Source organism: Luteibacter sp. 22Crub2.1 (assembly GCF_900167995.1).
Lineage (GTDB): Bacteria > Pseudomonadota > Gammaproteobacteria > Xanthomonadales > Rhodanobacteraceae > Luteibacter > Luteibacter mycovicinus.
Map to the genome: position 1 here is coordinate 229174 of NZ_FUYT01000006.1, position 50728 is coordinate 279901.

Genomic DNA, 50728 nt, shown 5'->3' on the forward strand with positions numbered 1-50728 from the left:
CTGCATTCCAACGCGGTCGAGGGCTGCACGGTGATCTACTGCTCCCACCAGATGGAGGAGATCGAGCGCGTGGCCGACAACCTCATCATCATGGAGCGCGGCGCGCTGAGGAATGTCTCGCCTCCCGACGAGTTCCGCGCACGTGTCGCGCACTGGGTGGCGGACATCCCGTTCCGCGGGCCCGACCCGCGGCTCGTTCCCGGGTTGCTCGACGCGCAGCGCATCGACGGCATCGAGCATTACCTCGTGCTCGACCAAGGCGACGGCTTCGCCGATTTTCTGCGCGCCAGCGGCGCACGCGATATCCATCGCCTGCCGGTCAGTCTGGACCGCGCGGTGAACGGCTTCCTCTCCAAACACCACGCCGTGCCGACCGCGGCGTGACCGCCACGCGTCGCACAGGGAGAACGATCATGCGTGACCTGCTCAAGGCCGAATGGCTGCGTTACCGCCTTTGGGTCGTGCTCTACGCCACCGCCCACCTGCTGGCCCTGGCTTTCTTCATGCGGCTGGTCGACATGGGCCAGCAGCCGATCCACGTTTTTCGCATCACCGGCGCCTGCTACGTGCTTACCGGCATCCTGCTCGGGCTGCATCAGTACGGCACATGGCGGCGGCCCAATCAGTGGCTGAACCTGCTGCACCGCCCGCTCGCGCCCCGTCGTATCGCCGCCGCGCTGATCGGGGCGGGACTCGCGGCGATCGCCTGCGCTGTCGTGCTGCCGGTCCTCATCGCACTGGCATGGCAGGCACGCGGCACGGGCCACGTGGTGGACCTGCGTCACCTGATCGTACCGGTCGCCGCCGGGTTGGTCGGTTGCGCCGGCTACTTCGCCGGCGCGTACGGCGTGCTCGCGGACAGGCGCTATTCGTCGTGCGCGCTGGTCTTCCTGTTCTGGCTGTTCGTCGCGCAGGCCAGCGGCCCGCTGCTGCTCGCGGTCCAGGGCCTGGCCTGCGTCTGGTTGCTGGCGCTTCTGCTTGTCGCGTTCCGACCGGATCTGGGCGCGGCGCCGCGCTCGCTGCCGGCCATCGTCCTGACCGCCATTCCCGTGCAGATCGCCGCCTACCTGTTGCTGAATCTGCTGGGCTTCATGGGCGAGCTCGCGTGGATCATGCAAGGCACCCACCCGGTGAACATGGCGACGCCCCCACACGGAGGCTTCGTCGAAACCGAACGCATGACCGGCCGTGAACGCATGCTGGCGGGCCTGCACGACGCGGGTAACGGACAGGCGCCGATCTGGCGTGAGCAGGTGTCGCTGTCCGACGTGCACGAGATCGAGCGGCAGCTGCCGGATGTCACGCCGTGGCAGGAGATGAGCAACACCGTGCCGACCGCGTTCGATGACGCCGACATGCGCATTCGCTGGACTTTCAGCCACGACCGCATGCGTTTCGAAGGCATGCGGCTCACGGATGGCCGGCGCGCGGGCGAACTCGGTGTGGGTGCCGGCAACGCGGCGTTCCCCGCCATCGCGACACCTGCCGGCATCCTGCCCGGCATGGGTAAGGGCGATGTGGCACTGATAGCAGGGCAGACGTTATATCAGTACGTCGCGAGCGTGGGACGCATCGTGCCGCGTCTGGTCGTCGATAAAGGCGAGCGGCTGCTCGGTACGCAGCCGGTGGGCGGAAGCCTGGTGATCCTCAGCGACCGTGCGCTCTATGTGTTCGACGGAAGGCATCTGCTCGACGCGCCGGTCCCGCCGGCGGCGCGACAACGCGTGGCGATACCGGGACTGCCCGGCGACCAGACGCGCGCCGAGATGGTCGAGCTGGTCGACGGCTATCTGGTCTCGTTCACCTTCAGCCGCCGTCCTTTCGACATGCTCGGAGCGCCGCCGTACCAGACGGTGCTGTGGGTCGACGACCAGGGCGACGTGGTTCCGGTGGCGACACGCGCGCTGGATCCGGATTTCCCCGTGTTCTATCGATATCGCAGCTGGTGGTTCTCGCCGGTCCTCTACACCTTGCGCGATCGGGCGACCGGCCTGTTCGCCACGCCGTCGCCATATCGCGAGTACGCGACGCCTCCCGTTCCCGAATCGATGCGCTGGCTCGCCGCGGTGTTGTCGCTCTTCGCGGCGTCGATCGGGGCGTGGGTCGCATGGCGTCGCAGCCTGTCCCTCGGCAGTCGCCTGGCCTGGACGGCGACCTGTGCGCTGGTCGGGCTGCCCGCGGTCGCCAGTCTGGCGTTGATCGTGCCGCGCGCCGAGCGCGCGGTTCGCCCGTTGGCGACTCCCGCCACCGTCTGATCCGTTACTAGGAGACCGTAATGAATTCGTGCCGGCTATGGTTCGGGGCGCTCATGGCGCTCGCCCTCGCGATGCCCGCGCTGGCGGGTGACCGCGCCTTCGCCGACGCGCTGCGACGCGAGCGCTCGCGACCGGCGTCGCCTCGCTTCGAGCGGGCGGCGTTTCTGGTTCGGCCGTCCGTAACGGCGGTGTCCCTCTCCCCGGACGGCCGGCAAATGGCGTGGCTGCGCGGACCGGAGGACGGACGCTCGCTGTGGCTGGCCCCGACCGACGCCGGCGAGGCGCGCCAGGTCCTGGCCGGCAGCGACGCGACGGATCTGCTCTGGTCGCACGACGGGCGCTGGCTGTTGCTGGTGTCGCCTCGACATCTCTTCGCGCTGGCCACGGCGGGGCAGGCGGGAACGCGCACCCTTGTCGAACTCAGCGGCCCGGGCGGGCGTGAGGTGATGGAGGTGGACGCAACGTCGCCCGCCGCGGTCATCGTTCGCGAGCGCGTCCTGGACGCCGACGGTGCGCCCGGTGGCTGGCGCCTCTCCCGCGTGCGGGTCGATGGTCAGCAGGAGCGGCTGGCCGACGCGGTGGGCAGGATCACGGGCTTTGCATTAGCGGACGATGGCCGCCTCGGCTGGCTGCAGCAGGTCGATGGCGCCGGTGTCGACACGTTGCGCATCGATCGCGACGGACACCGGGAGCGCGTGCTCCGGTGCGATGCGATGTGGCGTTGCGCCCTGTGGCCGGTGCTGGACGCCGATGCGCGTGCCCTTTTCATGAGCGACATCGGCGGCAGCCTCCGTCGCCTGCAGCGACTCGAGCCGGACGGTTCGATGCGGCCGCTTGCCGGCGACCCCGCGCAGGTGGCCGATGTCGACGAGGCGACCGCGGACCCTGCCACCGGGCGCCCGACGATCCTCGCGTATCGCGGCATCGCATGGGCGGCGCAGGGGCTCGATCCCGCGACGCAGGCGCGCGTCGACCGGATCCGCGCACGGTTTCCGGGCAAGGCGCTGCGCTTCCAGCGGGGCGCGCATCGCTGGCTCGTCGTCGAGCGGGGTGGAGCGCAGCAGGATGCGCGGTACCACCTCTTCGATCCCGCGCACGACCGCTTTACCGAAGTGCTCACGACGCCACCGCTGCGTGGCCGCGACGGCGGCGTGGCGTCATGGCTTCCCGATGCGTCGATGGCGACGCAACTGCCGTTCGACTGGACGGCGTCGGACGGGATGCGCCTGCATGGTTTCGTCCGCGTGCCGCCCGGGGCCGACCCGGCGACATTGCCACTGGTCGCCCTGGTCCATGGCGGTCCGTGGGGCAATGTCGCCGCCGACGAATTCGGCACGGGGGTCTCGCAGTTTCTGGTGAATCGCGGCTATGCGGTGTTCGAGCCCAACTTTCGCGGGTCCACCGGTTTCGGCCGCGACTATATGCTCGCCGCGCAGGGCGACTTCGGTAACGGGCGCGTGCAACGCGACATCGTCGAGGGCGTGCGCGCACTGCTCGCCGCGGGAGTCGGTGATTCGCGCCGGGTGGGTATCGTCGGTGCGTCGTTCGGTGGTTATTCGGCGTTGCTCGGCGTGACGTGGCAGCCCGAACTGTTCCGGGTGGGTGTGGCGCTCGTGCCGCCATCGGACTTTGCCTGGGACATCGCCTGGATCACGCGTTCGACGGAGGCCAACTCGCTCTCGTCGCCGCTGCCGTTCGAACTCTGGATGACGCAGGTTGGCCTGGGTGACAGGGGCACGCTGCAACGCATGCACGACGAGTCGCCGCTGGCCAACGCGACGCGTATGCGACGCCCTCTGACGATCATCGCCGGCGGCGACGATCAGCGCGTGGCCTTGCGCGGTGTACTCGGTTATGCGGCGCAGCTGAAACACCTGGATCGTGACGTGACATTGCTGGTCGATCCGGCCGCCGGACACAGCAACGAGCGGCCACTGGCACGGGAAGCAAGCCTGTACCTCATCGCCGATGCCCTGCACCGCCATCTCGGCGGCATGGCCGAAACACCGCCGGACCCTGCCATGCGCGACTATCTCGCGGCCAATCTGCGACTCTCCGGCGATGCCCTTACCACGGCGTCATCCGCCAGCCCTGTGACATCGCCTTCAGACGTGCGCTGAAAGCGAATGCAGAGGAGAGATGGGTCTCCCGTTGGCGATCAGGCCTGCGCACGCTTCAGAGCGCGCGCCAGGGTGTCGGTGAGCGCACTCTGCGAGAAGGGTTTGGCCAGACGCGGGATGTCGATGTGCGCGCCGCCGGCAAGGTCGGCGTAGCCGGTGACCATCACCACTGGCAGTGAGGGATCCCGCTCGCGGACACGCTGGGCCAGCTGCGCGCCGGTCATCTGCGGCATCGCGTGGTCGGTGAGGACGAGATCCACCGGGGTGCGCTCGAGCAGCCCGAGCGCTTCGGCTCCCGAGCGCGCGGTGATCACGCGGTAACCCAGCTCCTGCAGCATCTCGGCCGTCGTCGCCCGGACCAGGTCGTCGTCGTCGACGGCGAGAATGCAGGGCGAGTGCTCCCGCACGGGATTCGCAGGCATGAGGACCGGCGTCTCGGTGACCGGCGCCGGGTCGGCACCCGCGTCGGCGTCCGTCGCGGGCAGCCAGATTTCGGCGGTCGTGCCCACGTCGGGACGGCTGGTAAGGAAGAGAGAGCCGCCCAGTTGCTCGGCGAGCCCGTGGACCATCGACAGACCGAGGCCAGTGCCCTTGCCGACGCCCTTGGTGGTGAAAAACGGCTCGGTGGCCCGCTTCAGCGTCGCGTCGTCCATACCCGCGCCCGTATCGCTCAGCGACAGGCGCACATAGCGACCAGCGACGAGCGGGCCATGCGCGTGGTCCACGTCGACGCCGTCGATATGGATGGCCATGGTGCCCACACCGTCCATCGCGTCGCGCGCGTTCACGGCGAGGTTGAGCAGGGCGGATTCGATCTGGTTGGCATCGCCCTCGATCGTCGCCGGTCCCGGCCCGAAGCGGGTTTCGATGACGATCGTCGGACCGAGCGAACGCTGCATCAGCTCGGTCATGCCCTCGACCAGCACGCGAAGGTCGATGCGTTCGGCTTTCAGATCCTGCCGGCGTGCGAAGGCGAGCATGCGCCGGGTCAGCACCGCTCCACGCTCCGCGCCCGAGCGCGCGCTGTCCACCAGCCGCAACAGCTGCGGTTCCTCCGGCAGGCGCTCACGCAGCAGTTCGAGGCTGCCCTGAATGACCATCAACAGGTTGTTGAAGTCGTGCGCGATGCCGCCGGTGAGGTTGCCCAGCGCCTCCATTTTCTGCGCCTGCATGAGCGCCTCCTCGGCCTGCATCAGCGCCGCCGTGCGTTCGTGGACCTTGGCCTCGAGCGCTTCACGGAAACGACGGTCGCTCTCGCGTACGGCGGCCTCCGCACGCACGCGTTCGATATGCGACCACGACCGTTCCACCACTTCGGAGAGCAGCGCGAGGTCATCCGGTTGCCAGTCGCGGGCTTCGCGGTCGTGGACCGCCATCAGCGCGGTGAGCCGGCCGCCGCGGATCAGCGGCATGCAGATCGTGGCGCTGGCCCCGAGTTGCTGGAACGCTTCGGACTCCTCGGGCGGGAGCTCAGCCCGGTTGTCACGGACGATGTACGGCTTGCCCGCGGACAGGCTGGTCACCGCGAGGCGGCCGAAGTCCGTCAGCTTGTAGCGACCGACGATGCTTGGAGAGCCCGGGGCGCACCAGTCGCCGCGGATGGTGAAACCGTTCTCGTCCTCGTCCATGTCGGCGTAGGCGCAGATGGACACGCCCAGATGCCTGGCGAGCATGCGCGTCGTCGTCGCGAGCAACTGGTCGGCATCGGTGTATTTGGCGGTGGATTCGCGCAAGGTGTCGAGGAAGCGCAGGCGCGCCTCGTTGCCGCGTATGGACTGCTCGGCGCGGACCCGTTCGGTGGTTTCCACCACGATGGCGATGACCCCGCCCGGGCTGCCGCTTTCGTCGACGACCGGCGAGTAGTCGAGGTTCATCCAGACCGGCTCGGGCAGGCCGCGCCGGATCAGCGTCAGTTGCTGATCCTTGTACGCGAGCGTGCCGCCGGCAAGGCCGACGCGCATCACGTTGTCGTTGAAATCGGCGATCTCGTCCCAGCCCTTGCGCACTTCGGAGCCTAGCAGCTGTGGATGGCGCCCTCCCGCAAACACGGAATAGGCGTCGTTGTAGATCATGTAGCCCTTCTCGCCCCACAGCAGCACGATGGGCACGGGGGAAAGCAGCAGCAGGCCGGTGGTCGTGCGCAGGCTCTGCGGCCATCCCTCGAGCGGCCCGAGGTCGGTGGTCGCCCAATCGAACGCACGGATGAGCGCGCCGGTCTCGCCGCCGCCGTCGAGCCAGGAAAGATCGGGATTGTGACCGGCCGGAGCGCCTGGCATGGGGCGTATTTCCATCAGCGTTTCGTGTCGTCCCGAGTCTAGGCAGGCAAATGTGACGACGACCGCAATGATGGGACCGTCAGTGAGCCGCCCGTTTCCGTGCTTCGTCGATGACCCGGCACAACTCGGCGACGCCCGGCAGGATCGATGGCGAGGGCAGGGCCAGGGTAGGCGCGTCGAGGGGCACGACGTTGCCGTGTCTCACGGCGGCGAGGAAGCCGGTCTTGCGCCACTCCGCCAGCGATGCGCCGGCGTCGCCGCCGCCGAGAATCACGTCAGGGTCGCGCGCCAGGACGGCCTCGCGCGTGACCGTCGGCGCGGCCTGGGTCAGGTCGGCGAAGACATTGACGCCGCCGCAGAGCGTGATCGCGTCGTCGATGATCTGGGCGTGGCCGATCGTCATCAGCGGCCGGTCCCAGATCTGGTAGAAAACCTTGAGCCGCGGCTTGCCCGCGTAAGCCGTACGAAGCCTGCCCAGTTCGGCCTCGAACGCGGCGGCGTCGCGGTCGGCCACCGCCTCGGTACCGGCCAGCCTGCCGAAGCGTCGGGTGGCCGCGGCCACGTCCGCCAGGCGCGTGGTCTCGGCGTAGAACACGGGCACGCCCAGGCGCGACAGCTTTTCGACCTGCGCGGCGGGCGTGCCGCTTCGCCACACGACGATCACGTCCGGCTTCAGTCCCACGATGCGCTCGAGGTCGAGCATGGTCGCGTCGCCGATGATCGCGATGTGCTTCGCGTCAGCGGGATGGTCGCTGTAGCGTGTGGTACCGACCACGTACGGCCCCGCACCGGCCGCGAACAGCGCATCGGTGATGCTCGGCGCGAGGCTGACGATGCGCTGCGCCGGTGCTGGCAGGGTGACCGTGCGCCCTGCGTCATCGGTCACCGTCACCGAGGCGGAGGCGGGGAGTGCGATCAGCAGGGCGAACAGGGCGAGCGGACGGATCATCGGGAGACACCGTTGAGGCGTTCGGCGCGGAAGAACAGCTCGTCGCCCAGCGTGACGCCGTGGATGGGATGACGGAACGCGGCCGAGAGATGCCCGCTCGTGATCACGTCGTTCGTTCGGCCGGCCAGAGCGCCGCCCTTGCCATCCATGAGCACCGCATGCGTCGCATGCTGGAAGGCCAGGTTGATGTCGTGCACGGTGTAGATCACCGACTTGCCGTGGTCCGTGGCGACGCGCATCAGCTCGTGCAGCGTCTTCATCTGGTGGTGCAGGTCGAGCGACGTTAGCGGTTCGTCGAGCAGCAGCATGTCGACATCCTGCGCGAAGAGCGTGGCGATGTTCACGCGCTGGCGTTCGCCACCGGACAGCGTGGTGACGTCGCGGCCGGTCAGTTCGGCCAGCTCGAAGGTTTCCAGTGCCTGCCGCGCCGCGTCGTCCCCTTCGTCGCCCCACGCCCAGAACGACAGGCGGGGATGCGTCGCGGAGACCACGGCATCCAGGACCGACAACGAAAACGCGTCGACCACCGACTGCGGAAGGAAGCCGCGACGTCGGGCGAGGTCAAGCGGACGGTAGTTGGCGATGTCGTGCCCGCCGAGCAGGACCCGGCCGCCGTCCGCCGCGCGTAAGCCGGCCAGCGTACGCAGCAGCGTGGACTTGCCCGCGCCGTTGGGGCCCAGCACGCACCACACCTGGCCCGGTACCACGCTCATGTCCAGCGCGTGCACCAGTTCTCTTCCGCGCACGGTCAGACTGAGGGATTCGGTGGTCAGGCGCGTCGTCATCGCCGGCGCACCAGCAGGAACATGAAAGTCGGCACGCCGATCACCGCCATCACCGCGCCGACGGGGAGCTGGATCGGGTCCGCGACCACACGAGCCAGCGTATCCGCGACCGTGACGACGGTACCGCCACCCAGCGCGCACGCGGGAATCAGCACGCGTTGATCGTTGCCGACCAGCCGGCGTAACGCATGCGGGACCACCAGTCCGACGAAGCCGACCGTGCCGGCCGTGGTCACGGCGATCGCGGTGGCGATCGAGGCGATGACGAAAATCGCGGCCTTCACGACCGGCGGCCGCACACCGAGCGCGCTGGCCGACTCTTCGCCGCGCATCAGCAGATTCAGCTGGCGACCCAGCGGCGCGACCAGCAGCACGCATGCGAGCAGGGCGAGCACGGGCAGCGACCAGTTCGCCACGCCGCTCAGATCGCCCATCATCCAGAACAACATGCCGCGCAGGTTCTTGTCCGGCGCCAGCACCAGCATCATGCTGACGATGGCTCCCAGCCCCGCGGCGAGCATGACGCCGATCAGGATGAGGTCGGTGGAATCTTCGCGATGCGCGGCGCGCTGGCGCGACAGCAGATCGCGGTGAGCGAGGACGAACACCGCGACGCAGGCGAACAACGCACCGCCGGCCGCACCGGCGGCGACGGCTAACGCACCCGCGCCGGCAAGCATGGCGCCCAGGGCGCCCACCGCGGCGCCACCGGACAGCCCGAGGGTATAGGGGTCGGCCAGCGGGTTCCGCACAAGAATCTGCATCAGGCAGCCGGACAGCGCGAGCAGCCCGCCGACGCCGTACGCCGCGACGCTGCGCGGCACGCGCAACTCCCAGACGATCGCGTGCATCGGTGTATCGGCGGCGCTGAAGAGGGCCTGCCACGACGCGGCGATGGTCGAGTCGGTCCCGCCCAGGAGGAGTGAGGCGGCCAGCACCAGCACCGAGGCGAGCAGCATGCCCGACCATAGTCGGACGGCCGAGGCGAAGGTGGCCGTGCGCGGCATCCGCGTTGTCTTGCCTGTGCTTGGCACCTTGACCGGCTCCCGGGGCAGCCCCGCAGGATAAAGGATTCGCCGGCCTTCCACAGGCACTCGCCGCGCAGGCGCAACGGGGCGGGAGCCCACCTGCCATCGATTCAAGCCGTCCGCGAGTCCCCGTCGCCACCGTTCGGATTCCCCGGCGCACCAAGCATGAAATCCCGCGTCGGCTGGCCCAGGGTCACCCAGAGGTTGAGCGCGATCATCATGCAGCCGCGGAACACCGTCGCGGCGAGTCGTATCTGAACGGAAGGGGTGTCGAAGGGTCCGGGTCCGAAGAGCAGCGCGGCGTTCTGCCAGATCAGCATGCCGAAGAAAATCAGCGCAGCGGCGAGCATGGCGTACTGGGCGCGGGGAACGCGGGCCAGGGTCAACACCGGGCCGATCACGAGGAACAGGCCCGAGCCGCAAGCGATGAGCCAGGTTTCCCAGCCGGGTCGCAGCGAGTCGGGCACCGTCGAGGCATAGGCCAGCAGGAAGACGCCCGCGATGGCCACGATGCCCGTCATGATGTCGAGCACGCCAACGACCCACAGTCGCGTCGGCCGGCCGGTATTCGTTCCACTCATCGAGAACATCTCCCTTTTTGCGTCCAGCGGTGAATCTACACGGCGACACTGCGGGAAGACAGCCCGGCTGGAAGCGTAAACGGCAAGCCTTCGGCGGGCCGATTTCGCTTAGCATTCCCTCTTTCAGATATCGAACCGGAGACTCACGTGTCTTATCAGGCCGCCGCGGACCGCTACGACAACCTCATGCCCTATCGCCGCTGCGGACGCAGCGGTATCGACCTGCCGGCGATCTCGCTTGGCCTCTGGCAGAACTTCGGCGGAGCGGACGTCTTCGAAACCGGCCGGGCCATCCTGCGCCGCGCCTTCGACCGCGGCGTCACGCACTTCGACCTCGCGAACAACTACGGCCCCCCGTATGGCTCGGCGGAGGAGAACTTCGGCCGCGTGATGGCGAGCGACTTCGCGCCGTACCGCGACGAGCTGATCATCTCGTCCAAAGCCGGGTGGGACATGTGGCCGGGCCCGTACGGCGGCATCGGCGGCAGCCGCAAGTACCTCATCGCCAGCTGCGACCAGTCGCTCAAGCGCATGGGCCTGGACTACGTCGACATCTTCTACTCGCACCGTGTCGACCCGACCACGCCGCTGGAAGAGACCATGGGCGCGCTCGCGCATCTGCATCGTCAGGGCAAGGCGTTGTACATCGGTATTTCCAGCTACTCGCCGGAGCTGACGCGCAAGGCCGCGGCCATCCTCGCCGAAGAGCGCGTGCCGCTCTTCATCCATCAGCCCAACTATTCGATGTTCAACCGCTGGATCGAAGACGGCCTGCTCGACACGCTGGAAGACCTCGGCACCGGCTGCATCGCGTTCTCGCCGCTCGCGCAGGGTCTGCTGACATCGAAGTACCTCAAGGGCATCCCTGCGGACGCACGCGCCACGCGTGACGGTTCGCTCGGCAAGGACCAGCTCAACGAGAAAAACCTCGAACGCATCCGCGCTCTGAACACGATCGCCGAAGGTCGCGGCCAGACCCTGGCCCAGATGGCCATCGCCTGGACCCTGCGCGACCCGCGCGTCACTTCCTCGCTGATCGGGGCCCGCACGGTCGAACAGCTCGACAACTCACTGGACGCCGTGAAGCGCCTCGATTTCACCGCCGCTGAACTGACGGAAATCGATCGCTACGCCAGCGACGGCGGCACGGACCTCTGGAAAGAATCGGCCGAGCTCTGATCCACCTCGCCCTCTCGAAAGTCGCTGGGGCGACGCTGTTTGCAGGAGCCAGCCCTGCTGGCGAAAAGCCAGCAAAGCGGAGAAGCCGACCCGCATCCGTCGCAGCGTATAGCGCCCTTAAAGTTTAATAAGCCAAACCCTTATTAAACTTTAAGGGCCTAAGCTTTAATAACTACCTACCCTCCGGACAACTTCGCCTCCGCCCATGCCACGATTTGCGCGCTACCCACAGCCCCCGACTGCCGCGCCACCTCGAGCCCGCCGGCAAACAGAATCATCGTCGGGATGCTCCGGATCCCGTAGCGCGCATTGAGGTCCGGATTCGCGTCCGAATCCACCTTGGCCAGACGAAACCTCGGCTCCAGCGTTTTCGCCGCCGATTCGAAATGCGGCGCCATCGACAGGCAGGGCCCACACCAGGTAGCCCAGAAGTCGACCAGCAAGGGCAGTTCACTGCGCTGCACGTGCTTGTCGAACGTTGACGTGGTCAGAACCGCGGGCTTGCCGGTGAACAACGCCTGGTGACAATGGCCGCAGTTCGGCGCGGCGCCGAGGCGCTCCCGTGCCACGCGGTTCATCGTTCCACAGTGGGGGCAGGCGAGAAGGATAGGTGAGTCGGTCATGGCATCGTCCGTATGGCAGGTGGCCTTTTCATGAGCTTACCCCGCCGTTATCTACCGTCTTGTACCTATTGAAGCCATGTCCATGCTGCCCCCAGGCGACCGCCCCGTGAATTGTCTGCCGACGCAGCAGCATCAATCCGATGTCACGACCCACGCCGAGTAAGCGGGAAGCGAGGCCTCGTCCAGCGTTGCCACCTCGCGCAGCGAATCCTCGCTCGCCGCGAGCGTCCTGATCTTGCCCTGCATCAGCCGCTTCGGTACGGGTTGTGCCGACCCACTGAAGTTGAGCATCACCAGCACCGGACGCGTCCCCTCGCGTCGATAGACGAGGACGTTCGGATTGTCGTTATCGAGAAACGTCATCGCGCCATCGCGCAATGCCGGGTTGTCCCGTCGAAGCGCGATCAGCTGACGATGCCAGTTGAGCAACGACTCGGGTTGCTTCCACTCATCCTCGACGTTGACCGTTGCGTGGTTGGGATTCACGGGGAGCCACGTTTTGGGACTCGTCGAGAAGCCGGCCTGTGCGCCAGACGTCCACTGCATCGGCGTGCGCTCACCGTCACGCCCCTTGTCCTTCGGCCAGCCGGTGACGCCGACCGGATCGCGCACGTCTTCGACCCGCGTGGGCGTCGCGGTGGTCATGCCGATGGGAGCGCCGTAATAGGTGAGGGCGACAGCGCGGGACGTCAGCAGTGCCGCCGCGACGACCTTCGCGCGCTCCACGTCATGGGTACCATCGCCAAACCGATCGATCGAACGTGGATTGTCGTGGTTGTCGACAACGAGCAACGGTTGCCCGTGAACCTGTTGGGACTCCTGAAGGCGCTTCCGGAACCATGTGGCGTCGAAGCTTGCCTGCCAGCCGAAGCCCAGCTGCAGGTTCATCGGCAACTGCAGTTGCGGCGCTTCCTTCGTGCCATACCACTCGTCCAGTAGCTTGATGTTGGGCTCGTAGGTTTCGCCGATCAGCACGCGTTGACCCGGATAGCTGTCGACCAGTGCACGCAGGCGTCTCATCACGCCATGGACCTCGGGCAGTTTGTCGCTGTAGAGGTAGTTGAGGTTCGGCTCGCCCTGCGCATTCGTACCAGGACGTTCGGGATCGTTCCGTAACTCCGTGTCCTCGAACAGCACGGAGATGGCATCGAGCCGGAAGCCGTCCACGCCGCGATCCAGCCAGAAGCGTATCGCGCCGAACATGGCTTTCTCCACGTCGGGATTGCGCCAGTTGAGATCCGGCTGCTGGATGTAGAAGCGGTGGTAATAGAACTGCTGGCGCGCCGGCACCCACTGCCATGCTGAGCCGCCGAACATCGACTCCCAGTTGTTGGGCGGCGCCTTGCCGTCATGGATGTTGCGCCGCTGCACGGCGGAGAGGTGCGCGGTGTCGGCAGGGATGCCGTCGTTCCAGACGTACCAGTCCGACTTCGGGTTATTACGTGAACTGGCGGATTCGACGAACCACGCGTGGTGATCGGACGTGTGGTTCATCACCATGTCGAGGATCACATGGATGTGGCGTTGCTTCGCGGCCTGTTGCAGGCGATCGAAGTCGGCCATCGTGCCGTATTGCGGGTCGATGGCCTGGTAGTCGGAGATGTCGTAGCCGAAATCCGCCTGCGGCGACGGGTACATGGGCGCGATCCAGATCGCGTCCACCCCGAGCTTCTCCAGGTCATCCAGATGGGCATTGATTCCGTTGAGGTCGCCGACACCGTCGCCGTTGCTGTCACCGAAGCTGCGGGGGTAGATCTCATAGACGAGCGCGTGCTTCCACCACGGTGCCTTCGTATCCGCCGCCGTCGCATCCAGTGCCGCCCAGAAGAGACAAAGCGAGCCGGCGACACCCGCGATTCGGCGAAAGATACCCATTGGCCACATCCCCTGACTGGAAGACCGCCGATAGTAACGCAGGGCTCCCGTGGCCAGATGCCGACGGACGCGCAAGCCGGGTGGCGGCTTACCCAGCGCCGGCGTCGCCTGTCGATGAATACGGGACGTTGCCATTCGCGTGTAAAATGGGCGTTTTTTCGCCAGCAGAACCCGTGCAAGCACACCAGCGGACCAGCGTCCGTGGACCCACGTTCATCCGCCTGCTGTCGCGTCTCACCGACGTTGATACGGGTCGCCCGAACGCCGCGTTGCCGGACCGGTTGAGCCAGTGGCTCGACTGGACCCATGCGCTTGCCTTGTCGGCGGCGCTGGACGGGAAGGTGGAAGCGATCGCCGCCGAGGTGTCTCACCCTGTCGACGACGAAGCGGCCGAGTGCGCCCGGGTCAGGCAAACGCTGGTCCAGACCATCACCGGAGCCCGTGAGCTCGTCGCCCGGGGTATCGTCGCGGGCACGACGCCCGACTTCGCGCCGCTTCGGCAGCGCTACACCACGCTCCAGCGGTCCATGCAGTCGCACACCGGGCACCTGCGTGGGCGTTTGCGGGACATTCTGGCGGCCTCATCGGATGAGATGGCCCGCCTCGCGGAAGTCGACGCCGTCATGGAACTCGCGCTGAGCGGTCGCGAGCAGTCGCTGATGGGCAACGTGCCCGCCCTGCTCGCCCATCATTTCGACCGGCTGCGCCAGGCGGCCCGCCCCGACGATGCCGGTGCATGGCTGGATGCCTTCCGCAAGGACATGCAGGCCGTGCTGCTGGCCGAACTCGATGTTCGTTTCCAACCGGTCGAGGCGCTGCTCGCCGCGCTCCGTACCCGATAACTGAGAAATCATGTTCAGAAACTTTCTTCATCTCGCCGTGTTCCTCGTGGGCCTCGTGGCCGTCATCTGGATCGGTGCGGGCTACGTGGGCTCCAACCCGCTTGGCGCGGCGGTCGCGCTGCTGATCGCCGCGTGTTACCTCGCCGGCGCTCTCGAGTTGTATCGATACCATCAGGCGACCATCACGCTGCGTCAGGCCGTGGGCGAACTCGAGGTGGCCCCGTCCGGTCTGGCCGGCTGGCTGGATCGCCTGCATCCGAGCCTGCGCAACGCCGTGCGCCTGCGTGTCGAAGGCGAGCGCGTGGCGCTGCCGACACCGGCGCTCACGCCGTATCTCGTGGGTCTGCTGGTGCTGCTCGGCATGCTGGGCACGCTGCTCGGCATGATGGCGACGTTGCGCGGCACGGGGCTGGCGCTGGAAAGCGCGACCGACCTGCAGGCCATCCGCGGCTCGCTCGCCGCACCCGTGAAGGGCCTGGGCTTCGCGTTCGGAACGTCGATCGCCGGTGTCGCGACGTCGGCGATGCTCGGCCTGCTCTCGGCGCTGGTACGCCGCGAGCGCCTGCACGCCGTACAGGCTCTGGATGCGAAAGCCGCCACGACACTGCGCAGCTTTTCGCGGGCGCATCAGCGCGACGAGTCGTTCCGGCTGCTCCAGCAGCAGACGGAAGCCATGCCGGCGTTGATGGATCGCCTGCAGGCGATGATGACCGCCATGGAAACGCACAATGTGGCCGCGAGCGAGCGTCAGCTCGCCAGCCAGGAAGCCTTCCACGCCGCCACCGCGACGATCTACACGCGCCTCGCCGGTTCCGTCGAGCAGTCGCTGAAGGACAGTGTCACCGAGAGCGCGCGCGCCGCGAGCGCGGCCTTCCAGCCGGTCATGGAGTCGACGATGGCCGGCCTTGCCCGGGAGACCGCCGCCTTGCACGACACGGTGACCCGTGCGGTGCAGCAGCAGCTGGAAGGCCTGTCGGCGGCCTTCCAGCTGAGTACGTCGAATGTGGCCGCCCTGTGGAACGACGCACTGGTCCGGCAGCAGGCGTCCAACGACGCGATGGCGGCGGATCTGCGCGCCTCACTCGACGGTTTCGTCGACGGTTTCGGCAAGCGCTCGTCCGATCTGGTCGATGCCGTCGCGACCCGTCTCGATGCATCGGCATCGGCAACATCGGCCGCATGGCAAGACGCCCTGTCGCGACAGGAGGCGACCAACGAAGCACTGGTCACACGCCATCAGGACGCGCTCGCCTCCGCGGCGACCACCTTCGACGACCAGGCCGGGTCGCTCGTGCGCACGGTCGCTCAGTCGCACGCCGATCTGCAGTCGACCCTCGCCGCGCGTGACGAGGAGCGTCTCGCCGCCTGGACCGCGTCGCTCGCCGCCATGACCGAATCGCTGAGTGCGCAGTGGGTAAAGACGGCCGAGCAGGCCGCCGCCCGCGAGCAGGCGATCTGCGACACGCTGGAGCGCACGGCGACGGATGTCTCGGCACGCACCCAGGCGCATGCGGGCGAAACCATCGCGGAGATTTCGCGCCTGGTCGACGCCGCATCGGAAGCGCCGCGCGTCGCCGCCGAGGTCGTCGCCGAACTGCGTCAGAAACTTTCCGACAGTATGGTCCGCGACACGTCCATGCTCGAAGAACGCAGCCGTCTCCTGGCGACGCTCGAAACCCTGCTCGACGCCGTCAATCATGCGTCCACCGAGCAGCGCACCGCCGTCGACGCACTGGTCACCACATCGGCCGATCTGCTCGAGCGTGTCAGTACGCGCTTCAGCGACCACGTGGAGGCGGAGACCGGCAAACTCGGCAGCGTCGCGGCACAACTCACCGGCAGCGCCATCGAGGTGGCAAGTCTGGGTGAGGCATTCGGTGCCGCCGTGCAGATGTTCGGTCAGTCCAACGAAGCGCTGATGGAGCGCCTGCAACTCATCGCCGGCGCGCTCGATACGTCGCTTGCGCGCAGTGACGAGCAGCTGGCCTATTACGTGGCGCAGGCGCGGGAAGTGGTCGACCTCAGCGTGCTGTCGCAGAAGCAGATCATCGAAGAGATGCAGCATGTCGCGAGCCAGCGTCTGTCCAGCGGAGCGGGCAACGCATGAGCGACGACTTCGAGCTCGAAGGCGAAGCCGGTACACCGATCTGGGCCGCGTTCGGCGACCTGATGTCGGTCCTGCTCGGTGCCTTCGTGCTGATCCTCGTCGGTGTGATCGGCATGCAGCTGCAGCTCACCAGCAAGCTGGACGAAGCGGTGAAGCAGAAGCAGGCCGAAGAACAACGCCGTGTCACCCTCGAGCAGGCGCTGGCCGCGCCGCTCGCGGCCGGACGTGTGACGCTGGTGGACGGGCGCATCGGCATCCGCGGCAGCGTGCTCTTCGCTCTCAATTCCGATCAGCTGCAACCGGAAGGCCTCGAGGTGCTGAAGAGCCTTGCCGGGCCACTGACCGGCTATCTCAAGACCCGCGACGAGGTGCTGATGGTGAGCGGTTTCACCGACGATCAGCCGGTCCGCGACGGCAACCGGCATTTCGCCGATAACTGGGAGCTTTCCGCCCAGCGCTCGCTGACCGTGACGCGCGCCCTGATCGCGGATGGCGTGCCGCCCTCGTCGGTCTTCGCCGCGGCGTTCGGCTCGGAGCAGCCGGTCAGCGCCAACTCCAGCGACGAGGGCAGGGCGAAGAATCGCCGCGTCGAGATCGCACCGATGCCCAGGCCGTCGGCTCCGGCAGCGGCGACCCCGTGAGCGCTTCGTCGACCCGCACCCTACGCCGCCACCTCATTGAGGCGATGGAGCGGCGAGCCGCCGGACAGGAAGGCGAGTTGCGCCAGATCCTCGACCGGCGGCTCGCGCTGTTGCGTGCGGCGGACGTCTGGCGCGTCGAGGGCGACCGGCCCGGTGTCGGGCCGACGGCCGTCCGCGGCCCGCTTGGCGAGCTGGTCGATGCGCTGGCCGCCGGCGATCGCGAGCCGCCCACTGAACGCGCGGCTTACCCCGAGCTGCCTTCCCTCGACGCCTTTCGCCGTATATGGTCCCGGGTTCGCACCGAGAGCCAGCTGCGCCAGTCCATGGCTCCCGTCCCGGAAAACGCCGGGCCGCTCAACTCCTCGGCACTGGTCCATCGCGCCATCGCGCTGATGCGCGAGTCGTCGCCCGGTTACCTCCAGCACTTCCTTGCCTATGTCGACGACCTGTCGTGGATGGAGCGCGTCGGCGACGGTGTGGCGGGCCCCGCGGGCTCGCTCCAGCCGGCCACCATCGGCAAGCGCGCCCGGAAGAAGCCTCGCAAATAGTCGAGGCGGATTCATTATTTCGTCGCCACGGCGCTCTATAGTTCGCCGATGACTTCCGACACCAAGCACCCTGCCGGCCTGCGCATCATCGCCGTCTACAAGGCGGTCAAGACGGTCGGCCTGATCCTCATCGCCAGCGCCGCGTTCCATCTGGACCGCGAGGACAGTTTCAGGCAGCTGGTGCAGTGGCTCGAGCACCTGCAACTCACCGACAGCAATGACCTGCGCTGGAGCCTGGTGCATCTGCTCCAGCAGATGGGGCCGGCCAAGGTCGAGGCCGTTGGCATCGTCGCGCTGATCTACGCCGCCATCTTCGCCACCGAAGGCATCGGTCTTTGGATGCGCAAGCACTGGGCCGAGTGGTTCACGGTGATCGCCACCGGTTCGCTCGTGCCGGTGGAGATTTACGAGTGCATCGTTCGCTTCGGCTGGCTGAAGGTCGCGATCCTCGTCGCCAATGTCCTGATCGTGGTCTACCTTGTCCGGCTGGCGCTTCGGCCCCGCGGCGGCGTCGCGATTACGCCGGCGGCGCAGGCAGGGTAATCCCGGTGGCCGTGTGGACGCCTTACCGCGACACGGAAGTCAGCTTCGACGCGCCGGAGTCGCTGGATCGCGCGAATCTCATCGAGGCGCGCGCCGTGGCCGGGCGCGCCATCGGGCACTACCGTGCGACGCTGGTGCGGCCATCCATGCAGTATTTCGACTGCGACCTGCACTTCATCGACCCGCTGCGCATCGACAAGGTCCTGCCGGACAGCATCTCCATCGTGCAGGTCATGGCCGGCCGCTGGCGTCACCGCGTCGATCGCGAGATGTTCGACCAGTACACGCCGGAGGCGCTGTCCTTACTCAGCCTCAGCGAGCCAGCGGAGGTCGTGGACACACTGCCCGGCGGTAGCCACGTGCGACTGGGTGGCCTGCGTATCTCGGGCGCCTTCCTGCGCGACCAGATCGAGGAGGGCGACCGCACGCTGGCGCCGCTGCTGGCGTTGCAGAAACATCATCTTCGCTTCGAACGCGTGCGCGACAGCAAGGCCATCGCGTCACTGTTCGAGCGCCTCTACCACTCGCCCTATACCGGCGCGTTGCAGCGGCTGCACAGGGAGAGCCTCAGTCTCGGCATTCTCGTCGAGCTGGCCGTGCAGCTGGGCGCCTCGCGTCAGGGGGCGACGCGCACGCTGAGGGCCCATCGCGACCTCGCCCATGAAGCCCGGCGCTTACTGGATGACAACCTCGCCCGTCCGCCCGCTGTCGACGAACTCGCCCGTGACCTCGGCGTCGGCGAAACGACGCTCAGACGTATCTTCCGGCGGGAGTTCGGTTGCTCGATGCTGCAGCACGTGAGAGATCGACGTCTCGAAGTCGCGCGGCAGATGTTGCGGCAGGGCAAATGGCAGGTGAGCCAGATCGCCTACCGGGTCGGCTATTCCAACCCGGCCAATTTTGCCAACGCCTTCAAGGCGCGGTTCGGGCATCCGCCGGGATCGGAATAGCATCCCGGCGGATCCCTGCGCGCGTCGCGCATCCCTGCGCCTCCTTGCGCGCGTGCCTGCATCCGCTGTGTCCCTTTCGCCTCCCTGCGCGTTCCTGCGCATCCCTGTTCCCCCTTCTCGTCCCTTCGCATCCTGGCGTCCGGCGCGCTTACTTTAAGGAAACGCACACCCTGAGGGTGGTGGAAGGTCGCTGGCCACAAGTATGGGGTGCCCATTCACATGCGACGGCGATGTTTCGCCGATCGTTTCGTACGGCGCCGGGCTTGCGTGCGTCTCAGCGACGCACGGGACTGACGCGGCCGAGGGCCACGAGCGGCCGTAACGCCGCTGTCACGCGGCTTGCGAGTCATGAGGACAGAGTGCGGCGTGGCTCACAAAAGGACGTCTGGATGGCCTTCTTGCCGAATACGAAGAGACACGCCAGCCGACGCGCGTGATACATCGTGATTGCGGGTCATAAAAACGTCAGTCGTCGACTTTTTGACGGCTGGCTTGCCGGGCTTGCACGCCATCCTCCTCCCCTTCCGTCGCCCAGGGTGTTTCACCCCGGCGTTATCCGAGTCGTCACGATGAAACAACCCTGGATCTTCAAGCGTGTCTCCCTGAACCTGCGTCGCGCCGATGGCAGCCTCGACCTGCGGCCCTGGCGCAGTGACGTGAGCGCGGCCCGTGCCACCGAGCCCGACAGCGCCCGTCGTCAGTTCCTGCGGAACAGCGCCACGGCCGCCGGCGGCCTGGGTCTGGCAAGCATGACCGGTACGGTCGGCCTGTCGTGGCTGTTCAGCTCACCCGCCAAGGCAGGCACGCTCGTCCCCGGCGGCATGTTCCCCGAGGCCAATGCCATCGCCGCGGCGGAAACCATCATCCGTTCGCGGCGCGAGCTGATCATGTTCCACGGCCAGTCAAACGCGGTCGGCACCGGCGGCCGCCCCGCGCTCACACTGCAGCAGATCTATGCGAACGTGACGTTCAACGGTGGCGTGCGTCCCGGTACCGACGCGACCGCCATGACGGGTCTCGTACCTCTCGTGGAATACGACGGCGGTCACGGCACCGGCGGTGAAGTCGGTACCAATGCCTGCGCGGACGGGCTGGTGGAATACACCGCCGCGCTGACCGGCGTACCGGCCGCGTCGCAGTACAGCCGCTACAGCGCGTTTACGAGCGCGGAAGGTGGCCGTCCGATCGGTTACTTCGCCAGCTTCCTCGACGACAGCAATCTCGGCGGCTATCAGGGCTGGGACAACAGTGCGCTGCGTCTGAAAGCGATGCTCGGGCTGATGCGTGCCGAAGGCCAGAAGGACGGCAGCAATATCGGCTGGCTGGCCACTACGTGGCAGCAGGGCGAGGCCGACTCCACGGGCCTTTCGGAAACCCGTGCCAGCTACAAGACCAAACTCACCGCACTCGAACGCGCGCACTGGCTCAAGCTCTGCCAGGTCAACCTGCCCGAGCAGAGCTGGCGTCCGCTGTGGCTGATCGGCCAGGTGACCAGCCACAACAGTTACGGCGCCACCAGCCCCGCATTCTGCAATCCGTTCATCGCGCTCGCGCAGCGCGACGCCTGCCTGGCCAGTCCTTACCTGCGCATGGTCAACCCGCAATACATGTTCGACTACGCGGACGAGGCGGCGGCGGATCAGCCGATGTTGCACCTGACCAACGAAAGCCATCGATGGCAGGGGCGCTACTTCGCCCGTGCGCTCTACCAGCTGATCCAGGATCGTTCGGCGGGTGTCGCGTTGCGCAACCCCGCGCTCGATGTCGCGGCGGCGGTCAAGGTCAACGCGCGTACGATCAACCTGGCCTTCAACGTGCCGGCCGGCGTGCTCACCCTGGATACGAGCTGGGTGGCGGCGACGCGCAACTACGGTCTGGACGTCCGCGATGCGAACAACAAGATCGTGCCGGCCAGCCCCACCGACAACAATCTGATCGCCGCGGTGAAGGTCATCTCCCGCGACACCCTGCAGGTGACGCTCAAAGCCGATCTTCCCGATACCGCCGCCAAGATTTCCCTCGGCTGGGGTGACCCGTCCGAGCCCGCATCCATCGCCGGACGTAAAGGCGGCCCGCGTACCAACATCCGTGACAGCGCCGGCGACACCGATCTGTACATCGCCAGCACGGGCAAGACGCGTCCGATGCATAACTACGCACTGGTCGCCGATGTGGCGCTCAGCTGGGTCAATCGTGTGCAGCCGACCGGTGAGTGGCATTTCAACGGCAATGCGCGCAGTGACGTAGTAGATCAGTCGGGTAGCGGTCGCGCCGCGCTCACGCTGATCGGGCGGCCGAGCTTCACCGCGTCGGGGACGCAGTCGGCGAACGGTACGCAGGGTTTCCAGACAGACATCGACGAGACCGCCAGCATCACGTTCGCGGCGATCTTCTGCAGCCCGTATGCCGTGGGCCCGGGTAGCAACGCGGGGCGTGCGATCAGCACCTTCCAGGGCTTCAGTCCGCGTCAGACGGGTCTGGCGTTGCAGCACTCGTACGACACCGGTGTCGCCAACTCCGAGCTCACCAGCTTCCGTCTCGCCCTCACGGGCAGCCAGAAGGCCGTGACCAGCGGCCCGAGCGAGTCGCTCGACACGCGCTACAAGCCGCGCTTCGCCATCGTCTCGGTCGACGCGGTGAGTGGCAGCGTGCGCTTCCTCTGCCCGGCGTATGAGGACAACCTGCGTGAGCAGCGCTATCCGGGGCTGGCGACACGTCCGCTCAATGGCAAGGTGCTGATCAATGCATGGAAGGACGGCGGCGATGCGACGGGGCAGGGCGCGGTGCTGACCCGCTATGCCGCGGTGTGGAACCGTGCGCTCAGCTTCGAGGAAATGCTGGCCGAGTACGAATACGCGCGCGGCCTGTTCGGCAGCGTGTAACTCGCCACGCAATCGGCGTAACCTCGGTGCATGCGACGGCGATCCGCCGTGGCAATCACCGGGGAAACGTCATGAGCAAGGGATTGGATTCAAAGAAGAGCGACAAGAAAAAGCCCGCCAAGACCATGAAGGAAAAGAAGGCGGCGAAGGACGAGAAGAAGCGCAACCAGCACTGATTGCGCTTCTTTCCCGGGTCAGGCGGCGACGGAGTAATCCATCCGCCTGAGATCCTCGAGGAGCGTCGGGCCCGCCGGATTCCATCCCAGGGCCTGACGCGTCCACGCGCTGGACGCCGAAAGATCCATACTCATGAAGGCGCTCATCCAGCCAAAGTAGGCGGCGGATTCGCTCGCGTCGATCGATTTCACCGGGATGCCGAGGCCTTCGCCCAGCGCCTCGGCGATGGCGCGGGCCGTGATGCCCTCTTCGGCCACCGCGTTGTAGCGCGTACCCGGCTTGCATTGTTCGATCGCCAGACGGTACAGGCGTGCCACGTCGAGCACATGAGCCGCGGGCCAGCGGTTTTGTCCGTCGCCGACATACGCGGAGACGCCCTTGGCGCGAATGATGTCCAGCAGCGGCGTGATCAGGCCCTGCTTAACCGGGTCGTGCACCTGAGGCAACCTCACCACCGACACGGCGACACCTTTGTCGAGCAGTTCGTTACCGGTGATCTCCGTGAGCGTGCGTGGGTTCGGGTGCGCCGCATTGAACACGTCCTCGCGGGCCAACTGGCCGTGGCCGGGACTGCCCATGCCCGTCCCCGACGTAATCAGCAGCGGACGATCCGAGCCGATCAGGGCGGAGCCAAGGGCACGGATCACTCTCTGATCCTTCTCGCAGTTGGCGACGAAGTTCGCGAAGTTGTGGTCGAACGCCGTGTGGATGACCGCATCCGCCTGCGCCGCACCGGCGGAAAGGCTTCCCAGGTCTTCCAGCTCGCCGCGGTGTACGTCGGCACCCGCCGCCTGCAGCGCCCGCGCGCCGGAGTCCGAACGGGTCATGCCGAGGACCTGGTGTCCGGCGGCGATCAGTTCCGGCACGATCCGTGAGCCGATGAAGCCGGTGGCGCCGGTGAGAAAGATACGCATGAGTGCTGCTCCCAATTCGTTGTAGGAGTACGATGGGCGCGTCGCTCATACTGTTAAAGTAGTGACGTTATCGTGGTATAGGAACCAACAGGATCGCCATGTCCGTCCCTGTCGACAACCCACTCGGTACCTTCCTGCGCGACCGGCGCACCCGGCTGGACCCCGCCACATTCGGTTTCGTCGGCGGCCGGCGGCGCACGAAGGGCCTGCGTCGCGAAGAAGTCGCCCAGCGCGCCAACATCAGTCCCACCTGGTACACGTGGCTGGAGCAGGGACGGGGCGGTGCGCCATCCGCCGACGTACTCAACCGCATCGCTGTCGGCCTGATGCTGACCGAGCCGGAGCGCGAGCACCTTTTCATGCTCGGGCTCGGCCGGCCGCCTGAAGTGCACTACCGCGCGGCCGATGGTGTATCGCCGCGGCTTCAACGCGTGCTCGATGCGTTCGAGGTCAGCCCCGCGATCGTGCGGACGGCCTTGTGGGATGTCGTGGCGTGGAATGAGGCCGCCGCCGCCGTGCTGACCGACTACGCGCTGCTGCCTCCCGACCAGCGCAACATCCTCCATCTGATGTTCTCGAACCAGCGCGTGCGTGCTCACCAGGACGACTGGGAAAGTGTGGCTCGCTTCGTCGTCGGTGCGTTTCGTGCGGACGTGGCGCGCGCCGGAGCGACCGCGGAGATCGGCCAGTTCGTCGAAGACCTTTCGCGCATCAGTCCGGAGTTCGAGGCGATGTGGCTCGATAACGACGTACGCGCGCATGGCGAAGGTCTCAAGCGCATTCATCACCCGGAACTCGGGCTGCTCGAGCTGGAGTATTCGGCGTTTGCCGTGGATGGCCGGCCGGACCTGTGCATGTTCGTCTACAACGCGGTGTCGAGTGCGGACTCGGCACGGATCCGCGAACGCATCGAAGCACGACGGGCTTCAGCGACGTGAGTTGCCGCGCGGTCGAGCGGACAGGCGTCCGGCATGGGTGAAGCGCGCGAGCCGTCCCGTTCGTTGGCGGTGTTATTCTTCGTGGTGTTGATCGCGGCGATTACGGCGGCGGTGCTCAGCGCTCCACACTCCCGTCGCCCCTCGATGGCCCGCAGCGACGTCACGGTGCCGGCCGGTCCGATCATGCCCACCGTGGATGTCTGGCTGAGTACGGCGGACCATCGTAAGAAACTTGAGGCGGAGCCCAGCGTTGCAATGACGGAGGCCACATCGTCGCCTGCCGACATCGTGATCGACAGCGACGTCGCCTATCAGTCCATCGTCGGTTTCGGCTCGGCGATGACGGACTCGTCCGCCTGGCTTCTGCACAACACGCTGGGCGAAGTTCAGCGCGAAGCGTTGATGAAGGAGCTTTACGGACCGCCGCCCGGTCTCAACTTCAACATGATGCGCTTGACCATCGGTGCGTCCGATTTCTCGCCGCACTTCTACACGCTCGACGATCTGCCATTCGGTGCGACCGATCCCGACCTGAAACACTTCAATGTCGCGGAGAACATCCCCGACCTGATCCCGGTGGTGCAGGAGTCCCTCGCCATCAACCCTGGCTTGCGGATCGTCGCGTCGCCATGGAGCGCACCGGTATGGATGAAGACGAGCGAGAACCTGATCGGCGGCGAACTGCTCGAGACATATGAGGGCGCTTATGCCGACTATCTCGTGCGCTACGTCGACGCGTATCGGCGCCACGGTATTCCGATTTACGCGCTGACCTTGCAGAACGAGCCGAGGTTTTCTCCGATCAGCTACCTGGCGATGCCCATGTCGCCCCAGACACGCGCGCGCATCATCGGTCGATACCTCGGGCCGAAGCTCGCCGGGCGCTCGCCACGTACGCGGATCCTCGAGTGGGACCATAACTGGAGTCATCCCGAGGAGCCGCTGGCCGTGCTCGGCGATCCCGACGCGGCGCCTTACGTCGACGGCGTCGCCTGGCACTGCTACGAAGGCAGCCAGCACGAACAGGGTACCGTCCATCGAGCGCATCCCGACAAGGATACGTTCATCACCGAATGCTCCGGAGGCGACTGGCCGCTGAGCATGAATGGCGAGCTGCTGTGGTTTACGCGCAATCTTCTGGTCACGGGCACCCGGCAATGGGCACGTGGCGTCATCTACTGGAATCTCGCCCTCGACGAAAATCACGGGCCGCACTTCGGCGGATGTGCGGCATGCAAGGGCGTGATCACCGTCGATTCGACGACGGGCCGCGTAAGCCGGAATGACGAGTACTACGCGCTCGGGCATTTCAGCCGCTTCGTCCTTCCCGGCGCCGTGCGGATCAGGTCCAACGACACCGATGCGGAGATGGGACTGGCCAATGTGGCCTTCCGCAATGAGACCGACGGATCGATCGTGCTCGTGCTGGTCAACATCCGTACAGAGGCGCGTACGGTGTCGGTGGTGGAGGGTGGGCGGCGCTTCGAGTACCGGATGCCTGCGGAGAGCGTGGCCACCTTCGTGTGGAATCCGGATCCGTTCGGGCGTTGGTTGCGCCTTATCCAGCAGTGGTCAGGACCGATCCGGAATCCGCCGCGCGTCGAATGAGCAGAAGCCTCCGGCGGCGGCAGGGGCAGCTGCTTGCGGTGTCGGTGGTCATTCCAGTGAGGCGGTTTAAGGCCGCGAGAGGAGCTGTGAAGCACGCTTTGCCGGGATCGGGCCTTGATCGCAGCCCGCCGGTAACGCATATTCGCTATTCGCGAATAGCGAATATGAGGCGCCGCCGTGGAACTGAAACCGCAGGATCTTCTCGTGCTGCTCAAAGTCGCGGCTAATCCGCGGCAGCGCTGGACGTATGCCGCGCTGGGTCAAGCACTTTCGATGAGCCCCTCGGAGGTGCATGCCAGCGTGAAGCGCGCCGTGGCGTCGGGGCTAGCGGTGAGCTCCGGCCGTGGCGATTGGTCGCCGGTTCGACCTGCGTTGTTGGATTTTGCCCTGCACGGAGTTAGATACGTCTGGCCTGCGGTCCTCGGGCCGGTCAAGCGAGGGGTCCCGACCAGCTTTGGGGCTGAGCCGTTGTCTGATGCGATCACCGCCGTTCCCGGCGAAGCGCCGGTCTGGGCACACATCGGCGGAAGCGCGAAGGGGCCAATCCTGAGTCCTTTATATCGGTCCGTCCCGTTCGCGGCGCTGAGAGATCCGACGTTGCATCGCCTCCTCGCCCTACAGGACGCGCTGCGATCAGGCCGCGCGCGCGAACGCTCTCTGGCGGCAGACTATCTGGCCAACGAACTGAGAACTGCCGATGCGCCAGGATGATCCGAATCTTCCATACCTACGTTTGGTCGCCGAGGCGCTGGGCGATCTTCGCGAGCAAGTCGTCTTTATTGGAGGTGCGGTTGCTGGCTTGCTGATTACCGATCCGCTGGCCGAAAGCGTTCGCGCGACGAGAGGTGTCGATGCGGTAGTGCAAGCAGCGCGTGCGCAGTTTCACCGAGTGGAGGAGCGCGTTGCCGAGCGAGGCTTTCGCCGGGATGTGGACAGCGGCGTCATTTGCCGCTGGATCCATCGCGAGTCCGGGGTCATCTTTGATCTGATGCCTGTGGACGCCGGAGTGCTGGGATTTTCGAACCGGTGGTACCCGTTTACAGTGGCGACAGCAGAAGTTCTCAACCTCGGCGACGAGCTTGCGATCCGTGTGGCCAGTGCCGTTGCGTTCGTCGCAACGAAGTTGGAGGCGTTTGCCGATCGCGGCGCTTGTGATATTGCCGCCAGTCACGACCTCGAAGACGTACTGAATATTGTTGATGGCCGAGAGGAACTGGTTCGGGAGCTGACGACGGCTCCTATTGCTCTCCGCCACGCGGTAGGACGCACGTTTGCCAACCTGCTTGTAAACCCGGATTTTATCAATACGTTACCCGGTCTGCTTGCCGAGCCAGAACGAAGTGAAATCGTTGTTGGACGCCTGAGGATCATGTCGGAATGGTTACATGACGAAGAAAACGATTAACGCTATCAAAGTCGCCGGCGATGGCAACGAAAAGCCGTTGTCAAAGGGCCAGAAAGCCTTCAATACGCTGAGCGAGAAGATCGCCAAGCGCCGTGCGACGTTGGCCGAGTGGGAGGTCTTCGGCACCGACTTCCGGCGCCGGTACACCGACGAAGTCGTGCCGCTGCAGAACAGCTTCGACGCAATACGCATTCAGATGCTGCATAAGCTCGATCAGTCGCACGACGCAAAGGGGCTGACCAAGGGCGAGCGCCAGACGATCGAGGATCTCATCAGTCACATCGCCGGCGACCTCATGGAGTCAAACGACGATCCCGCCGTCGAGGAACTCTATCGTCGCTACAGCGGGGCGGACGACGCGAAGAGCGCCGAGGCCCTGGCGGATCTGAAGCAAACGTTGGAGACCGAGTTCGGTGTCGATATCGCCGACGACGTCGACCTGAATTCGCCCGAAGCCGTGCTCCGTCATATCCAGAGACAACTCGATGAGCAGGAAGATGCCGAGCGCAGGCATCGTGAAGCGAAGGAGGAGTTTCACGCCGAGCGAAAGAAGGCAAAGAAGCCGAAAGCCGCCGAGGAGCGCGCGCGTGCCGAGGAGGCGGAAGTCCACCAGTCCCTGCGAGAGGTCTACCGCAAGCTGGCCAGCATGCTGCATCCCGACCGCGAACCCGACCCCGTGGAACGCGAACGCAAGGCAGTCCTGATGCAGCGGGTCAACGGAGCTTACGCCAGCCGCAGCTTGCTCGACCTGCTCGCGATCCAGCTCGAACTGGAACACATCGACCAGACGGCGCTGGATAGCATCGGCGAGGAACGCCTCAAACGCTGGAATACGATCCTCAAGGAGCAGCTGCGTGGGCTCGACCAGGAGCTTTCTGAGGTGCAGTTCGAATACCTGGCCCGATGCGGGCTGAGCCCGATGGCGACGGTGTCACCGGCGAGCGTGAAGCGCCATCTCACCGCGAGCCTCACCGACCTGCGCCATTACATCAAGGCGTTCGAACAGGATCTTCGTTCTTTCGATGACGTGAAACGACTGAAGCTCTGGCTGAAACAGATGAAGTGGGAGCTTTCCGCGCGATAAGGGCACCGCGATGTGGGTCACGCAGCGCCCTTTCTCCCGCGAATCCGCCGGACGTCGTCACTGACGGCGCATGACCGAGCTCACGAGCATGCCATCCTTATCCAGCTGGATGAAGATTTGCTGCGCGCCACGCTCGTACTGAACGTCGTAGATGTCCCAGCCGTAGTCCGTGACACCTTCGAATCGATAGGACTGGACCGGACCCAGAGCGGCGTAATATTTCTCAATCGAATCGTGCTGGCTTGCAAAGTTCTTCGCCCATAACGGGCTCATTCCCTTTTCACTGGCGGAATTGGTCAGTACCAGGTGGAGCGCGTTCTCGCTGTTGGGAAAGGGCTTCTGCTCCTTGACCCTGGCCGCCAGCGCATCCCGAATCCGGTCCGCGGTCACCCGATCGACACGCGTCGCCTGGATGGCGAGGACGCCGTGTTCGCTGATATTTACCGACGCGGCCTGTTTTTCAGGGCCCTTAACGAACTCGAGCGTGACGTCGATACTCGGAACGAGGAACTCGGTGTCGCTCTGGGCGGAGACATCGATGGTCCCCTGTGCCAGAAACTGGCCGATAGGGGAGATGGTGAGCCCGTTGCCTTTGCGCTCCACGGTGAGCAGGGAATAGTCACTGAGCTTATAGAAACCCGTGTAGGCGTCGAGATGGCCGGCATCGACCGCTACCGCACGTTTCCCCGTCGGCTCAGGCGCGCCGGGCGGCGTAACCTGTGCCGCAAAGACCGCCATGCCAAGGGAGACGCTGACCAGTGCGAACGAAGGCACCGGCCCATTTTTTTGGCTTCGACAACATGATCTTTATCCTCTGCTCAAGAAACGATCGGGATTCCGACATCGCCGTGACAGCGCCGATGTATTCGGACTGGTTTTCACCCACATGGATCAATGTTTCGCAGTAGTCACCGACATCCACGCCGCTGTGCAGAACCCGGCGATCGCAATCGACTTCGATAGCGCACCGAAGTCGGTGAAACTGCCACCAGAGCAACGGGCTCCATGGCATGGCCGCCAGAAACATCAACGCGCTGGCGACGAGTAACGGATCGCGCGCCTTCAGGTGGGACTGCTCGTGGGCCAGGACGTATTGCTGCTGTGCGTCCGACTCATGCAGCAACCACGCTGGCACGACGATCCGTGATCGAATCAAACCGACGACAGCGGGTCCTGCGCTTTCGGAAATGAGTACCGGCAAGCCGCACAATCGTCCTGAGGTCCAGGCGCGTTTGCTTCGATGAAGCAATGCCGTGCTCAAACCCAGGAAGAGCAGCAGCGTGAACGAGCTTGCCATCCAGATGTCCCGCAGGATGGCGTCGATCCACGTGGATGACGTGTATGGCTTCGTGCCGCTCCAGTCGATCACTTTCGACGCCAAGGGGACTGACGTCGTGTCGCGCAGGGCAAGTGGTGTCACGGACACAGCGGTACCTGCGGAGCCATGCAGAGCCGGGAATCGTATGGAAATCGTCGCGATGAGGATCGGCAGGAGCACTGTCGCGACGATCGCCATCATCCAGGGCCAGCGCGTAGGTCGTCGGCGATGCCTTGCCGCGTGCTCGGCGAATAGGGCAGCCGCGCTCAGTGCCATCGCGACCAGGGTGGCGTAGATCATCCAGGCAAGCATCAGTGGCTACTCCTTGTCGGATCGTTCGGATAGCAACTTGCGCATACGGCGGATCTGCTCAGGGCTGAGCTTCTGGTCAGCGACGAGGTGGGTGAACAGTAGCTCGGTCGAACCCTGGAAGAGTTTTTTCGTCAGGTGTTGCAGTGCATTCTTGCGCGCCGCCTGCTGTTTTACGCTGGCGAAGTAGCGATGGCCGCGACCTTCCTCTTCATAGCCGACATAGCCCTTCGCTTGCAGTGTCCGCAATACGGTTTGTACGGTGGTGTAAGCGAGCTTGTCGCTCAGGCGCTCGCGAACATCCGTCACCAGGGAGGGGCCGTGGTCCCAAAGCACCTGCATGATGTCCGCCTCACGGTCGGTGAGCGAGATCTTCATAGGCCGTTCTCCGTCAGGCTGTCTACTAGATGTGTAGTACATAGTCGGCCGGCCTGTCGCGTTTGTCAACTAAATATATAGTAGTGATATCCGCCCCGAACATATCTGCACATTCAATGCGCAGCTTTGTCAGTGCTCGAAGCAAACGCCTCTTGGTAGCTTAAAAGGCATCGGCGCGAACCGCCGGTGCAAACCAAGGCCATTCTTCGATGAAGTTCGACATGCATCCGACCGTAGCGGGCTTCAGCCAGCAGCTGATGGCGGTAAACGGCATCAGGATCCATGCCGTTACCGGCGGCAAAGGTCCGCCCGTCCTTCTCCTGCACGGCTGGCCTGAAACCTGGTGGGAGTGGCATCACGTGATGCCGTTACTCGCCGGGCATCTCAGCGTCGTCGCTATCGATTTGCGCGGCGCGGGCTTTTCCGATTGCCCGCTCGATGGCTACGACAAGGCGACGATGGCACGCGACGCACACGAGGTCATGCGTTCCCTCGGCCATGAGCGCTACGCGGTATGCGGGCACGATATAGGCGGCATGGTCGCGCTGGCGCAAGCGGCGTTGTTCCGGGATGCGGTCAGTCATCTCGCGGTGCTCGACGTTCCCCTCCCGGGTTGGAGTGAGTGGGAGGAGACCATCGCAAGGCTCTGGCACTTCTCGTTCCATATGAATCGCGATCTGCCGGAACGGATGATCCATGGCCGGGAATACGATTACGTCGCGGCCTTCATGGCGGAGCGTTTTTACGACCACAGCAGCTTCAATCCGGTCGATATCGATATCTTCGCGAAAGCCATGGCGCTTCCCGGGCGCACACGCGGCGGTATGGAGTGGTACCGAACGCTCGCTAGCGATCACGCCGCTGCGCTGGAGTACAAGACGCAACCGCTCGACATGCCGGTTCTTGCCCTGGGCGGCGACAGGCGGTTCGGCCCGCGCATGGTGTCGATGCTGAGAGAGTTCGCAACGAACGTAACGGGCGGCTCGATCGAGAGGTGTGGTCACTATGTCGCCGATGAGCAGCCCAGGCAGGTTGCCGCGGCGCTGCTCGGTTTTCTCGAAGCCACGTGATCCCTGGAAAGTGCGCCAGCGAGTCCTTTCCTCACTATTCCAACTCTGATCTCAAACGGAAACCATCATGTCCGCTCCTGAAATTCGCGGCGTCAACCACGTCGGTATCACCGTCCCGGACATCGAGGCAGCGAAAGCCTTCCTCATGGCGGCCTTCGGCGCCGAGCTTCTGTATCAGTCCTTCGGTCCGCAGGATCCGCCGCGACAAGGCCCCGAGTTCGAGCGGGCAGTGGGCGCCTATCCCGGCACCGTCGTCCGGGCTCAGGCGATGATGAAGATCGGGACCGGCCCCGATATCGAACTGTTCGAGATGCATGGACCGGAGCAGGCACAGCCCATCCGCGCGAGCGACTTCGGTATCACGCATTTCGCGCTGTACACCGACGATATCGACGCCTCCGTGGCGCGCTTCGAGAACGCGGGGGGCAAGCCGCTTACCGCACCGCGCCCCATTCCCTATGCGACCGAGAAAGGCCCCGGTAACAAGGTCTGCTATTGCCAGATGCCCTGGGGTACGACGATGGAATTCATCACCACACCGGACCGCATGCCCTACCACGATCAGACCGATCTTCGCCGGTGGCAGGACGAGGGTTGAGCGATGCGAGAAGGTTGGAGAGACATGATCTTCCCGCGACAAAGCGATTGCCCACAGGAGACCTTGCCATGAACGACTCATCCCTTCCGCTGGCCGGTAAACGTGCCCTCGTTACCGGTGCTGCACGCGGCATCGGCGCGGCTATCGCGAAGAAACTGGCCGCCGACGGCGCAGACGTCGCGATCACCTACGAGAAGTCGATGGAGAAGGCCGAGGCCATCGTCGCCGACATGCGCGCCCTGGGCCGCCGTGCCCTCGCCATCCAGGCCGACGCGGCAAATCCGGAAGCCTCGATCGCGGCGGTCGAACGCACCGTGGCCGATCTGGGCGGTATCGATATCCTCGTCAATAACGCTGGCGTCCTCGTCGCGGGCCCTTTTACTGACCAGTCCCTCGAGGACATGGACCTGCTGCTCAACGTCAATGTGCGCGGCGTTTTCGTAACCACCCAGGCGGCGCTAAAACACATCCCGGACGGCGGGCGTATCATCACGATCGGAAGCAACGCGGGCTTGACCGTCCCGTTCGCGGGCATCGCGGTCTACGCGGCAACCAAGTCCGCGATGGAAAGCTTTACCCGCGGTCTCGCCCGCGAGTTCGGCTCTCGTGCCATCACCGTCAATCTGGTTCGTCCGGGTCCCATCGACACCGATATGAACCCTGCCGATGGCTCTCTGGCCGCGTCCATTCTCCCGAGCCTTTCCATTCCCCGTTACGGGAAGACCCAGGAGGTCGCCGAAGCCGTTGCCTTCCTCGCGGGTCCTGGGGCTGCCTACGTCACAGGCTCGGGCATTCTCGTCGACGGCGGCATCGCCGCATGAGCTCTCGCCCCTTTTCGAGGGCGACAAAAACACAGGTGAAAGACGATGACGAAGATGATGGTGATCTGCACGGGTGATGCCGGGACGCGCTTCGACCGGGACTACTACGCCAACGAGCACCTCCCGTTGGCCAGGGCGTGCTGGGGTGAGCATGGACTTGAATCGGCGGAAGCATTTTTCCCGTACGCCGAGGGCGGAAACTGGATCTCGATCGGCGTCTACACCTTTTCGTCGGAGCAGGGTGTACACGACGCCCTGGCAAGCCCGAAAACCCGGCAAGTGATGGAGGACGTGAAGAACTTCACCGATTCGACCGTGGTGCTCCGTAGTCTCTTCAGGGAGTTCTGAACGCGAAGCGTAAGACAGGTCAACCGGGGTGCGTCATGAGGCCTGATCGGGGGTCGAGAGCATGGCGTCCGCGATCTCGATCAACGCGCGAAGCCTGTCCATCCGCTTGAGATCCTGGTGGTATCCCACCCACACGTCCCGGCTGGGCGGCGCCTCACCGGCATCGACGCGCAGCAAACCCGCCGTCGCGTCGCCCAGCGGGCGTGGGAGGACCGCCAGACCCGCGCCCCGGAGGCACATCTGCGCCTGCACCGACCGACTGGTGCTGCCGAATGCGAGGCGAGCGCCGGGAAATCGGTCGCGCATCCATGCAACATCAGGAAAGTGCGACTGTGCTTCATTCATGACGATCAGGCCGACGGATGCAGGATCGTCGGCCATTTGCTTCAACGTCGCGGGCGATCCGTAAAGTCCGTAGGGCATGCTCATCAGGCGACGCTGAACCACGTCCGGTTCGGTAAACGGCACGATGCGAAAAGCGATGTCCACATCGCGACGAGCGAGATCCGACAAACGGTATCCCGCGATGACCTCCGGAACCACGGCGGGATGCTGGCCGATCAGTGCCATGAACACCGGCGCGAGCACGTGAGCCGCGAACCAGTCGGCACATCCAATGCGCAGAATGCCCTCCAATCGTTCGTGGTTTCCCAGGAGACGGCGCTCCATGGACAGCGCGGACTGCTCCATCGCCTCGGCGGCACTTACGATGCCATCGCCGGCATCGGTCAGGACAAGTCCGTCGGAGGTCCGCCGGAACAAGGCTTGCCCCGCCTCGTCTTCAAGCACCTTGATCCGCCGCCCGATCGTAGGGTGACTTACCCCGAGACGACGTGCCGCCTCACCGTAGGAGCCGCTTCTGAGCACGGCGAGGAATATGCGGACGTCGCTCCATTCCATGCGCGTGCCTCGGTCGGGAAGAGGGCGAAATATGCAGCAGGCCGGGGCTGTCGGCAAGCGGGGCATGTCTGGGATGCTTACTTAACGTGGCACGCCCTCGATGGAGGCATTCTGGGCTGCCGATGTACAAACCGGAGATGGGACTCGAACGTGCCTATGCCAGCTGGCGCTCAGAGCCGATGGCAGGTGAGATTGCGGAAGCGTACGTTAAACGCTCCCTGCAAGGAGCTTGCGGCGATATTCAGAGTTACATCAAGTGCTATCGCCCTTGTCGAGGCGTTTCGATTGCCTTCTGCGACCAGCAAAACTTGAACGCGGTGAATAGACCGACGCTTTCAGGACGAACCAGGCGAGCTTTTGGTTCCTTTAAAAGCTGCGGTGCTCTGTCAGGGTGGCTCAGGCAAGTATTGACGCGTTGAACCGGTTGCGCTGTGATCTTAATTGCATCCCGAGGCGACCAGATCGCAGCGCGCTGGTCGCCGCGTTTGCGACTGACGATCTACAAGCAACCCTTTCGTTCGCATTCCCGCCTGCCCCCGGTGCCGTACTCAGCAGAAGAGTCGCGACTTGTAGGTGCTCTCCACCACGTTGTGTAGGCGAAACCCTACAGCCACTAGGAAAGTACGAAGCAGCCCACTGTAGTGCAAACGCTTTGCACCGACGCTGATGGCTTTCACTCGCTCTTGACATAGACGAACACGCTTGTACTCGTCCCGAATTGATTTCTACAGTCGGACGCTCGATAGGGGGCCACTGGCTGGGGAAAGCGATGCAAGGGACGAATCAGGGGTGGACGCGCCATGCGCGTCCGATGATGCGCGGGCTGTGGTTAGTCATGCTGTTGTGCGTGGCGGGCGTGCCCGCCGTTGCGCTCGGCCAGACCACCGCCAAGCCTGAGGATGAGTACAAAAAGCTCATCAAGGTCAACGAAGACATCCAGCCGCTGGGTGACACGCCGTTCGGCGAACGCATCGGGTTGCAAGATGGCTCGCTGAGCTTCAGCCAGACCGACGTCTCCCTGTCAGGCACCGGACCTGCCTTGACCATCGGTCGCACGTTCGCGCTTCACGGCGTGGAAGATCGCCCCGATCTCCAGGCGCGCGCTTTCGGCGACTGGGATATCGAACTACCCCAGATCTTCACGGTCACGGCGGACCAGAACAACGTCACCGGATGGCAGGTCGCGGCGAGCAATCCCAACGCGATCTGCTCGAGCTTCGGGCCACCGCCCAGCGTTGCCGCCCCCACGGGCGATTCGGAGCGTGCCGACTGGGAGCCCAAGACCTGGTGGCAGGGCTACCAACTGCGCATCCCGGGTCAGGGCAACCAGGATCTGCTGACGCGGTCTGCGGCGAACACGGCCACGCCTGGCGTGGCGGGGCTCGCTTACCCCATCGTGACGCGCGCCAACTGGGCGGTGGGCTGTTTGCCGCAGGCGGCTAACGATGCGTCCATCGAAGGCTTCCTGGCCGTGTCACCGGATGGCACCAAGTATTGGCTGGACCACATCGCCTATCGATACATGCCGTCGTTGACGCGTCCGCTCGGTTCCGGCCCGGAGACGTTTGCCGGGATCCACATCTTCGCGTCCGCCGAGGACTTTATCACCCGCCGCGAAGGCCGGATGCTTGTGACCCGCATCGAAGACCGCTTCGGTAATTCGGTTTCTTACACCTACAGCGGGGATGATGTCACCGACATCGCCGCGTCGGACGGTCGCCATGTCACCCTCACGTACGAGACCGATCCGGACACCGGGGCCAGCAGCCATCGTGTCAGCACGATCACCGTTCAGGGCGGCGATGCGGGCACGCGGACGTGGACCTACAGTTATGTGAAGTCGACCGCGAATCTGGTCTACACGCTGACCTCGGTGCAGCAACCGGACGGGAGTAGCTGGGGGTATAACCTCGACCCGCTCAATGGCGCATGGATCGATTCTCGTACGTCCGGAGGTACCTGCGGCGCGATTGGCGTGCCGGGCAACATGGACAGCCCGCCGATCACCGCCACGGTGACGCACCCCTCGGGCCTGGCAGCGAGCTACACCGTCGCGCCGCTCAAACGAGGGCGCTCGTATGTGCCGCAAGAGTGCATGTCCGGGCCCAACGTGCCTGCCACGCCCAATTATCCGGGCACCTGGGCCGCCATCCCCAACGCGTCCTACAGCATGGCCATCACGCAGCGGGTGCTGACCGGCACGGGCCTGCCGCCGAATGGGTTGGGGTGGAGCTACAGCTACTCGGCGGCCAACGAGAGTTGGGCACAAGACTGCACGACGGTGGCCTGCGCCACGACCGTGTCTACCGATGTGGCGTATCCCGATGGTCATGTGGAGCGCAGCACCTTCTCCAACCGGTACGACTGGACGGAGAGCCAGCTGCGCAAGGAAGAGGTCTTCGACGGCGACACGACCACCGCTTTGCGTCGCACGACCGCGTACAGCTATGTGAACCCCGATGCGACACAGGACGCGCGGGCAGCCGCCTACGTTCACCCCTGGGGTTATGCGCCCCAGCAGCGCATCAACACGGCTCAGTTGCAAGAGCAACTGCCGATGACGACGCGACAGACCACGGTCGACCCCGCAGCCAACGCGACGCCCGACATTTACCTCTGGAATGTCACCGCTTTTGATGCCTTTGCGCGACCGCAGGATGTGACCCGATCCAACAACTTCGGCTACAGCGTCAGTGAGCGGTCGACCGCCACGGATAACACCGCCTTGTGGGTGCTCGGGCTTCCCTCGCAGACAGACAACCTGACGAGCGGCGAGACAGTCAGCAAGATTGTCTATGACCCAGGCACCGCGACACCGGTCGAACGCGACAGCTTTGGCGTGAAGGTCATGGACTACACGTTCGACGCGCAAGGCCAGCTCGCCAGCTTCACCGATGGCAATGGAAAGACCACCACGTTGGGCGGCTACGTCCGCGGCATTCCCACCACCATTGGCTACCCCGACAGCACCAGCCAGACGGTGGCCGTCGATGGATTGGGGCAGATCGCCGCAATCACCGATCAGGCCGGTTCCACGACAAGTTATGGCTACGACGCCATCGGGCGCATTGCACGTGTGGATTACCCGGCGGGCGACAGCACCGCATGGGCGCCTAAGACCTACGCGTATGTGTTTTCCGCCGATGCGCGCGGGCTGGGCGGCAGCCATTGGGTTCGCACGATTACGCAGGGTAGCCTGAGTCAGCGGACCGACTTCGACGTTCTCCTGCGTCCCGTCCTGGCGACAAGGTCCGATGCCACCACCGGTGCCCTGGCGGTCTCGTCGAGCACCGAATACGACTGGGCTGGACGCAAGACGTTCGAGTCATATCCCCAGTCGGGCACGCTCGACCTTGGTGCGCTGGTACAGGGCACCCGAACCGCCTACGACGTGTTGGGGCGTCCGGTGACCACCACTCAGTTTTCCGAACTGAACAATCTGGTGTCTACGACGGCCTACCCGGCCGGTGGGGCGCGCACCGTAACCGACCCGAAGGGCAATGTGACGACCAGTCACTTCCAGGTGTTTGACCAACCGGGCTTCGACAACGTGGTGAAGGTGGAAGCGCCGGAAAGCGTCACCCAAACGATCACTCGCGATATCTACGGCAACGTGCTGGCAGTCGTGCAAGGCGATCTCACCCGGACCATGGCCTACGACGGACAGCATCGGGTGTGCCGCTCTTGGGAGCCGGAGACCGGGAGCACGATGACCGCCTACGATGCGGCGGATAACGTGGTGTGGACCGCGGCGGGTCAGCCCTTCAACGGGGACGGTTGTGGCTACGATCAGGTCGCGGACTCGGCAAAGACGGTCAGTGCCTACGACGCGATGAATCGCGTCACCTCGGTCACCTATCCGAATGGCGCGCTGGCGACCACCTTCACCTACGACGCGCTCGGTAAGCTTGCATCGGCGGTCTCGGCCAGCGCCGGAAGCAACGCCAATGCCACCGGTTCGGCATCGTGGGCATACGGTCGCAACAAGCTTGGGCTACTGACAGCCGAGGTGCTCTCGGTGGACGGTTGGTCGTGGACCCTGGGCTATGGCTACGACGGCAACGGAAGCCTGGCGAGCACGCAATATCCCGATGGCACCACCGTTGCGGCCACGCCGAACGCACTGGGTCAGCCGACGACGGCAGGTGCGTATGCGACGGGCGCGACCTATTTTGCCAACGGAGAGCTGCAAGCGGCGACGCTGGGCAACGGCGCGGTCTATTCCGCCGAACAAAACGATCGCAAGCTCCTGCTGAATTTCAGTTTTGGCTCTGCCGCTCAGCCGGCGGTGAGCGAAGACATGACGTACGACGCCGTGGGGAACATCGTCGGCATCACCGACCAGTCGGGGTCGGATCAACGCACGCGCACCATGACCTACGATGGTCTGAGTCGCTTGATGTCGGTCACCGCCCACAATCTTTGGGGTACGGAAAGCTACACCTACGATACCCTCAACAACATCCGCAGCCTGACCGACAGCAACGGGACGAACACCTACACCTACGACGCGAACAATCGCCTGGCCTCGATCAGCAACAATGGGGCGACGGTGCACAGTTTCACCTACGACGCCCAGGGCAATACGACCAAGAAAGACACGCAGGCGATGACCTTCGACCTGGCCAATCGACTGCTGTCCGTCGACGGAAAGGGCGACTATCTCTACGACGCGTCGGGCCACCGGGTGAAGGCGGTAACGCCTCAAGGCACGACCTACTACGCCTACAACAGCGCAGGGCAGCTGATGTGGCAATACGACAACGCGACCACGGCGGGCACCAGTTTTGTCTATCTGGGCAAGAAGCTGGTGGCCAGCCGCAAAGCTGCCACCTCGGTCATCCTCGGGACCATCGAAGGCGTAAGCACCGGCACCGACGCAGTCATCACGGGATGGGCATGCGCCAGCGGACTGGCCGCGTCGGTGGATGTGCACCTTTACGTCGGCGGTCCGGCCGGTTCCGGCACGGGTATCGGTGCGTTCACCGCCAACCTGGATAGTGAGGAGACGATCCAGGCCGATTGCCACTCGACCGGCACCAAGCATCGCTTCAGCATCCCGCTCACAGAAGAGCAGCGCGGCGAGTACGCGGGCGAGGCCATCTACGTCCACGGCATCTCGCCCGTCGGCGGTGAGAACACGCTGCTCTCAGGGTCGGGTTCCTTCGTGGTGCCGCCGTCGACGCTGGCCCCCGGCGCGCCCGCTACCGTCACGGCGGCCGCGGCTCAGGACCTGTCGAGTATCGCCGTGAGCTGGTCGGCCGCGAGCCATGCGACCAGCTACACGGTCGAGCAGTCGGTCAACGGTGGCGCCTGGGCCACGCTTTACACCGGCGCGTCCACCAGCACGACCGTCAGCGGCCCGGCGGACGGCAGTTATCAATTCCGTGTGGCAGCGTGTAATGCGAACGGTTGCAGCACGCCCACCGTTTCCTCGACGGCGACGGTCGCGCATGTGCCGCCAACGCCAGCGAGCATCACGGCACCGGGCAGTTCGACAGGCGCCGTGGCGCTGAGCTGGGCCGCCTCCAGCTATGCCACCTCGTATCAGCTCTACCATACTCAAGACGGTAATCTGGTGTTGGCTTACGAAGGACCTGCCACGTCAGCGACGATCACGGAGGGGGCGTCGGGTAACTGGTATTACCGGGTCCGCGCATGCAACGGTAACGGATGCAGCGGTTATGCCGAGAGCGGCGTGGTTGTCGTGACCGTACCACCCTCATCGGCCCCTTCGATCGCGGGCGGTGGTACCACCAATAGCGGTGCCTACACCATCTCGTGGACTGGCGTGGGTGGAGCGACGTCCTACAACCTGATCGAGTCCGTGAACGGAGGCGGCTGGACCGGCGTGCAGAACAATGGCGCCACCAGCTGGTCCACCAGCGGCCGGGGGGATGGCACCTATGTCTACCAGGTGCAGGCGTGCAACGGCGGCGGATGCGGCCCCTATAGCGGGCAGGCCGTCGTCACCGTCTCCAATATCCCGCCGGCTCCTCCCGGGCCCACGTTCACGAACACCTACCATGGCACCAAGGTGACGGTGCTGGTCAAGTGGGTCGCCCAACCCTATGCCACACGCTACGAGCTGCTCGAGAACAATCAACTGGTCTACAACGGACCCGACCTGTCGTTCAGCTCGCTGCACGACAAGACCGTCAGCATCACCTACATGGTCCGGGCCTGCAACGCCGTGGGCTGCTCGGCTTACAGCCCCGCGCGGAGTGTGACGCCATGACGATCAGGAGTGCCTCCATGGAAACCGTCTCTCTGACCACTGTCCGTTCATCACGCCGGCGAGGTCCGAACTGGATCACAGCGGCGATGCTGCTCCTGGCACTTCTGTTCGCCGCCTCGGGATCGGCGCGCGCTGCCGAGACCGTGACCTACTACTACACCAGCCCGCAGGGCACGGTGCTGGCCACGGCCGACAGTGCGGGAAATGTTCTCAGCACCGCGGACTATCGGCCTTACGGCACGCAAGCATTAGGCACACCCGAGAAGGGGCCTGGCTACAGCGGCCACGTGAACGATGTCGATACTGGCTTGGTGTATATGCAGGCCCGATACTACGATCCGGAAACCGGGCGATTTCTATCTGTAGATCCCAAAGACATCGAAGCTGGGGATATCGTCTCGTTTGCTCGGTTTAGCTATGGCGGACTAAATCCGGCTACCAACATCGATCCAGACGGACGACAGACCTTGCCCGCTTCCGTCTATCAGGTTGACTGGCAGAACCCACAGACGCGCGAAGCAGCGGCGCAATATGCTCTCAACATGGTACCCGGCTACGGGCTTTACTCATGCATATCGTCAGGATGCTCCAGCGGTGGCTGGATCGTAGCAGTGGCTTCGACTGGGGTCTCCGCAGTTGGCGCTGTGGGAAAGATCGGATCGATGGCGCGGGTCGCACAGGCCGCATCACAGGTTCAGCGTCTCCAGGCTGCAGTTAAGGAGGTGCACGGCGCCTTGGACCCGGTCGCACAGACACGTCGAGCAACGGCAGGTGCGCTCCTGAGTGACGGGCGCATGGTTTTTGCGGGAGGTACTCGTGATTTGGGACCAGCCCAGCGAAGTGTGGTAGAGAGCCTTGGGGGTGATATTGCTCAAAGTTCAGGAGGTCTGCATGCTGAACAGAAAATATTGCAATATGCTGAGGCTGCGGGCGTTGACGTAAGATCTATTTCGACAGAAGGTAATCGAGCCATTTGTTCGATGTGCCAGAGTGAAATCACGCAACGGTCAGGCACCCTCGTCGACAGCCACAATGCTTCATGGTGATCCCTTATGCCTAATCGCTTTGACAAGCTGAACGATCTGCGCTTGCTTGAGGACCTTCCTCTCTGCAGTCGGGTTGCGGTGGCTGCGGCAGCGCTAGAGCGAATGAGTACGGGCTACGCCATTTGGTCACCCGAGGTGGAGCATACGCCCGTTGGGCGGATCCTGGACGATGTTTGGGCCTACGTGGCAGCGGGAAAAGATCTTCCCGATGCAGCCACAATGGAAGGCTTTTATCCCTCCCAGGAAGCGGCTGTGACATTGGAATCGCCTTATGCAGAATCCTTCATAGAAGCGCTTCAGCTTTTGGCGCTCTTCGCGTCCACCCAAGATGTCATGCGGCTGGTTGAGGTTCGTCAGGCAGCATACAACATGGCGGACAATGCCGCCGGCGATGTGCTTGTGCGGTACAACGATCCGCAGTTCAACTACCGGCTCACGTCAGAGACCGAACAATTGATGTCTAATCATCCTTGGGTGGACCGTGAGTTGGAGGCGCAGGACGCGGATGTACTCGCGGCAAAGCGGACGCCCGATTTTGATCGATTGGTAGATCAGCTCCGTGCGCGAGCCCGGGCTCATCCCGTGGTCTCCATGAGCGACTTTGACAAGATACGGGCGTTTCAAGCTGGATAGGCCCTACGGATTTGCGTCCTCCAGTGTGCCGCGAGCATCAACACCGCGAGTGGCGTAAGCGAAGCGGCATGCGACAGCCTCGCGATAAAAACTGGTGCTCTCCAGTGCGCATAGGGCTTCTAGGGTGGGAGGAGGAGGCCCCACGAGAATCCACGGGCGAATTCAGATGACCACTGAGTCTCTCAAGGTTTCGGATACTAAAGAACTGATCGCGCTCCAACGAGCACTGTTGGAGGCGCGATACGGCGAGACTCCCAACGATCCCACGGTCTCAGCGAGCAAAAGTGCACCGATATCACCCTTTGGAGCACTTAAATGAATGCTTCTAACGCACAGGTCTGGTCTCCAGAACACAGTCCGTGGGTAAGGCGATGAGCAAGCAGCCGTCGTTGACGTCGAAGGCATGCGCGAGTTGTACGATAGCGTCGGATTATCTTCGCGTAGTGACAGGGTCACCTTGAGACTGTGATGAGCATCATTCCTGACGAAAGCGTGGCGTCAATCGTGCGGTGGGCCGAGAGCAGACCGTGTGGTGTTGAATCGCCAACCGATATGCGTTCGCTTCCGTTGATCGCTTGCCATCTATGTCGCACGATCAACGATTTCCTGACCGACGATCAGCGACTTGCACTGACAGCCGCACTTCAATATCTAAGTGTGGGCGAGACGGTAGAGGCAGACCGTTGGATTAGTTGCCTTGCTCAGCGTGTGGGGCGGCCGTATCCGCCGCACGTGATCCAGAAAGAGGTCGCGATCGAGCGGCTATTATGGATCGCGCTAAATCGGGCGACAAATCTGTCTGGCTATGCGTTGGACTTTACGCTTGGCGTGGCCGAGCAGGCGGGCGTATCTCTAGGGGACATGTCGAATGCAGTGCAGAGGATGGTTTACCAACGAGACGATTCTGCGCGTTAGTTGAGGCTCATCGATCGCTGGTGGCCGGCGGCTTAGACCGGTGCCCAATGAATGCGATAGCGATCGGTAAGCGCATGGTCTCTCTCTGACGGTCGAGCTTGCTCCATAAGTTTACTGCCTGTGCAATCTGCTGATGCACAGCCGCCCGCTTGCCTTTGACGCGCGCGGAGTCTGGAGCGGGAGAGTATCCAAAGAACCCGCCCCCTGGATATGAGGGCGATTGGCCCGTCCGCATTGGACAGAGTGAATTCATGAAATACCGAGACGGTGACTATGTTGCGATCCACGCTGATCCCATCTGGCGCGATCAATCCAACTTCGTATTTCGCGTACCTCTGGAAAGCCAAGATGGGCGGCAGCGTTGGGAGCAGCTCTGGGGGAAGAAAATCACGGAGACCCGATTCTCCCTGTGCTGCATCCCGTTCTTCGTTTATGACCTCGCGCTGGGAGACGAGGTAGAGGTGGACGGCCAACGCAAAATCTTGAAAGTCCACCCCTCGGGTCACCTGACTTTCCGTCTTTGGTTCGGCGATCGATCCATAGGCAGTCAGGATAAGGCACTTCACGCGATCGCCGAGTCCAACGTGCTGATGGAACGGTCGTCGGAGCATCTTCTCGCCATCAGCGTCAGGGCAGATGAAGCACAATCCGTGGCGAATGCGCTACAGCAGCTGGAGGATGAAGGCATGCTGAGCTACGAAACCGGGCAGACCTAGGCGTGATGCTGCGATGAATGAAGTCGGGGCGTTTCTAACGCTCGTGGGCGGGATTGTGGGATCGTTTATTGCAACCGGATCCTGGCCCACCCACTGAAGTAGGTGGGTCGACGCCCCCCCCGGCTTCAGTAGCGGTCCGATCTTGAGTCCAGAATTACTGTAACTGTTTTGCATAGGCGGCGGGCGTCAGGCCGCCAAGATTGTCATGCGGTATCTCGCGGTTGTAGTCGGCCAGCCAAAGCTCCGCTTGCTCGCGCACTTCGGTCAGGTTCCGGAAGACATGAATGTCGAGAACACCACGCCGAAAGCTTCCGTTGAAGCGCTCGATGAAGCCGTTCTGCATGGGCCTTCCGGGCTCGATGAAGTCGAGCTTGATGCCTTTGCGTTCCGCCCACTCTGCGAGCGCCAGGGCGACGAATTCCGGGCCATTGTCCAGACGAAGCTTTGATGGGCAGCCGCGCCATGCAGCCACGCGCTCGAGCGTGCTAACGACGCGCGATGCAGGCAAATTGAGATCGATTTCCACGGCGAGTGCTTCGCGGTTGAAGTCATCAATGACGTTGAAGGTGCGGAACCGGCGACCGTCCCAGAGCGCGTCAGACATGAAGTCGACCGACCAGCTGCCATTGATCGCTTCGCCAGCGACCAACGGTAGCGGGTGGCGCGTCGGAACACGCCTCTTGCCGCGTCGGCGGCGATTCAACTGCATCTGGCAATACACGCGCCAAACCCTCTTGTGGTTCCACGGCAGGCCACGGCGACGGATGATCTGGAAAGGTGTGTCGAAGCCGCGCTCGGGGAATCGCTCAGTCAGCTCAGCCAAGAGAGCGATGACGGGCTCATACCGATCAGGGCGAGCCTTGTAGCGCAGCGTGGGTCGCGAGAAGCCCAGTGCCTCACATGCCCGGCGCTCGCTCCATCCATGGTGTTCGACAGACCAGGAGATGAGCGGGCGCTTATGCGCCGGGTCTACAGCTTTTTTGCAATGAGATCCTTAAGCCCGTGGTTCTCTATCGCCAAATCTGCGTACATGCGTTTGAGCTTGTTATGCTCTGCTTCCAAGTCGCGCAGGCGATGAACGTCCGACGCTTCCATGCCGCCGTACTTCGATTTCCAGGTCTAATAGGTCGCCTCGGAAATGCCCAGCTCCCGGCAGGTGTCCTTGACCTGCCCGCCGCCTTCGACCTGCTTCAGCGCTGCAACGATCTGGCTCTCGCTGAATTTGCTCTTGCGCATCGTAGGTCTCCTTGGGGATATTTCGCCCGGAGACCTCGGTTTATGTCTGGCGTAAGTTTACGGTGGGTCGACAGGGGCAGGTTTACGGAAAAAGCGTTCCGAGGATGCATGCTGAAGTCAATGGCATGAACGCGGCGAGGGAGATGGGACTGACTCCAACGGGTACCGCTGCCAGCCGCCCTATTTGCCCATCATGCGTGCAAACTCTAGATCGTGAGGGAATCGATACGCTGTCACCCCTTAAATAACGAAACCCGCCTTGGAAGTCTGATGGACTACGATATTGCGCAGTTTGAAGAGAAATTGATCGAGCTTAGCGATCTGGAGCGACTTGGCTTCGGGATCTGTTTGCTGGAGCGCGCGTTACCCATGTTCTACGCGTTCCAGGCGGAGACGAATCATGCTGGCATGGGCGAAGTGATGGCTTCATTGGCGGCATGCTGGAAGACCATGGAGGAGGGCCGGTGGGGTGAGCCGGCCTTCCTGACCAGTAATGAGTGTGAGAAGGTCATGCCGGATTCGGAGGATTATGATTCGTTCTATACCTCGGCGGCACTTGATGCTGTGGACATTTGCTGTAGCTTGCTCGACTTCATTCACGCGAAAGACATTACGTCGATCGTAGCGGCGACGCAGGTCCAGCTTGATACAATCAACTTGGCAACCCAGAGGTTGTTGGATGAGGATGGCGTGGGTGAAGATCATCGTTTAATTCAGGGGACCACCTCGCTGCTATCGCTCGAGTTGAATCGCATGCAAGACGATCTTTTCTTCCTTGCAGCGTCGAGCGCGCAGTCGGAGCCTCTTGCCTCTCAGCTTCGGCGGCGCGTCCTTGAGCTGAATTACCGGCAGATTGAGTTGATCCGCCGAGCTGAGTGAAATGCCACTTGGTGAAAACTCATGAGCATGCGATACGACAAAGAACACGACAGCACGACCCTTGCGCGACTTGCACGGAAAAAGCGCATTGCTGTCGCAGCGGCCGCTTTAGATCGGATGCGTGTCGGCTATTCCATTTGGGCACCTCAGGCGGGCGGCCGCCCGCCCATCGAAGACGTTCTGTCTGGCGTGTGGAAATTCGTCCTCGATGCTCATCCACTTCCGCCCATGGACGTGACAGAGCGGCTATACCCCTCGCCGATTGACGCTGTGACTTTGGAGTCCCCCTACGCCGAATCGTTCATAGAAGCACTGCAGTTGTTCACAGACTTCGCGAGCAGCGATGATGATAAACGCCTCGTTGAGATCCGACAGGCTGCCTATAACATGGCGTTCGACGCCGCAGGCGATGCAACCCTTCATTACAACGCGCCTGATTATGACGGCCGCATGACTCTAGAGCGGGAGCAACGCGTCATGTTCCACGCTTGGGTGTCACGCGAATTGGAAAGTCAATCGCTCGATGTTCAGGACGCAGTCGCCATCAGTCCGATAACCGACTTGGTTAACCGCCTGCGCAAGCGTGCTGTAGCGACGCCCGTAATCTCTTCCGACGACTTCGAAGCGATACGCGTTTTTCAAGCAGTGTAGGGTGGCGATAGCGGGCGGCGGCTGAACATCTGTCGTGCAGGCGACGTCCCAGGCCCGGCTGTAGGTTGAACGACGGCCACATGTGGCGGGTAGACAGCGCTCGGTGCTGCATGGACGATGATGGGACCAGAGTCGCTCAGCCAGGTCTGCGACAAAGGATGGTCCAACGTCAGTATTTGCGACAAGGTTGGCGCTGTAGCGTCGCTAGCGGCGGTTCTACGCACAGATCGCCGCGAAAGGACGGCGAGGTGAGGAAGCGGTGCGAAAGGTCGCGAACATCGGAGACAAGGTTGCGGTACAGATGGGAAGCGGGAAAACGCGATTCCCAGACGGGATCATCGAAAGCATCTCCCTCAGTGAGGTCAAGAATGTATCCCGGCAGGGCCTTACCTCTCAGATCCGTGACTATTTGCAGTTCTCCCGCGACAATAACCTTCGATTTGACTTATACACAAATGACGACACAAAAATTTCGGGGCCCTTGCAAGCGATTATTGACGCAGGCGACATCAACCATGTCCGTTTACCCATGAATTGAATTTGTAAGCATGCTCACAGAAGACGGTCGAAAAAAAAGAGCCAAGCAAGATGCCGAGATAGAAGCTCGCATTGCGGCTTTCAAAGTCGAGCAGGCTGCCCTTCTTCGCGAATTAGCGAACGTTGGCGTGCATGTCGATATCGTGAATCAACTACCTAACATGTCGACGGAGCAGTACGAACAAGCTCTCCCAATCCTCTTCGAGCATCTCCATCTACCCTATTCGGACGGAACCCTGGCCTCTCTCGCCCGCTCTCTGGCTACTAAGGAGGCGCGAAAATATTGGGACGAACTGGTCTTGTTATACCGGCGAGCGGCTCACCCTCAGTCGAAACAGGGGGCAAGTGTGTCGATGGCGCTAGCCGCCGCTGTGGCGGGAAGCTGGCCGCCCAACCGGCTGTCGGACTTGATCACGTTGTTGCGCGATGAACAACTACCCTACCGCGCATTGTTGCTGGGTCCAATACGCCGAAAAAGAGGCAAGAGTGCTGAGATCGCCCTCCTTGTTGAAGAGCTGCGACATGACCCGGCGCTTGCTACCGAGATCAATTCATGGAAAACGCTGCCCACACAAGTAAAGCCGCAATCGCATTGACTCACCATGGCCCGTATCCGGGCAGGTAACCGACGATCCGCCTCCGATAGAGGTCGGGCGCGTCTGGATAGTTAAAAACGGCTAAGTATTGTCTTGGAGCCAGGCGTTTACTATCGAGGCCGCTTCAAGAGGTGATTGATGCTGGCGATATCAATCACGTTCGGCTACCGATGAGCTAAGGTGAAAAGATGTTGACCGAGGAAGGAAAAAGGAAGCGGGAAGCGCAGGAGGCAGAACTCAAAGAACGGGTGATCGCGTTTAAGGCTGAACAGCGCGAAAATGCTGCAAGAGTTGGAAAACGTAGGAGTGGTCGTGGACATGGTGAACAGGCTTCCGATGATGTCCACGGAGAGCTATGTTCAGGCACTTCCCATTCTCGCTCGGCATCTTCATCGCGCCTACTCCGGAGGAACGCTTGAGTCGTTAGCCAGATCACTCGCCACCCCAGCGGCCGCGCAATACTGGGATGACTTGGTGAGCCTATACCGTGATCAGCGGAATCGGGTGAGGACAGGTCCGGGAAATTTCGTCATGGGCCTCGCAGCGGCAGTCGCGGCAAGCTGTCCATCCGCCCGCATTCCTGAACTCATCGATCTGATACGCGACCGTAGCCTACCGTTCAGAGCGATGCTCCTCAAACCTCTCCGTAGGAGGCGAGGAAAGAGCAAAGAGATCGCATGGGTTGTCGAGGAATTGAGGCACGATCCCGACTTGGCTACCGAAATTAACTCTTGGAAAATTCTTCCGCTGCAGGGGGCGACAGGCATCCCATTAAATTTTTGCTGTCGAAACACTGACCAAGCGTTCACCTAGGGAAGATAGTCATTTCAACTCGACCTTGGGATCGTACTTTGGATCACCTACAAGGCAGCATCGGTTGATTCACTGCGCGAGCGCTTCACCACTCCCGTTGACCACCAAGGATTTAAGCCCGTTAGGCCTGCAATGGAAAAGTCGCTTACGTTTCTAGTCACGGTTGTCAGACCGTAAATCAGTCCTGTCGCTGCGATAGCCGCGCCATGCCGTTGCCACCGAATCCCCGGCCGAATGATCCCAGGCCCAACCAACCGGAATCCTCATGGTGAGTGCCAGCGAAGTGGGTTTTTTCTTGGGCATCGCGCCTGGCGTGGGCTATGCGCTGTGGAGCCATGCGCGAGCGCAGCAAGCTTTTCAAGCGGCGCAACGCACCGCCCAGGCGCACGGCGAGTGGCTGGACTTGGCCGCCACGCCCACGCTGCGATTTCATTTCGTGTTCCGACCCCAGCGCTTTATCCGCCCTAACGATGGCGAGGGCGTTCGGCAGGCCAAGGCGCAACTCTTGGCGATGCGCAAGCCTTTCCTCCGCCGCCATGCGCTCGGCGCGCTGTTAGCCGCTGTGGGAGCCTTTGTGGGCATGGCCCTTGCGCTCGGGCTGGCACCCGGGGCCTGAGCCTGGATCGGACGCGCCTGATGCGGCAGCAATCTGACACGAATGCCTGACGCCAGAAAGTCCCGAAGGTCAGGGCATCGAGTTCGGCTGCTTCGCCAACGACTACAATCGGTCTCGCCCCTGACTCGCTTGACCCTGCGACCGCCCGAGGGCATCGGCCAGGTTTTCTTGTTGCCGCCAGGGTGCGGAAGCTAGACAGCCGAAATTGAGGGATCAGGAATGAAGAGCGTTGTGATCAGTGCGGAACATGGCATCATTTTCATCGTCGACCCAAGGAACAAAGGTGCGATCGTTCCAAAAATATGAAGACGACGAAATAATCTCGGCAACAGAATCATGCATTTCGGTTGCGGTAAGGCCTTACATGGATGGTGATGTTGAAGTGTCTTTGTCAGAGGTGAAGGCAGCCAAAGGTCTCCAATTGGTAGCCAGTCACTCGTTGCTTGTGCCCAATGGCATCGTCGCGATAGCTACTGCCGAAATCGATCGAGTGCTTGATCAGGAAGTATCACCTGGAAGCGTTATGGTATCGGTCTGGATGGACTCCACAAGTAGTGTCACCAGGGTTTCCGTTGTTGTGGAGTCATCGTCAGTTGCTTCTCGACTGGTGAACTGAACATTGTGCGGGGGGAAGTGATCTCAAAACATCGCCACCTCCCAACACGAGTGAGCGGCAATAGCGAACGTGCATGGGCAAGTCTTCCAATGCGTCAGCACGCGCACGAGCCGCGATACCTCGGGGGGATCCGCTTGGCTGAGCTGCAAGTGTCAATTCCATGGCATAGGGTTTTCCGCGCGCTTCGCAGGTAGTGGCGCGGCCCTCCCGAGACGTCCTTTCAGTCGACACACAGCCCGGCTATGGAAACACCGATGTTCTGGGTCACAGGCAAACCGAGCGTTTCTCAATCGACCTGGATGACGGAAGTTGGTCAGATGCCTCCGGCAAGTCCGTAAAGCAAGACCGGCGCGATCGCCTGACGCCTGCATCAGCGATAACATCCCATTCTGTGCGCCAAGCCGGCCTCGGCGATACCGTTCGTGCACCTTTTCAAGATGGCGTTCGATGATTCGACCGGGTGCTTGTGGAGTCGGCTAACTCTTTATTTCGCGTGTTTTGCTTCGATGAGAGCACGGTGGATGCAATTGCCGAGGCACTCCGGGCCCTGGGCTGTGTGACGGAATACTTCAAGGCCCGCAATATGCTGGCAGCGAGTGTGCGTGACGGCGATGCGCTGCCGGCGGCAGATGCATATCTCAACCGGCATGGGGGCGCGGGAGGGCTCAACGTTAAGGGTGCGATTTATTGCCATGAACACCTCCGTGGAGTGCAAGGGGTGGCCGTCAGCGCGATGAGGCTGCCGGCGACGACAATTCGGTGGCGTTGGGCCAGTTCGGGCAAGGCGGTCGGTTCGCCACGTCTTGTGACGACGCGGCGCAGCCGACGTCCCCCCAGATTTGAGTAGCGGCCCGGTTTCGAGTCCAATCCCCCGACGTCCCCCCAGATTTGAGTAGCGGCCCGGTTTCGAGTCCAATCCCCCACGAGAAGGAGATTGGATGTGAAGAAACGCTTTTCCGAAGAACAGATCATCGGCTTCCTACGCGAGGTCGAGGCCGGCATGGCGGTCAAAGACCTGTGTCGCAAGCACGGCTTCAGTGAAGCCTCCTACTACCTGTGGCGAAGCAAGTTCGGCGGTATGAGCGTGCCGGAGGCCAAGCGACTGAAGGACCTGGAGACTGAGAACGGCCGGCTGAAGAAGCTGCTGGCCGAGCAGCTTCTGGAAAATGAGGTCATCAAGGATG

43 protein-coding genes and 1 pseudogene (1 of these 44 cut by a window edge) are annotated in these 50728 nt (G+C 63.5%); 31 read left to right on the top strand and 13 right to left on the bottom strand.

The features are described 5' to 3' along the window. The 3 genes in view from B5X73_RS08205 to B5X73_RS08215 are tightly spaced (at most 53 nt apart) and all read left to right on the top strand, a layout consistent with a single transcriptional unit that may run on beyond the window. Nucleotides 1-384 carry the end of an ABC transporter ATP-binding protein gene (locus B5X73_RS08205; protein ID WP_079521329.1) on the top strand. It extends 531 nt beyond the left edge of the window, so only the last 384 of its 915 coding nucleotides appear in the window; its start codon lies beyond the left edge, outside the window; its stop codon occupies nt 382-384. A gap of 29 nt (nt 385-413) precedes the next feature. After that, complete coding sequence (locus tag B5X73_RS08210; protein ID WP_079521277.1) at nt 414-2255, top strand: hypothetical protein; 1842 nt, start codon at nt 414-416, stop codon at nt 2253-2255. A 53-nt stretch (nt 2256-2308) separates the two neighbouring features. Continuing rightward, on the top strand, nt 2309-4375 hold the full coding sequence (locus B5X73_RS08215; RefSeq protein WP_176167781.1) for a S9 family peptidase: 2067 nt from the start codon (nt 2309-2311) through the stop codon (nt 4373-4375). Between the two features lie 38 nt (nt 4376-4413). Here B5X73_RS08215 and B5X73_RS08220 read toward each other — a convergent pair whose 3' ends face one another. The 5 genes from B5X73_RS08220 to B5X73_RS08240 form a co-directional block, all read right to left on the bottom strand. Further along, complete coding sequence (locus B5X73_RS08220) at nt 4414-6651, bottom strand: GAF domain-containing hybrid sensor histidine kinase/response regulator (protein WP_176167782.1); 2238 nt, start codon at nt 6649-6651, stop codon at nt 4414-4416. Nucleotides 6652-6730: 79 nt separating this feature from the next. Continuing rightward, nucleotides 6731-7600 (bottom strand): cobalamin-binding protein, encoded by an 870-nt coding sequence (locus tag B5X73_RS08225; RefSeq protein ID WP_079521280.1) that lies wholly within the window; start codon nt 7598-7600, stop codon nt 6731-6733. Beyond that, nucleotides 7597-8385 carry an ABC transporter ATP-binding protein gene (locus B5X73_RS08230; protein ID WP_079521281.1) on the bottom strand — a complete coding sequence of 263 codons (789 nt, stop codon included), beginning with the start codon at nt 8383-8385 and terminating at the stop codon, nt 7597-7599. The genes B5X73_RS08225 and B5X73_RS08230 overlap by 4 nt, the downstream gene beginning before the upstream one ends. Then, nucleotides 8382-9392: a FecCD family ABC transporter permease gene (locus B5X73_RS08235; protein ID WP_079521282.1), complete on the bottom strand. Its 1011-nt coding sequence runs from the start codon at nt 9390-9392 to the stop codon at nt 8382-8384. Before B5X73_RS08235 ends, B5X73_RS08230 begins: the two co-directional genes overlap by 4 nt. 131 nt (nt 9393-9523) lie before the next feature. Next, a complete protein-coding gene (locus B5X73_RS08240) occupies nt 9524-9994 on the bottom strand; it encodes a hypothetical protein (protein WP_139382704.1) in 471 nt (156 codons plus the stop codon). A 147-nt stretch (nt 9995-10141) separates the two neighbouring features. Here B5X73_RS08240 and mgrA point away from each other — a divergent pair, with 147 nt between their 5' ends. Next, nucleotides 10142-11173: an L-glyceraldehyde 3-phosphate reductase gene (mgrA, locus tag B5X73_RS08245; protein ID WP_079521284.1), complete on the top strand. Its 1032-nt coding sequence runs from the start codon at nt 10142-10144 to the stop codon at nt 11171-11173. 176 nt (nt 11174-11349) lie between these two features. Here mgrA and trxC read toward each other — a convergent pair whose 3' ends face one another. Both trxC and B5X73_RS08255 read right to left on the bottom strand, forming a co-directional pair. Then, nucleotides 11350-11796 carry a thioredoxin TrxC gene (gene trxC, locus B5X73_RS08250; RefSeq protein ID WP_079521285.1) on the bottom strand — a complete coding sequence of 149 codons (447 nt, stop codon included), beginning with the start codon at nt 11794-11796 and terminating at the stop codon, nt 11350-11352. 132 nt (nt 11797-11928) lie between these two features. Then, nucleotides 11929-13671, bottom strand: coding sequence for an alpha-glucosidase (locus B5X73_RS08255; protein WP_079521286.1), 1743 nt, complete (start codon nt 13669-13671; stop codon nt 11929-11931). A gap of 146 nt (nt 13672-13817) precedes the next feature. Between B5X73_RS08255 and B5X73_RS08260 the strand changes: the two genes are divergently transcribed. The 7 genes from B5X73_RS08260 (at nt 13818) to B5X73_RS08290 (ending at nt 22184) form a co-directional block, all read left to right on the top strand. Next, nucleotides 13818-14513, top strand: a complete 696-nt coding sequence (locus B5X73_RS08260) for a DUF3348 domain-containing protein (RefSeq protein WP_079521287.1) — start codon at nt 13818-13820, stop codon at nt 14511-14513. 10 nt (nt 14514-14523) lie between these two features. Then, nucleotides 14524-16620, top strand: a complete 2097-nt coding sequence (locus B5X73_RS08265) for a DUF802 domain-containing protein (RefSeq protein WP_079521288.1) — start codon at nt 14524-14526, stop codon at nt 16618-16620. Beyond that, the gene (locus B5X73_RS08270) at nt 16617-17261 is read left to right on the top strand and encodes an OmpA family protein (RefSeq protein WP_079521289.1); all 645 of its coding nucleotides are present in this window, start codon (nt 16617-16619) and stop codon (nt 17259-17261) included. The genes B5X73_RS08265 and B5X73_RS08270 overlap by 4 nt, the downstream gene beginning before the upstream one ends. Then, entirely contained in the window at nt 17258-17809 is a 552-nt protein-coding gene (locus B5X73_RS08275) for a DUF2894 domain-containing protein (RefSeq protein ID WP_079521290.1), read from the top strand. Before B5X73_RS08270 ends, B5X73_RS08275 begins: the two co-directional genes overlap by 4 nt. Nucleotides 17810-17857: 48 nt before the next feature. Then, a complete protein-coding gene (locus B5X73_RS08280) occupies nt 17858-18352 on the top strand; it encodes a DUF2127 domain-containing protein (RefSeq protein WP_051944154.1) in 495 nt (164 codons plus the stop codon). A gap of 5 nt (nt 18353-18357) precedes the next feature. Further along, nucleotides 18358-19302, top strand: coding sequence for a helix-turn-helix transcriptional regulator (locus tag B5X73_RS08285; RefSeq protein ID WP_036109407.1), 945 nt, complete (start codon nt 18358-18360; stop codon nt 19300-19302). 569 nt (nt 19303-19871) lie between these two features. Further along, on the top strand, nt 19872-22184 hold the full coding sequence (locus tag B5X73_RS08290) for a hypothetical protein (RefSeq protein ID WP_079521291.1): 2313 nt from the start codon (nt 19872-19874) through the stop codon (nt 22182-22184). Between the two features lie 194 nt (nt 22185-22378). Here B5X73_RS08290 and B5X73_RS08295 read toward each other — a convergent pair whose 3' ends face one another. Continuing rightward, entirely contained in the window at nt 22379-23275 is an 897-nt protein-coding gene (locus B5X73_RS08295; RefSeq protein ID WP_079521292.1) for an SDR family oxidoreductase, read from the bottom strand. A 98-nt stretch (nt 23276-23373) separates the two neighbouring features. On the opposite strand from B5X73_RS08295, the gene B5X73_RS08300 reads away from it, so the two are divergent. The 5 genes from B5X73_RS08300 (at nt 23374) to B5X73_RS08320 (ending at nt 28310) form a co-directional block, all read left to right on the top strand. Beyond that, complete coding sequence (locus B5X73_RS08300) at nt 23374-24213, top strand: helix-turn-helix transcriptional regulator (protein ID WP_043696486.1); 840 nt, start codon at nt 23374-23376, stop codon at nt 24211-24213. A 33-nt stretch (nt 24214-24246) separates the two neighbouring features. Further along, entirely contained in the window at nt 24247-25821 is a 1575-nt protein-coding gene (locus tag B5X73_RS08305) for a glycoside hydrolase family 30 protein (RefSeq protein WP_079521293.1), read from the top strand. Nucleotides 25822-25998: 177 nt separating this feature from the next. Continuing rightward, nucleotides 25999-26532: a hypothetical protein gene (locus tag B5X73_RS08310; protein ID WP_036109418.1), complete on the top strand. Its 534-nt coding sequence runs from the start codon at nt 25999-26001 to the stop codon at nt 26530-26532. Then, entirely contained in the window at nt 26519-27226 is a 708-nt protein-coding gene (locus tag B5X73_RS08315) for a hypothetical protein (protein WP_079521294.1), read from the top strand. The genes B5X73_RS08310 and B5X73_RS08315 overlap by 14 nt, the downstream gene beginning before the upstream one ends. Next, complete coding sequence (locus B5X73_RS08320) at nt 27207-28310, top strand: J domain-containing protein (RefSeq protein ID WP_079521295.1); 1104 nt, start codon at nt 27207-27209, stop codon at nt 28308-28310. The genes B5X73_RS08315 and B5X73_RS08320 overlap by 20 nt, the downstream gene beginning before the upstream one ends. Before the next feature lie 57 nt (nt 28311-28367). On the opposite strand, the gene B5X73_RS08325 is transcribed toward B5X73_RS08320, so the two are convergent. From B5X73_RS08325 to B5X73_RS08335, 3 genes are read right to left on the bottom strand one after another with little or no spacing between them, the layout of a single operon-like run. After that, nucleotides 28368-29048: a hypothetical protein gene (locus B5X73_RS08325; protein ID WP_079521296.1), complete on the bottom strand. Its 681-nt coding sequence runs from the start codon at nt 29046-29048 to the stop codon at nt 28368-28370. Continuing rightward, on the bottom strand, nt 29005-29940 hold the full coding sequence (locus tag B5X73_RS08330; protein ID WP_079521297.1) for a M56 family metallopeptidase: 936 nt from the start codon (nt 29938-29940) through the stop codon (nt 29005-29007). The genes B5X73_RS08325 and B5X73_RS08330 overlap by 44 nt, the downstream gene beginning before the upstream one ends. A 6-nt stretch (nt 29941-29946) precedes the next feature. Beyond that, the gene (locus B5X73_RS08335; protein WP_079521298.1) at nt 29947-30315 is read right to left on the bottom strand and encodes a BlaI/MecI/CopY family transcriptional regulator; all 369 of its coding nucleotides are present in this window, start codon (nt 30313-30315) and stop codon (nt 29947-29949) included. 221 nt (nt 30316-30536) lie between these two features. Between B5X73_RS08335 and B5X73_RS08340 the strand changes: the two genes are divergently transcribed. From B5X73_RS08340 to B5X73_RS08355, 4 genes are all read left to right on the top strand, one after another. Then, nucleotides 30537-31385, top strand: coding sequence for an alpha/beta fold hydrolase (locus B5X73_RS08340; RefSeq protein WP_079521331.1), 849 nt, complete (start codon nt 30537-30539; stop codon nt 31383-31385). A gap of 67 nt (nt 31386-31452) precedes the next feature. After that, a complete protein-coding gene (locus B5X73_RS08345) occupies nt 31453-31983 on the top strand; it encodes a VOC family protein (protein WP_079521299.1) in 531 nt (176 codons plus the stop codon). 68 nt (nt 31984-32051) lie between these two features. After that, complete coding sequence (locus tag B5X73_RS08350) at nt 32052-32804, top strand: SDR family oxidoreductase (protein WP_079521300.1); 753 nt, start codon at nt 32052-32054, stop codon at nt 32802-32804. A gap of 45 nt (nt 32805-32849) precedes the next feature. Then, nucleotides 32850-33152, top strand: coding sequence for an EthD family reductase (locus B5X73_RS08355; protein WP_079521301.1), 303 nt, complete (start codon nt 32850-32852; stop codon nt 33150-33152). A gap of 33 nt (nt 33153-33185) precedes the next feature. On the opposite strand, the gene B5X73_RS08360 is transcribed toward B5X73_RS08355, so the two are convergent. Then, on the bottom strand, nt 33186-34052 hold the full coding sequence (locus tag B5X73_RS08360; protein ID WP_079521302.1) for a LysR family transcriptional regulator: 867 nt from the start codon (nt 34050-34052) through the stop codon (nt 33186-33188). 835 nt (nt 34053-34887) lie between these two features. Here B5X73_RS08360 and B5X73_RS08365 point away from each other — a divergent pair. From B5X73_RS08365 to B5X73_RS08385, 5 genes are all read left to right on the top strand, one after another. After that, nucleotides 34888-40290 (top strand): hypothetical protein, encoded by a 5403-nt coding sequence (locus B5X73_RS08365; protein ID WP_176167783.1) that lies wholly within the window; start codon nt 34888-34890, stop codon nt 40288-40290. Nucleotides 40291-40307: 17 nt separating this feature from the next. Further along, nucleotides 40308-41336 (top strand): RHS repeat-associated core domain-containing protein, encoded by a 1029-nt coding sequence (locus B5X73_RS08370; RefSeq protein ID WP_176167784.1) that lies wholly within the window; start codon nt 40308-40310, stop codon nt 41334-41336. Nucleotides 41337-41342: 6 nt separating this feature from the next. Continuing rightward, nucleotides 41343-41969 (top strand): DUF416 family protein, encoded by a 627-nt coding sequence (locus tag B5X73_RS08375; RefSeq protein WP_079521305.1) that lies wholly within the window; start codon nt 41343-41345, stop codon nt 41967-41969. Nucleotides 41970-42437: 468 nt separating this feature from the next. Beyond that, nucleotides 42438-42884, top strand: coding sequence for a hypothetical protein (locus B5X73_RS08380; RefSeq protein WP_079521306.1), 447 nt, complete (start codon nt 42438-42440; stop codon nt 42882-42884). Between the two features lie 251 nt (nt 42885-43135). Continuing rightward, entirely contained in the window at nt 43136-43600 is a 465-nt protein-coding gene (locus tag B5X73_RS08385; protein ID WP_079521307.1) for a DUF4265 domain-containing protein, read from the top strand. A gap of 154 nt (nt 43601-43754) precedes the next feature. Here the strand turns inward: B5X73_RS08385 and B5X73_RS20605 are convergent. Continuing rightward, a pseudogene (locus B5X73_RS20605) lies at nt 43755-44836 on the bottom strand (IS3 family transposase). Nucleotides 44837-45106: 270 nt separating this feature from the next. Between B5X73_RS20605 and B5X73_RS08405 the strand changes: the two are divergent. The 6 genes from B5X73_RS08405 to B5X73_RS08435 form a co-directional block, all read left to right on the top strand. After that, nucleotides 45107-45715, top strand: a complete 609-nt coding sequence (locus B5X73_RS08405) for a DUF416 family protein (RefSeq protein WP_079521311.1) — start codon at nt 45107-45109, stop codon at nt 45713-45715. A 21-nt stretch (nt 45716-45736) separates the two neighbouring features. Continuing rightward, on the top strand, nt 45737-46366 hold the full coding sequence (locus B5X73_RS08410) for a hypothetical protein (protein WP_079521312.1): 630 nt from the start codon (nt 45737-45739) through the stop codon (nt 46364-46366). Between the two features lie 548 nt (nt 46367-46914). Next, a complete protein-coding gene (locus B5X73_RS08420) occupies nt 46915-47499 on the top strand; it encodes a hypothetical protein (RefSeq protein ID WP_079521314.1) in 585 nt (194 codons plus the stop codon). 1078 nt (nt 47500-48577) lie between these two features. Beyond that, nucleotides 48578-48928, top strand: coding sequence for a hypothetical protein (locus tag B5X73_RS08425; protein WP_079521315.1), 351 nt, complete (start codon nt 48578-48580; stop codon nt 48926-48928). A 283-nt stretch (nt 48929-49211) separates the two neighbouring features. Continuing rightward, nucleotides 49212-49544: a hypothetical protein gene (locus B5X73_RS20995; RefSeq protein WP_176167786.1), complete on the top strand. Its 333-nt coding sequence runs from the start codon at nt 49212-49214 to the stop codon at nt 49542-49544. Nucleotides 49545-50544: 1000 nt separating this feature from the next. Next, on the top strand, nt 50545-50728 hold a 184-nt coding region (locus B5X73_RS08435), incomplete at its 3' end, for a transposase (RefSeq protein WP_254857259.1).

Coding starts and splice junctions, on each gene's coding strand:
- B5X73_RS08210 (WP_079521277.1), top strand. CDS start 414: ATGCGTGACCTGCTCAAGGCCGAATGGCTGCGTTACCGCCTTTGGGTC.
- B5X73_RS08215 (WP_176167781.1), top strand. CDS start 2,309: ATGGCGCTCGCCCTCGCGATGCCCGCGCTGGCGGGTGACCGCGCCTTC.
- B5X73_RS08220 (WP_176167782.1), bottom strand. CDS start 6,651: ATGCCAGGCGCTCCGGCCGGTCACAATCCCGATCTTTCCTGGCTCGAC.
- B5X73_RS08225 (WP_079521280.1), bottom strand. CDS start 7,600: ATGATCCGTCCGCTCGCCCTGTTCGCCCTGCTGATCGCACTCCCCGCC.
- B5X73_RS08230 (WP_079521281.1), bottom strand. CDS start 8,385: ATGACGACGCGCCTGACCACCGAATCCCTCAGTCTGACCGTGCGCGGA.
- B5X73_RS08235 (WP_079521282.1), bottom strand. CDS start 9,392: ATGCCGCGCACGGCCACCTTCGCCTCGGCCGTCCGACTATGGTCGGGC.
- B5X73_RS08240 (WP_139382704.1), bottom strand. CDS start 9,994: ATGAGTGGAACGAATACCGGCCGGCCGACGCGACTGTGGGTCGTTGGC.
- trxC (WP_079521285.1), bottom strand. CDS start 11,796: ATGACCGACTCACCTATCCTTCTCGCCTGCCCCCACTGTGGAACGATG.
- B5X73_RS08255 (WP_079521286.1), bottom strand. CDS start 13,671: ATGGGTATCTTTCGCCGAATCGCGGGTGTCGCCGGCTCGCTTTGTCTC.
- B5X73_RS08260 (WP_079521287.1), top strand. CDS start 13,818: ATGGGCGTTTTTTCGCCAGCAGAACCCGTGCAAGCACACCAGCGGACC.
- B5X73_RS08265 (WP_079521288.1), top strand. CDS start 14,524: ATGTTCAGAAACTTTCTTCATCTCGCCGTGTTCCTCGTGGGCCTCGTG.
- B5X73_RS08270 (WP_079521289.1), top strand. CDS start 16,617: ATGAGCGACGACTTCGAGCTCGAAGGCGAAGCCGGTACACCGATCTGG.
- B5X73_RS08280 (WP_051944154.1), top strand. CDS start 17,858: ATGACTTCCGACACCAAGCACCCTGCCGGCCTGCGCATCATCGCCGTC.
- B5X73_RS08290 (WP_079521291.1), top strand. CDS start 19,872: ATGAAACAACCCTGGATCTTCAAGCGTGTCTCCCTGAACCTGCGTCGC.
- B5X73_RS08295 (WP_079521292.1), bottom strand. CDS start 23,275: ATGCGTATCTTTCTCACCGGCGCCACCGGCTTCATCGGCTCACGGATC.
- B5X73_RS08300 (WP_043696486.1), top strand. CDS start 23,374: ATGTCCGTCCCTGTCGACAACCCACTCGGTACCTTCCTGCGCGACCGG.
- B5X73_RS08305 (WP_079521293.1), top strand. CDS start 24,247: ATGGGTGAAGCGCGCGAGCCGTCCCGTTCGTTGGCGGTGTTATTCTTC.
- B5X73_RS08315 (WP_079521294.1), top strand. CDS start 26,519: ATGCGCCAGGATGATCCGAATCTTCCATACCTACGTTTGGTCGCCGAG.
- B5X73_RS08320 (WP_079521295.1), top strand. CDS start 27,207: ATGACGAAGAAAACGATTAACGCTATCAAAGTCGCCGGCGATGGCAAC.
- B5X73_RS08325 (WP_079521296.1), bottom strand. CDS start 29,048: ATGGCGGTCTTTGCGGCACAGGTTACGCCGCCCGGCGCGCCTGAGCCG.
- B5X73_RS08330 (WP_079521297.1), bottom strand. CDS start 29,940: ATGCTTGCCTGGATGATCTACGCCACCCTGGTCGCGATGGCACTGAGC.
- B5X73_RS08335 (WP_079521298.1), bottom strand. CDS start 30,315: ATGAAGATCTCGCTCACCGACCGTGAGGCGGACATCATGCAGGTGCTT.
- B5X73_RS08340 (WP_079521331.1), top strand. CDS start 30,537: ATGCATCCGACCGTAGCGGGCTTCAGCCAGCAGCTGATGGCGGTAAAC.
- B5X73_RS08345 (WP_079521299.1), top strand. CDS start 31,453: ATGTCCGCTCCTGAAATTCGCGGCGTCAACCACGTCGGTATCACCGTC.
- B5X73_RS08350 (WP_079521300.1), top strand. CDS start 32,052: ATGAACGACTCATCCCTTCCGCTGGCCGGTAAACGTGCCCTCGTTACC.
- B5X73_RS08355 (WP_079521301.1), top strand. CDS start 32,850: ATGACGAAGATGATGGTGATCTGCACGGGTGATGCCGGGACGCGCTTC.
- B5X73_RS08360 (WP_079521302.1), bottom strand. CDS start 34,052: ATGGAATGGAGCGACGTCCGCATATTCCTCGCCGTGCTCAGAAGCGGC.
- B5X73_RS08365 (WP_176167783.1), top strand. CDS start 34,888: ATGCTGTTGTGCGTGGCGGGCGTGCCCGCCGTTGCGCTCGGCCAGACC.
- B5X73_RS08370 (WP_176167784.1), top strand. CDS start 40,308: ATGGAAACCGTCTCTCTGACCACTGTCCGTTCATCACGCCGGCGAGGT.
- B5X73_RS08375 (WP_079521305.1), top strand. CDS start 41,343: ATGCCTAATCGCTTTGACAAGCTGAACGATCTGCGCTTGCTTGAGGAC.
- B5X73_RS08380 (WP_079521306.1), top strand. CDS start 42,438: ATGAGCATCATTCCTGACGAAAGCGTGGCGTCAATCGTGCGGTGGGCC.
- B5X73_RS08385 (WP_079521307.1), top strand. CDS start 43,136: ATGAAATACCGAGACGGTGACTATGTTGCGATCCACGCTGATCCCATC.
- B5X73_RS08405 (WP_079521311.1), top strand. CDS start 45,107: ATGGACTACGATATTGCGCAGTTTGAAGAGAAATTGATCGAGCTTAGC.
- B5X73_RS08410 (WP_079521312.1), top strand. CDS start 45,737: ATGAGCATGCGATACGACAAAGAACACGACAGCACGACCCTTGCGCGA.
- B5X73_RS08420 (WP_079521314.1), top strand. CDS start 46,915: ATGCTCACAGAAGACGGTCGAAAAAAAAGAGCCAAGCAAGATGCCGAG.
- B5X73_RS08425 (WP_079521315.1), top strand. CDS start 48,578: ATGGTGAGTGCCAGCGAAGTGGGTTTTTTCTTGGGCATCGCGCCTGGC.